Origin of the sequence: Pelagibacterium mangrovi (assembly GCF_036662815.1) — a bacterium.
In the GTDB taxonomy this organism is placed as follows: domain Bacteria; phylum Pseudomonadota; class Alphaproteobacteria; order Rhizobiales; family Devosiaceae; genus Pelagibacterium; species Pelagibacterium mangrovi.
Genome location: NZ_JBAFXA010000009.1, coordinates 167,661 through 223,339, shown reverse-complemented (window position 1 = coordinate 223,339; position 55,679 = coordinate 167,661). Strand labels below are relative to the sequence as shown.

Sequence of the window (55,679 nt, the reverse complement as noted above, 5' to 3'; positions counted from 1 at the left end):
TCCAGATGAAACCCCTGGAGGAACATATAGACGGTGTTGAACAGCAGATACGCCGACGACCACAGCCCATGCTCGGCCAGCCGATAATTGATCATCGACCCGCCTTCGGCGATATCGGCGCCGATCATATAGGGATAACCGGTCTGCATCGGATCGCCGAAGCGCAGGTAATTATAGGCGAGATAGACCAGAACCGCGACCGCCACCGGCAATCCGAGCTTGAGCACCCGCACGATATGGTCGCGCGAAAAACTGATCAGCGGCTCGAAGCGGTCGAGCGAGAGCGCGAAGAGAAACGGCAGGTAAAAAACCGCCATCTGCCGGCACAGGAACGCCGCCCCGATGCAGGCGCCAGCAACAATCAGGCTCCCCCCACGCACCAATTGGTGAATGGCCAGCGAGGTGAACGTGAAGCCGATGGCCTGCGCGAAGAACCATATCCCGTCCCCGCGGATCGTTACGAAATAGAGGGGCGTGGCGAATGCGATGCCCAGCAGAAGCCAGACCGCCACATCGCGGTCGACGTTCAGTCCCTCCAGAATACGCCACCACAGCCACACCGAAATCGCGAACGCTACGCCCGAAAGCAGCACGAAGCCGGAAAAATTCACCCCGAACAGGGCAACGAAGGGCAGGGCGACGATCGCCGGCACCGGCGGGAACATGACGAAAATCTTGTCCTCGAACCGCGCGCAATCCCCATCGTAGCAGGTTGTCGTATCCAGCCTGCCGTTGAGGAATGCCTCTGCCAGAAGCGCATAGCTGTTGGAGCCGGGATCTTCGAGGATCGCATAAAGCACCACCCCGCCAGCCAGTGCCAGCGCCATCAGCGCCGCGATCGCGAACAGAACGCCCATGGCGTTTATGCGGCTGAACATGATCCTTCGTCCCCCAAAGCATGTCGCAAAGCTTATGGACGAGCGGATTTAAGATTTGGTGTGGTCAGCCACCCGCTCTCGGCGCAAAGAACCGTTCGCCTGCCGCCCATCCGGCCCACACAGCGGCCAGCCACAAGACCACCGAGACTGCCACGTAAACCCCCGCGCTGCCCCAATCCCCACCCACGATCAGCGTCACGGTTTCCAGCGAAAAGGCCGAAAACGTCGTAAAGCCGCCGCAGAACCCCGTAATCAGCAGCGCTTCGAGCCAGGGTGTTACCGGTCTTTGCGCCGCCCATGCCGCTACGAACCCGATCGCCAGCGATCCAGCCACATTGGCGATCAGCGTGCCGGCCATCGCCCAATCGGCCAGCGTGGCAAGCGCGGCCATGGAAACGCCGAACCGCGCCAGCGCACCCATCGCTCCTCCAAGGGCAACGGCCCAGAGCAGTTTATCGCCCCTCAAAGCACCGCCCCCAGGCCATATCCAATGGCAAACCCGGTCACTGTCGCGCTGAGGCAAAAGAGGAGCGATCCGGCGATATTGACCAGCGCCAGCCCGGTTCTTTTCGTCCGCAGCATGGCCAGCGTTTGCAACGAAAAGCTCGAAACCGTCGTGTAGCTGCCGATCAGCCCGGTCACCAGCAGCAACCACGCCGCCCCATCGACCAATAGCCTTCCATCCGCCTCGACGGCCATTCCACCCGCCACCCCGATGACCAGGCACCCGGAAAGATTGGCCACGAAGATGCCGAGCGCATCATGGCGCAGCGCACGGCCGGACCATGCGGAAACGAGGTAGCGCAGCACCGCCCCCGCCGCGCCGCCTGTACCAACCAGCAGCATTGAAATCACCGCATCCCACATGCATCGACATCACAGCGATTCCGCGCTTCTGTCGAGCCATGGCGGCGCATTGGGGCGCTTGACTTGCGCATTGCCTGCCCATATTCACCGAGAGCCGAAAAAATTCTGAGGCCGGTTTGGTTATTCCGGCCCCTGTTCTTCCCAGGATACAGTCGCTTAAAGCGAACCCGCGGCACCACCCTTTGATCCGGTTGGTGCCTGAGCGGAGACGCGTCCCCGTCAGTTGCCGACCCCTGTTGGAAATTGCCATGACGGATAAAAAGACCCTTCTCCTCGCCCAATTGTTCATCACGTTTCAGATGGCCATTTCGATGTCGGGCATCATGAGCCTGTTTCAGCTCGGGCTGACGATGGAATGGCTCATGGCCTGGCCCGGCCAGTTCATCATCGCCTGGCCATCGCCTTTATTTTCACGATGGTCGCGAGCCGCGTGGGCTTTGCCCTGGCCCACAAGGTCACCGGCACAAGACGCGCGTAAAAACAGGGCGTCCGGATTGGGCGCCCTTCATATTGACTTTCGCGGCCCTGGTACTAAATACCCTGTATTCTACGAGGACGACCTCTCCCACAATGGGTATCGTTCGGGACGGCCCGAAAACCCCACCCCGCGCTTTTCGAGGCGCGGGTGCAAGGTCTTGAATTAGGAGTTCTGAACCATGCGTACATCCTGGGACCGTGTCCGCCATGCCCTTTTGTTCGAGGTCTTCGGCCTCATCCTCGTCATCCCGCTCGGCGCGCTGGTCTTTGCCATGCCCATGCACGATATCGGCGTCGTCGGGCTCGTGTCGGCCACGCTCGCGATGGTGTGGAACTACATCTACAATCTGATTTTCGACACCATTCTTCGGCGGACGCGCGGCAGCACGCTCAAAACCGTGCCTATGCGCATCATCCATGCGGTGCTGTTCGAAGTGGGGCTGCTGATCGTCCTCATGCCGTTTATCGCGTGGTATCTGAACATCTCGCTCATGCACGCACTAGTCATGGATATCAGCTTTGCCCTGTTCTACATGGCCTACGCCTTCGTCTTCAACTTCGCTTACGACAAGGCTTTCCCGCTGCCCGAATGGCAGCGCGCTGAGGCGTCCAGCTAAAATATCATGCCGCTGCGGTTGGCTATCGTCACCGCGGCGGCATTTGCTCCCACCGCCCATATCCGCGCATTTGCGAGCGCATGGTGGCGACGATGTCGTCGACGCTCACATGGGCTTCGGGGTGCCGCGCCAGCAAGGCGCGCGCCTCGGTTTCGATGTCGAAAGGCCGCCGCCTGTCTTTCTCTGCGTCACGCAACCGGTCGGCGATATCTACGGCAAGCAAGAGTTTCATAGCGCATCTCCCTGCGATATTTTTGGTTCTTGCCCCTGATCCTTCAAATAAAAGCCCGGTTGTCCGCACGTCGTCAAGCGGCCACGTTCATCAACATGGCATGTGAAGGCGGAGAAACTATGGTCACCGAACACGAAAAAGGCCCCGACGAAACGCCGGAGCCTTGATATTTCCGTCGTTGAAACGCTCAGCGCTTCCGACGGTCGATCTGGTGATAGGCCCGCCGCGAGTGGAATTCGCAATAGGGCTTGCTTTCTTCCGAATCCCGTCCGCAGAAGTGGAATTCGCTGCTCATCGGGTCGCCGATCGGCCATTTGCAGGTCTTTTCGGTGAGCTGCAGCAGCGAAATGCGCTCTTCGACGGGGATGAAGAGTTCGGCCACCTTTGCCGTGGTCTCCACCGCCACTTCCATGTCCATCTCGGTTTCGATCTTGAGCGCGGTGGCGCCGATGGTCGGGGCCGAGGTGGTCCGCCGCTGGCTCACGGCGCTTGCCGCTACCGATGCCGTTCCGCGAGGCCCCGACGGGGCCGATGGTCGGCGCGGAGCGGCGGGGCGCGGCGCCTTGGCGCGCGGGGCGACGCTCGTGGGCTTGGCGCGTGCCGAAAGTTTCAATCTGTGAACCTTGCCGATCACAGCGTTGCGGGTCACCCCGCCGCTGAGTTCGGCCGCGATCTGGCTTGCGCTGAGCCCCTCCATCCAGAGTTTCTTGAGGAGTGCGACGCGCTCGTCCGTCCAGGTCATCGATTATGCTCCAGGCCGTATTCTTGAATAGAGTCTTCTAGCGTGCGGGCAAACGCCATTGACCGCCGGCATACTAGCTGTCGTATGATGATGGGGTTCGCCACACGAGATATCGTGTTCCCAATGCCGTCATACTACACGGGCGGCGGAATCGGTGGCAAGGGCCGGGCAAATACTTTCCCCGGTTTATCCCAGTTCATTTTCATGCCGGTGGGCGATTGGCGCGGCCTGTTGCAAGGAGCGCACAGGCCAGTTTGCGCGCCCTTATTGAATCAGCAATGTGGCAGCGGTGAGTCAAGTCCGCTCCGCCCCGCAAATCGGGGCCACAGAATTGACTTTTTGCCCTCCGGCCAGCATAAGCAGGCGCGTGTATCGCGTGCCTGGGTCGCCCCTCGCGCGCTTTTATTTTTCATTCAACGAGAAGGCTGAAAATCCAATGTCTGCGCTCTATGGCACGTATGCCCGGTCCGAACTCGCCTTTGCGCGGGGCGAGGGCATGCGATTGTTCACGGAGGATGGCACCGCCTATCTCGATTTCGCCGCCGGCATCGCTGTCAACGCGCTCGGCTATGGCGACAAGCACGTGACAGATGCCCTCAAGGCCCAGGCCGACAAGGTCTGGCACACCTCCAACATCTTCGTTATCCCCGAGCAGGAAAAGCTCGCCCGGCGCCTCACCGAGATCACCTTCGCCGACAAGGTGTTCTTCACCAATTCGGGCGCCGAGGCGCTCGAATGCGCCATCAAGACGGCGCGGCGCTATTTCTGGGACAAGGGTGAAAAGGACCGCGTCGATATCATCGGCTTTTCGGGCTCCTTCCACGGCCGCACCACGGCGACCATCGCGGCGGCGGGCAACCCGGCCTATACCGAGGGTTTTGGCCCTATGCCGGGCTATAAGCACGCAAAGCCGGGCGATCTTGCCGCCGTCGAAGCATTGATCGACGAGAGGACCGCCGCCATCCTCATCGAGCCCGTCCAGGGCGAGGGCGGTGTCACCGCCTTCTCCGACAGCTATCTCAAGGGCCTGCGGGCGCTGTGCGACAAGAACGGTCTGCTGTTGATCTTCGACGAAGTCCAGTGCGGCTATGGCCGTACGGGCAAGTTCAACGCCTATGAATGGTCCGGCGTTACGCCCGATATCATGACGCTGGCCAAGGCCATCGGCAACGGCTTCCCGCTTGGCGCTTGCCTTGCCACCGAAGAGGTCGCCAGGGTCATGGTCCCGGGCACCCACGGCTCGACCTATGGCGGCAACCCCTTGGCCTGCGCGGTGGGCAACGCCGTGCTCGATCGGATACTCGAACCCGGCTTTCTCGAGCATGTCGACGCTGTGGGCAAGGTTCTTGCCCACGAGTTGCATCAACTGATGCAGAAATTCCCCCAATACGTCACCGAAGTGCGGGGCAGGGGGCTGATCGCCGGCATCAAGATCACCCCGCCGGTGCGCGATTTCGTCCAGCGCCTGCGCGAGCACAAGCTTTTGACCGTAGCGGCCAGCGACAACGTGCTGCGGCTTCTGCCACCGCTGATCGCCACCGAGGACGACGTCACGGAGGCCGTGCGCATCCTTGCCGAAGCCTTCGCCGAATACGAAGCCCAGACGGCCAGCGCCGCGCAATAGCGCCCTTTTATCGCTTCCAGGACATCCGATTATGACCGCGAGACATTTTCTCGACCTCAAGGATTTTTCCCATTCCGAACTTCGGGCCATCCTCGATTTCGCTCACGACCTCAAGAAGCGCCTGAAGGCCGGCGAGCGGCCGCGCCTGCTCGAGGACAAGGTTCTGGCGATGATCTTCGAGCGCCAGTCCACTCGTACCCGCGTCTCCTTTGATGTGGGCATGCGCCAGCTCGGCGGGCAGACATTGATGCTGACCGGCCAGGAAATGCAGCTCGCCCGCGAGGAGACCATCGAAGACACGGCGCGCGTGATGAGCCGCTATGTGGACGCGATCATGATCCGCATCCTCTCCCATGACGATCTGCTCGATCTGGCGGGAGCTTCCAGCGTGCCGGTCATCAACGGCCTTACGCGCCGCTCCCATCCCTGCCAGGTAATGGCCGATATCATGACCTATGAGGAACACGCCGGCTCGATCGAAGGCAAGAAAGTCGCCTGGATCGGGGATTCCAACAATGTGCTGGCATCCTGGGTTCACGCCACGGCACTGTTCGGCAACACGCTCGCCATCGCATGCCCCAAGGAATACTGGCCCGATCAGGGACTGTTGTCCGACATCGCCGAAGTGGGCGATGCGGTGACGCTGAGCACCGACCCGCTGGCCGCCGTTTCCGATGCCGATCTGGTCATCACCGACACCTGGGTGTCGATGGGCGATACCGATGAGGGCGGGCGCCGCCGCATCTTGAAACCCTTCCAGGTCAACACCAGATTGTTTTCCAACGCCGCGACCGGGGCGCTCTTCATGCATTGTCTGCCTGCCCACAGGGGCGACGAGGTCACCGATGAGGTGATCGACGGGCCGCAATCGGTCGTATTCGACGAAGCCGAAAACCGCCTGCACATCCAGAAGGCCATTCTCTGCTGGGCCTTCGGGATCGAAGCGATTTAGGGCGCTTTCAGCAAGCGCCACCACGAACGTTAGGACAAGAGATGAGCCAGACCTCTCTCGAACAGTTCGGGCTGGACAGGCCCGAAAGCGGAGACGACGTTGCCGTCCCGTTCACCCTCGAAAACCTCGATAGCCGCGGCCGCGTCGTCCGGCTGGGAGCCGAGCTCGACACCATCATCTCGCGCCACGGTTATCCCGAGCCCGTCGCCCGCCTTCTGGGCGAGGCGGTGACCCTCGCCGCGCTGATCGGCTCCTCGCTCAAATTCGATGGTCGCTTCATCCTCCAGTCGCGCACCGATGGTCCCGTGAGCCTGCTCGTCGTCGATTTCGACACGCCCGACGGGCTGCGCGCCTATGCGCGCTATGATGATGACGCGCTCGCGGAAGCCGAAAAGGCCGGCCGTACCAAGCCCGAGGACCTGCTGGGCAAGGGCATCCTGGCGCTCACCGTCGATCAGGGCGCCCATATGGACCGCTACCAGGGCATCGTCGCACTCGAAGGCGAGGGGCTCGAAGAGGTCGCCCACACCTATTTCATGCAGTCAGAGCAGATCCCGACCCGGGTTCGCCTTGCAGTTGCTGAGCATTCCGAGCGCGGACAGGCGCGTCCCGTCTGGCGGGCGGGCGGCGTGTTGCTGCAGCACCTGCCCGAGCACGGCCAGTCCATGATGCCCGATCTCCCCGGCGACGGCGATTTCGAAAATGACGAAACCGCCGATCCCGATTTCGTGGAGGACGACCGCTGGACCGAGGCCAAGGTGCTGCTCGACAGCCTCACCGATGCCGAACTCGCCGATCCCGATCTTTCGTCCGAACGGCTGCTGTTCCGCCTCTATCACGAGACCGGCGTGCGGGTCTTCGATCCCCAGATTCTCGTCGAGCGCTGCACCTGTTCTGCCGAGCGTGTCGAACAGATGATCAACGATTTCACCCCCGAAGACCGCAAGGACATGGTGGTCGACGGCCAGATCGAGGTTGTGTGCGAGTTCTGCTCGACCCATTATCACTTCAATCCCAACCAGTTCTAAGGGTCGTTCGGGCCTCGGCTTGGGGGCAACCGGGGGGACGCGAGATGGAAGCTGCCGATATCGGCCCAGAGCTTCATATCTATATCCGCACCATCATGGGCATGGTGCTCGGACTGGCGCTGGGCCGGCTGTTTGCCGGCCTCGCCAAATTCGTTCAGACCGCTGAGGAACGGCGCATCTATCTCACCCACATCGTTTGGGTGGCGTATTTGTTTTTCGCCATCGTCACTTTCTGGTGGTGGGAGGTCCAGCTTGTCAGGGTCACCGATTGGACGCTGTGGTCCTATCTCTTTCTGATCGCTTATACCGGCTCGTTCTTTTTTCTCTGCGCATTGCTGTTTCCCGACGATCTGCGCGGAGGGGATGGGTATGCGACCTATCTGATCAGGCGCCGGCACTGGTTCTTTGCAATCCTCGCACTCAACCTGGGCGCCGATTTCATCGACACCGCGATCAAGGGCTGGGATTATTTCCAAAGCCTTGGTATCCTTTACCCGATCCGCAATCTGGTGCTGATCGGACTGTGCCTCGTCGCCATCCGCACCGCCTCGCTGCGCTTCCATGCAGTTTTCGCGCTCGCCGCTCTCGTTGCCGAGGTCGGCTGGACGGTCTGGGAGTATCGTGTGCCCAACCTATAGGCAGCGCCCGTCAGCGAGCCTTTATTCCCGCGCCAGCGCCTCGACCGGATCGAGCCGCGCCGCCGATCGCGCCGGCATGAAGCCGAAAACGATCCCGATCAACGAGGACGAGACAAACGCCGTGATGATCGTCGCTGTGGAATAGGCGAGCCGCGCGTCGGGCAGGATCAGCGTCAGCCCTTGCCCGAACGCGAAAGACAGCACCACGCCCACCGTCCCTCCCACCAGGCACACCAGTACCGCTTCGATCAGGAACTGGCGCATGATATCGCTGCGCCGCGCACCCACTGCCATGCGCACCCCGATCTCCTTGGTCCGCTCCGAGACCGAGACGAGCATGATGTTCATCACTCCGATCCCGCCCACCACCAGCGAAATCAGCGCGATCATCGAAATCAGCAGCGCCAGCGTTTGGCTGGTGCTCTGAATCGTCTCGCGGATCGTGTCGGTGTTCTGGAGCGAAAAATCCACGGTCCCGTGCCGCTGGGAGAGGATCGCCGTGATGCGCTCCTCGGCTTCCGCCATGTCGGCGCTGTCGGCGACCCGCACCGTGATGCCGCCCAGATGGGCCTGGCCCAATAGCCGCGCCATAACCGTGGTATAGGGCGCCCACACATTGATGTTATTGCCGAACCCGAACCCCATCGTCTCGTCCTCGACCACGCCGATCACCCGAACCGGCACGTTGTCGAGAATGACGACCTGTCCCAGCGGATCGGTGGTTCCGAACAGCGTTTCGGCGGCGGTCTCGTCGATCACCGCTTCCTGGGCCCGGTCGGTGATGCTCGCCTGGCCGAAAGACTGCCCCGCCAAGAAATCGCGCCCGGCAGTGCGGAAATAATCGGCGCCGACCCCAGTCACCGACGCGCCCGCCGTCACGCTCCTGAACCGCGCATCGGCGTTGGCCGAAACCTGCGGCGAAACGCTGTCGGCGAAGTCCTCTTCGGCGAGTGCCGCCGCATCGGCTTCCGTCAGCGTCTGGATATTGCCCCAGCGCCGTTCGGCGGGGCTCACGCCCGGCGAGATGTTGATCGTGCTCGTCCCGATCGATGAAATCTGTTCGAGCACCTGTTCCTGGCTGCCTTGCCCCAGCGCCACCACCGAAACTACCGAGGCGATGCCGATGATGATGCCGAGCATGGTGAGGAACGTGCGCATCCGGTGCGCGCCCATCGCACGCACCGCCATCGAGAAGGCCTCGGCGAAATTGTCGATCCCCGCCCGCCAGCTCGGCGCCCGCCGCACCGCCGCATCCCCGGCGGGCAGGGGCGCCGTCCGCTCGTCATTGTAGCCGTCGGAGATGATCACCCCGTCCTTGATCTCGACCACCCGCTGGCACTGCCGGGCGATTTCGGGATCGTGGGTGACGATGATGATCGTGTGCCCTTCGGCATTGAGTTCGGCCAGCAGCGCCATCAACTCGGTACCCGAACGCGAGTCCAGCGCACCGGTCGGCTCGTCCGCAAGGATCACCTCGCCGCCGTTCATCAGCGCCCGCGCCACCGAAACGCGCTGCTGTTGCCCGCCCGAAAGCTCCGATGGCCGATGCTCCAGCCGCTCGCCCAGCCCCAGCCGGGTCAGAAGGTCCGACGCGCGCTGCCGCCGCGCCGTCCGTGCCGCGCCGGCATAGACGGCGGGCACCTCGACGTTCTCGACGGCGTCGAGTTCGGTCAGAAGCTGGTATCGCTGGAAGATGAACCCGAAATGCTCGCGCCGCAGTTCGGCCAGCCCGTCGGGCGACAGCTTGCGCACGTCCTTGCCGGCAAAGCTGTAGCTCCCCGTCCAGCCATCGTCGAGACAGCCGAGCACGTTCATCAGCGTCGACTTGCCCGACCCGGACTGACCGATGATCGCCACCATCTCGCCGGGAAAAATGTCGAGATCGATATCCTTGAGCACCGCGAGCTTTTCGTCGCCTGCCTGATACTCGCGTCGGAGGTAGCGGATCGATATGATCGGCCGCGTCATCCCCCCGGTCCCCTCATCATCACCGGGCCGCCCATCATGCGTCCTCCACCGCCAGCCGCGGCGACATTGGTGGATACGCCTCCGGCCACGATCAGTTCGCCCTCGGCCAGCCCCTCGACGATTTCGGCATCGATATTGTTGTTGAGCCCCACCGTCACCGGACGGCGCTCGATCACCTGCGATGCGGGGTCGTACACCCTGACGCTCGCCCCATTTGGTCCAGTCGTCAGCGCCGAAGCAGGAACGATCAGCGCGTTCTCGGCCTCATCGAGCACGATGGTCACCTGCGCGGTCATGGAAATACGCAGCCGCCGGTCGGGATTGGGCACGGTGAACCGGCCATTGTAATAGACAGCCGTCGCCGTCTCGGTGGTTTCCGAATTGATCGATTCCGGCGCCGGCTCCACATCGATCAGCGTCGCCCCGATCTCGTTGTCGGGCTCGCCCAGAATGGTGAAATACACCCGCTGCCCCGGCGAGACCCTCGGCACATCGGCTTCGGAGATTTCCGCCTTGACGATCATGGTGTCGAGATCGGCGATCCGCACGATGGTGGGGACTTCCGAATTGGCGTTGACCGTCTGGCCCTGTTCGGCCAGCACAGCCACGATCGTGCCGGCCGATGGCGCGGTGATCCGAGTCCGTTCGAGATCGAGATTGGCCGAAGCCACTTGGAGCTGCGCCGAAAGGATCTGGGCTTCGAACTGCTCGACCTGTGCCTGCGCCACCTCGGCGGCGATCTCCGCCTCTTCGAGCGCCGAGGCCGAAATAAGGTTCTGGTCCCGTAATTGCTGCGAGCGCGCTAAAGTCTGCTCGGCCTGCCGCGCATTGGCCTCTTGGATGCGCTTTTGCGCCTCCGCGCTGGCCAGCGCCGCTTCGGCGGCCAGCACAGCGTTTTCCTGCTCCAGCGAATTGATTTCCGCGATCAGATCGCCTTGCTCGACCTCGTCGCCGAGCCCGACATGGAGCGTATTGATGCGCCCGGAAACCTCCGCGCCCACATTGACGAGCGAATTCGCCTCCAAAATCCCGGTCGCCAGCACCGTCTGTTCCACCGAGCCGCGTTCGACCGGCGTGGTGCGCGGCTCGGCAGCGGGCGCTGGCGCCATGAAATACTGCCAGGCGAAATAACCGACGGCGACGATCAGAACCAAAACGATGAGACGAATGAAGATCTTCAAGGGCGCAAGACCGCTGTTGAGTGAAAAACGCCGGACATTCCGATGCGATACCCAAACAATAAGGCGTCTCGAACTCCGGGTAACCTTAGAATTTGGTAATGAAGCTGACGATTCCGTTAGGTTGCGTCTACGCCCGCCAGAAACGTGGGGTAAAAAGCACAAGGATCATCATCACTTCGAGCCGCCCCACCAGCATCCCGATGGTCATCAGCCATTTGGATGCATCCGAAAGCGATGCGAAATTGCCCGCCGGCCCCAGTTCCGGGCTCAGGGCCGGCCCGGCGTTGGAAATGGCGGTCGCCGCCGACCCCAGCGCGTCCAGCGGATCGAGCCCCGAGAGCGACAGCAGCACCGACAATATGAGGAAGCTTGAAAAATAGAGAAAAACGAAGCTCTGCACCGATGTCGAAACGCTGTCGGGCATTGGCCGGCCATTGTAGCGTTTGATGTAGATCATCGAAGGAAAGATGATCTGCCGTATATGCTGATAAAGGTCGCGCGCCAGAACCTGGAAGCGGAACACCTTGATCCCGCACGATGTGGACCCCGTGCACCCGCCGATGAACATGATGACGAAAAAGATCATCACCGCCAGCGAACCCCAGGCCGAAAAATCGGCAATCCCCAGCCCCGTTCCGGTCATGATCGACACCACCGAGAACAGCGCGTCGCGGAACGCTTCCTCTCCATTGGCGATGTTCCTGGCGATCAGCACCAGCGTTACCCCAAACGTGGCGATGCCCAGCAGCATGAGGAAAAGCCGGACCTGTGAATCGCCGTAAAGCTGCGCCAGCCGTCCCTGCAGGACGCCGATATAGAGCACGAACGGCAGCGCGCCCAGGATCATGAAGACGACAGCGACATAGTGGATCGCCGGCTCCTCGAACGCCCCCAGCGAAGCGTCGCGCGTCGAAAACCCGCCCGTCGCCACTGTCGAGAACGCATGGACGAGCGCGTCGAAGGCCTCCATGCCCGCCAGCCAATAAGCCACCGCGCTGGCAAAGGTCAGTATGCAGTAGATCACCGTCATCGCGCTGGCGATCTGGGCGGCGGCGGGCAATATCTTATCGGGCGTTTCGAACGCCTCGGCCCGAAACATCTGCATGCCGCCCACCCGCAGCATGGGCAGCACCGCAATCGCCATCACGACCACCCCAAGCCCCCCGAACCATTGCAGTAACCCGCGCCAGAGCAGGACACCGGGCGGGGAGGTATCCAGCGTCGTGATTACAGTCGCCCCCGTCGTCGTGATCCCCGACATCGCCTCGAACAGCGCTTCAGTAAAGCTCAGCCCCAGATCGGACATATAAAGCGGCAGCGCCGCGAACAGCGTCAGCACCACCCAGATCGTCACCGTCATGAGAAATGCTTGACGCAGATTGAGCTCGGACCTGCGCCCGCTTGATGATGCCCAAAGCCCGGCCCCGAAAATGGTGGTGATGAGCGACGCGGTGAGGAAAACCTGCCAATCGGGATGCCCGGCTATGAGGTCGGCCAGCGTCGGCAACAGCATCGCCACGCCCAGCGCCGCTGTCAGCGCCCCGACGGCCGAAAAGATGGTGCGAAAATCCATTGCCTTCCTGCCTTCATGCGCATCGCGTCGAGATTAGCGGATTCTCGTCGGGGCGGGAATTGGGAACCACAAATGCTAAAGGACATCGGCCACCTCAGCGCACCCCTCACCCCCATCCCCTCTCCCTCAAGGGGAGAGGGGGGCTCCCCTGGCGGCATTGGCGTTTTTGCCGAAACGCTGCCAAAGGCTACCCTTCTCCCCTTGAGGGAGAAGGTGGGCTTTCGCTTGAAAAGCGAAAGGTCGGATGAGGGGTGTGCTGAGCTTGCCTCAACCCTCATCCTCGATGGCCTCACACCTGATCCAACGCAAACGCCAGATCCGCAATCAGATCGTCACCGTCCTCCAGCCCCACCGAAAGCCGCAGCAGCCCCGCCGTGATATCCATCTGCGCCTTCTCCTCATCGGTGAAGCGCTCATGGGTCGTGGTCGCCGGATGCGAGATTATCGATTTCGCGTCCCCCAGATTGTTGGAAATCGCGATCACCGCCAGCGCATCGGCCAAAGCGAACGCCGCAGCCTTGCCGCCCTTGGGCGTAAACGCCACCAGCGTCGATCCCCCGCTCATCTGCCGCTTGGCCAGATCATATTGCGGATGGGTTTTGTGATGCGGATAGCTGATCGACTCGATCTTGGGGTGGTCGGCGAGAAAATCGGCGATCCGCGCGGCGCTTTCAGTCATCGCCTTCACCCGCAGCGGCAGCGTTTCCAGCCCCTTCAACAGCACCCAGGCATTGAACGGCGAAATCGACGGCCCGGTCTGGCGGATGATCGTATGGATATCCCCAGTGATCAATTCCTTGGACCCCAGGATCAGCCCGCCCATCGCCCGGCCCTGGCCGTCGATATGCTTGGTGGCCGAATAGGTGACGAGATCGGCGCCCAATTCGAGCGGCTTCTGCCAGATGGGCGTCGCAAACACATTGTCGACGATCAGCACTGCCCCCCCCGCATGGGCGATTTCAGCAACGGCCTTGAGATCGACGAGTTCGAGCGTCGGATTGGTGGGCGTCTCGACGAACACCACCTTGGTGTTGGGCCGCATGGCGCGCGCGAAATTTTCAGGGTCGCGCCCGTCGACCAGCGTCGATTCCACGCCCCAGCGCGGCATATAGGTTTCGACGACGAACCGGCATCCGCCGAACAACGCCCGCGCCGCCACCACATGGTCGCCGGCCCTGAGCTGACTCATCACCGCCGTCGTCACCGCCGCCATGCCCGTCGCGGTCGCCCGGGCCGCTTCCGCGCCCTCGATCAGCGCGGCCCGTTGCTGGAACGTTTCGACGGTGGGGTTGGAAAACCGCGAATAGATGTGGCCGGGTTCCTCACCCTTGAACCGCGCTTCGGCCCCGTCCGATGTGGGATAGACGTACCCCGAATTGAAATAGATCGGCTCGGAGGTCTCCCCATGCTGGCTGCGCTCCATGCCCCCATGCACCAACATTGTCTGCGCCTTGCGCTGCTTGGGGTCGTTGAGCGGATTGGCGGTCTTGTCAGCCATGGGATACCTCGAAAAACAAAAAACCGGCGCGCAAGCAGCGGCCGGTTCAAACTGGTCTCTTTAGCAGACGATATTTTAGGTGGCCTGCAATCGGACCGGCCAAATCACCACCGACCGAACCCTTAGGCTCAGTCACCACTGACTTACTGCCAAATCCCGCTTGGCGTCAATCGTCAGGCTTGCTAAGCCCAACCGGAGCATCCGGCAGTGGCCCCAAACTCGCCGCGCATACCGAACAAGGGGGAAAAGGCCCAATGAGCATGACCTGGCCCACCGGAATATTCTCCGCCCGGCTGATAACCCAATTGTCTGATGCGGGCGCCATTAGCGCCGACCGGCCATACGATAGCGACCAGATCCAGCCCGCAAGTCTCGATCTGCGCCTGGGCGAAAAAGCCTTTCGCGTGCGCTCGAGCTTTCTTCCGGGCCCCGGAATGACGGTCGCCCAGCGCATCGAAAGCCTCAAACTCCACGAGATCGACCTGACAAGGGGCGCGGTACTCGAACGCGGCTGCGTCTATATCGTCCCGCTGCTCGAAACCCTCGCCCTGCCGCAAGAGGTCAGCGCCTCGGCCAATCCCAAATCTTCCACCGGCCGGCTCGATATCTTCACCCGCGTCATCGCCGACGGCGCGCGCAGTTTCGATACGGTTCCCGCCGGTTATACGGGCGCGCTTTATCTCGAAATCTCCCCACGCACCTTTCCTGTGCTGGTGCGCACCGGCTCGCGCCTCTCACAGATGCGCTTCCGCGTCGGCGACGCGCGTCTCTCGGCCGCCGAGCATAAATCGGTGCACGCGACTGAAACCCTGGTGTTCGATCCCAATATGGACGTGGGCGAGGGGATCTCGCTTTCCATCGACCTCGTGGGCGAAGGCCGCGACGGCCTTGTCGGCTTCCGCTCCAAGCGCCACACCGCCGTGGTCGACGTGGACAAGAAGGATGCCTTGGACGTCCTCGACTTCTGGGAGCCACTCGTCAATCGCGGCTCGGGCGAACTGATCCTCGATCCGGATGAATTCTATATTCTCGTTTCGCGCGAAAGTGTCCACGTCCCGCCCGATTACGCCGCCGAAATGGTCCCCTTCGACCCGCTGGTGGGTGAATTCCGCGTCCACTATGCCGGTTTTTTCGATCCCGGCTTCGGCCATTCTGCCGCCGGCGGAACCGGATCGCGGGCTGTCCTCGAAGTGCGCAGCCGCGAGGTGCCGTTCCTGCTTGGCCACGGTCAGACCATCGGGCGACTGATCTATGAGCGCATGGCCGAGCGCCCCGATATGCTCTACGGCTCGGCGCTGGGCTCCAACTATCAGGCCCAGAGCCTCAAGCTCTCCAAGCACTTCAAGGCCTATCCCTGAGCGGATCGTAAAAAGGCCGGGGCGAACCCCGGCCTTCGTCATTTCGGACCATCCGCCTGCTTATGAAGCAGCGGCTGCGCGAGCTTCTTCCAGCCAACCGTCGACAGCCTCGCGGTTGTCTTCGATCCACTGGCTGGCCTGCGCCTCGATATCGTCATCGCCTTCGTTCATCGCCGCGTTCTGGGCGAAGATGTCGGCGAGCGGAATTTCCACGGCTTCGAGCAACGCCCCGACCGCCGGGTTCTCATCGAGGAACGCCGAATTGATTACCGGCACGATGTCGTTGGCCGGAAAGCCCAGCATGCACGGATCGTTGACGCACCCCTCGACGCCTTCAAGCGTCGCAGCATCCGCCAGGTTCATCAGGTCCTCGGGCAGGTCGACCTCGGGAACCTCGATCCACATCACGTCCTCGCCCGGCACCAATTCGTTCACTGTCCAGTTCGGCGTCCAGGTGTAATAGAGGATGTTTTCACCCGACTCATAGGCAGCGACGGCATCGGCCATCGAGGCCGAATAGCCGGCCTTGATCGGGTTCACGTGATCGCGCAGGTCATAGGCGTCGAGGTGATGCTCGATATTGATCTCGCAACCCCAGCCCGGCGGGCAGGCGACCAGATCGGCCAGCCCGTCGCCATTGCGGTCGAACGCGGCCTTGACGTCGTCGCGCTTGAAGTCCTCGAGCGAGGTGATGCCGAATTCCTCGACCGCCGAAGCGTTAACGAGATAGCCTTCGAGCGCGCCGCCCTCGGCGACGGCACCCACGATCTCGGCGCCTTGGGAAAAGATCGGTTCATAGGTGTTGTGCAGCGGGAACCAACCGTCGACCCACAGCGTCACGTCGCCCAACGCCACCGATTGGTAGAAGGGCGGGTTGTCGAGCGTGATCGCCGGATCGACCGAATAGCCCAACTCCTGCAGCAACTGGCGGTAGATTTCGGTGTGGAACCAGCCGGTGTCCCAGGTGGGCTGGGCCAGGATGATTGCGGTGCCTTCGCCCGGATTGTCCTGAGCTTGCGCGATGGCCGGAGCCGCCGCGACGAGGGCGGCGACGGAAAGGGTTGCAAGGGTCTTTTTGAGACTGAACATTTCTGTCTTTGTCTCCTTTTCTTTGGTTCTCAAATGGACGGGCAAGCCCGCCATGCGAAGCCCGCGACAGGCGGGCGATAGAAGCGGCGGCCAAAGATGCCGCCGCGTCATGGGAAAATCGATCAGGCCGGCTTTTCCGTTTTGCCGATCTCCTGGGTGCCTCTCATGCGGATAAGGTTGCCCAGAACTTGGCGCAGCGAGATGGTATCGCCCTGGTTTTCCCCGAACCCTTGAGTGATGCGGTCGAGGACGATGGCGAGGATCACGATCCCCACGCCGCCCGCCGTCGCGCCGCCCACGTCGAGCCGGCCCAGTCCGGTGTTGACCACCAGCCCCAGCCCGCCCGCGCCGATCAGCGCGGCGATCACCACCATCGAGAGCGCCAGCATCAGCGTCTGGTTCAACCCGGCCATGATGGTGCGCATCGCCAGCGGAATCTGCAAATCGATCAGCATCTGCCATCCGGTCGATCCGAACGCCTGCGCGGCTTCGACAAGGTCGCCGCGCACATTGCGGATGCCCAGATTGGTCAGCCGGACGATCGGGGGCAGGGCGAAGATGATCGTCGCGATGATCCCCGGCGCCATGCCCACCCCGAACAGCATCACGATCGGCACCAGATAAACAAAGCTCGGGATCGTCTGCATGATGTCGAGCACCGGCCGCAGCACCTTCCAGACAAGGTTCGACCGCGCCGCGAGGATGCCGGCGGGTATCCCGATCACGGCGCAGAACAGCACCGATGTGAGGATCATCGCCAGCGTCGTCATCGTCTCGGGCCACAGCCCGATCATGTCGATGAAGGCAAAGCCGATCAGCGTGAAGATCGCCATGCCACGTCCCGCCCATTTCCACGCGGCGAGCGCGAAAACCCCGGTGGTGAGCAGCATGGGCAGGAAGTTGAAGAAATCGTCGAGCGCGTTGAGCACCATGGTGATGGGCACCTGCGCCGCCCGGAAGGCCGGCCGGAAATTGGGCACCAGCCATCCGCGCACGAAATCGTTGATCCAATCATCGAAGGGGATGATCAGGAGGTCGCCGGGACTAAACATGCGCACTCTCCTTTTCGTTTGTCGTATCGGTTTCGGTCGGGGGCGTATCGTCGGCGGTTTCATCGCCATCGCCCGAAAGCTGCGCGAACACCGCCTCGGGTTCGACCACGCCCACCAGCCGGTCCTTTTCGTCGGTCACCGCAATGGGCAGGCCTGCGCTCGCCGCTCCATAAAGATCGGCCAATTGCTGGTCGGCATCGGCGGTGGGAAATTCGGTGAGCATCACCTCTTCGAGCACCGGATTTGGGGTGTTCTCGTCGAACGTTGCCGCCGCCAGATCCTGATAGGTGACGACACCCGCCACTTTATCCTTGGCATCGACCACATAGAGCGCGTTGCGATTGAGGTCTTCCATCGCCCGCATCGCATCTTCGGCGCTGTCTTCCCCGAGCTTCATCGGCGCGGCATCGCCCGAAACGTCCTCGGCGGTGAAAACCCGCCCCCGGTCGATATCGGCGACGAAGGCCGCCACATAATCGTCGGCGGGGTTGGAGACGATCTCCTGCGCCGTCCCCACCTGCACGAAGCGGCCATCCTTCATGATGGCGATTTTGTCGCCCAAAAGCAGCGCTTCGTTGAGGTCGTGGGTGATGAAGATGATGGTCTTTTTGAGCGATTTCTGCAGCGTCAGCAATTCGTCCTGCATCTCGCGCCGGATCAGCGGATCGAGCGCCCCGAAGGGCTCGTCCATCAGCAGCACTTCCGGCCCGGTCGCCAGCCCACGGGCCAGGCCCACGCGCTGCTGCATGCCGCCCGAAAGTTCCGATGGCAGGCTGTCGGCCCAGGCCGAAAGCCCCACCTGTTCGAGCGCCTTCAAGGCCTTCTCGCGCCTCTCGTCCGGCTTTATGCCCTTGACCTTGAGGCCGTAGGCGGCGTTGTCGGCCACGCTCCAATGGGGAAACAGCGCGAAATGCTGGAACACCATGGCGATCTTTTCGCGCCTGATGCGCCGCAACTGATCTTTCGAGCAGTTCGCCACATCGGTTCCATCGATCATGATCGAGCCTGAAGTGGGGTGGATCAACCCGTTGAGCATACGCACGAGCGTCGATTTCCCCGAACCCGAGAGTCCCATGACGACGAAGATTTCCCCTTCGCCGACATCGAAGCTCGCGTCCTGCACGCCCACCGTGGCGCCGGTCGCTTCGAGGATCTGTTCCTTGGTCTTGCCTTGTCCGAGCATCTCGCGGGCGGCGTCGGTTCGTTCACCGAATATCTTATAGATGTTCCTTGCGGATAACTTGACAGCCATGAGGCTCCTTGCGGTCGACCGCGCCGACAACAATAAATATCGGCGCGTATTCGTAACAATACTCCAAAGCGCAAAAGACATCGAGCCAGGGTCGTGTCCGATCCTTGCCAGATAAGGGAGTGAATATGCGCTGTTGATCTGCGATAATAAGGCCCGCGGTTGCCGATATCAACCTTTGATGCCGATTTTCCGCCGCAATTGAATTTTTGTTGAATGTGGAAATATCACTGTAGTGCCCGGAATTGCAGAGGATTTGTTATAAAAACCGCCACGGATATTGGTGTGGACATGCCCCTGTTCCCGCCCTTGACGCCACATCGGATTTGCCGCAAACAAGCGGGCGCCGGAGCGTTTGCCGAAAAAGTGGAACCCGATTTCCGCTAATCGAAACGTGGCCTCGGGCGGGTGTAGCTCAATGGTAGAGCAGAAGCTTCCCAAGCTTACGACGAGGGTTCGATTCCCTTCACCCGCTCCATCGTCAGGCGCGCTTTCCCCGCCCGCTTTCAAATCTTGCGTGAATGTAATTATTTTGGGCGGAACTTTGCCTATAGGGTCCGCTTTCTAGCTTCGCGGAGGCTGCGCCGCGTAAGAGATTTTGATGGAAAGTCGCTCGCAGCAGTTTCGGAGAGAAGGACCGATGAGTATTCGCTTAAACATCGCCGCCGCGATGATCTTTGCAATATGTGCCACACCCGCGGCGGCAAATTCGATCGCCGGCATTGATGTCAGTGACAGCGATTGGCATTTCGTCGTGGACCATTGCGAGGATCTCGAAGACCTCGGCGTGCGCGAAGCCGCCGATTTGAGGCCTTCCATGGTCGCCAGATTGTCCACGACCACCGTGGTGCTGGAATCCCTTACGCGAGGCGATTGCGTAGAGGCCGGTTTGATCGGCCGATAGATCCGCCCGGCAAGGCGGCCAGGCAAGCCAATCCCTCGAAGTATTCCTCGAGGGATTGATCGGTTGCGTCAGAATTCCTTGGCCGCCGATACGGTGATCACGGTGGCGCCGTCGGTCCATTGTTCCAGTCCCAGGCTGGTTTCGAAGTCGCCGCCCGGCTCGTAGATCAACTCGGCCCCCAGGCTGTAGCGTGCGGGGTCGCCGCTTGCGGTTTCGAACCCGCCCCAGGTTTCCAGTTCCATTGCGTCCGTGAGCGCGTTGATCAGCGTCAGTCGGCCTTCGCCGTCGGAATCGGTGAGCGTATCCTCGATCTCGAATTCGAGCTCGATCTCCATTGTCGAATTGAGTTCGTAAACCACCGTCGACAGGAGCCCCAGTGTTTCGAAATCGAGAGTGAGGAACGCGATTTCGAAATCGAGCGGCCCATATTCGAAGCCCACCCCGAAAGCGTGCTCAAGCGTGTCGTCCTCGACCTCATGGACCAGTCCATAGGCCGATTTGAGCACGACTTCCCCAACATCATACGCCAGCGACGAGACAAGATCGGTCCCCTCGTGTCCCGCAACGAAGGCGAGAAAGGCTTCGATGGCGTCGACCTCGTACAGGATATCGCCGTAAACCGTCCATTCCGCATCCGCGTCGGTCTCGGAAATGTCGTAGAGATTGTAGATGAACCCGCCCAGAGCCGCCTCGATCTCCCGGGTTTCATATTCAATGAGCCCGACCAGTGCGCCGTCGTTCTCGAGGTCCTCCAGCCCCAGGCCGACTGCAAATCCCTCCGCGATCAGGCTTTCAACCCGGATCGAGTGCCCGCCGGGGCGGGAGACGGAAAGGTTTGAAAGGATATACTGGTCGCGGCCCACTTGCGGCATCATGGTGGGGGCGGCACCCGCGGTCAGCACGGTGAGATCGCCGATGCTGACATAGGCTTCCTCCAAAGCCACGGCGCCATCAGGATCGCTGACGTCGTCCGGCACGAGCATGATCGTGGCCGAGGCGCGTCCGGCGTCGGTTGCGGTCAGGGCGGCGAACTGGAGTTCCCAATCCAGTTCGGAGCTGATCGACAGTTCGTCATCGCCGTCGCGCTCATATTCGAACTCGTATTCCATGACGCCCGAAATCGAAAGACAGGTGTCGTCCGAAGATATGGTGATGCCGGCAACGCCGAATACATCGCAGATTTCTGTTGCCATTATGGTGTTTTCGGCATCTGCGGCCGATGCGGGGGCGGTCATTGCCAGGCCCAGGGAAAAGGCGGAAATCCCCATGAAAAACCGCCGTGCGCGCCCAGTATTGCGAGCGCGAATTTTTGTGCAATTGTCTTCCAAATTGCGCGAGACATCTACCATACAGTCCTCCTCCCGATAGGTATGTCAAAAATTTTAGTCGAGCGTCGTGGCGATGTTCCTTTGACAGGTTCTACTGACGTCGTAAGCCGACCCCGCGGGGCGGGCGCCGGAATCATTTGGAAGGAAAAGGCGGATTATTGCTTTCGCCGGTTCTTTACGCAGCGAAACTTGCAGTTCGACGGCATCTCCTCCCAGAGGCCGTGATGCGAATTCTAGTATTCTAGAGTTCAAAACGTGTCAACGATTCTGTCACATAAAAGTCAGAATCTTAAAATGTTCCGGGATTACAGGTGATTTCTAGTAATTTCTTTTTGGTACTCTAGTATCCGAGTCGTGATTAGACCGAAACGCTCTTATGGCGCCGAAACTCGCCCTTTCGAGCGGGTGGTTCGGGACATTTTGATCGCGCCAGAACGCCCCGGACGCGCCAAACTCGCGCATCCGCATGCATGGGCTCGTCGTTTCGTTATTGCAGAGCTTCGTTCCGACGAAATTTCCCGGTTTTTCCCGTCTCGCGCAGAGGCTATCTTCTCTGAAACGCATTCGATTTTCCGGGGAGGAACCATGGGCAACAAAAGCGGGGTGCAGGGCGGTTTCGTCTGGTCCGATCCTTTTCTTTTCGAAGATCAATTGTCGTCCGAGGAGCGGATGATCCGGGATTCAGCCGCCGCTTTCGCCGCCGACAAACTCGCCCCGCGTGTCCAGGACGATTATCTGGAGGAGCGTGTCGACCCCACGATCTTTGCCGATTTTGGTGCGGCGGGCCTGTTGGGCGCCACCATCCCGGAAGAGTTCGGCGGGCTCGGCGCGTCCTATGTCGCCTATGGGCTGATCGCCCGCGAGATCGAGCGGGTCGATTCCGGTTACCGGTCCATGATGAGCGTTCAATCCTCGCTGGTCATGTTCCCGATCCACGCCTATGGCTCGGACGCGCAACGGCGCAAATACCTGCCCAGGCTCGCTTCGGGCGAATGGATCGGTTGTTTCGGGCTGACCGAGCCCGACGCCGGTTCCGATCCCGGTTCGATGAAGACCCGCGCCGAAAAGATCGACGGCGGCTATCGGCTTTCGGGCTCCAAGACCTGGATTTCCAACTCCCCTATCGCCGACGTTTTCGTCGTTTGGGCAAAATCGGCCGCTCACGGCGGCAAGGTGCGCGGCTTCATCCTCGAAAAGGGAATGGAAGGCCTTTCCGCGCCCAAGATCGGCGGCAAGCTTTCGCTGCGCGCCTCGGTCACCGGAGAAATCGTCATGGACGGCGTCGAAATCCCCGAGGACGCGATACTGCCCGATGCCGAGGGCATGAGCGGCCCCTTCGGCTGCCTCAACCGGGCCCGCTACGGCATCGCCTGGGGCGCGATGGGCGCGGCAGAAGATTGCTGGCATCGAGCCCGCCAATATGGGCTCGACAGAACCCAGTTCGGCCGCCCGCTCGCCGCCACCCAGCTCTTCCAGAAAAAGCTCGCCGACATGCAGACCGAGATCGCGCTGGGTTTGCAGGCCTCCCTGCGCGTCGGCCGCCTGATGGACGAGGGCCGCATGGCCCCCGAAATGATCTCCATCGTCAAGCGCAACAATTGCGGCAAGGCGCTTGATATCGCCCGCGCCGCCCGCGACATGCACGGGGGCAACGGCATCCAGATCGAATACCACGTCATGCGCCACGCCCAGAACCTGGAAACGGTCAACACCTATGAGGGCACCCACGACGTGCACGCCCTTATCCTGGGCCGTGCACAAACCGGCCTCCAGGCCTTCTTTTGAGCATGGCAGACCCGTCCGGCACACCTCCGCTCTCGGGTCTGCGCGTCGTCGAGCTCGCCCGCATCCTCGCCGGACCGTGGCTGGGCCAGACCTTGGCCGATCTGGGCGCCGAGGTGATCAAGATCGAAAGCCCGGAAGGCGACGATACGCGCCGCTGGGGCCCGCCCTTCATAGAGCGTCCAACGTCCGACGGCGGCACCGAAACCGTCGCCGCCTATTTCCACGCCGCCAACCGCTCCAAGCGGTCGCTGGTCTGCGATTTCAACGACCCCGACCAGCTCGCCCGCCTCAAAGCGCTCATCGCCGGAGCCGACGTGCTCGTCGAAAATTTCAAGCTCGGCGGCCTCGCCCGTTATGGGCTCGATTATCCCACGCTCTCGACCCTCAACCCGCGTCTCGTCTATTGCTCGATCACCGGCTTCGGCCAGACCGGACCCCGCGCCGCCCAGCCGGGCTATGATTTCTTGATCCAGGGCATGAGCGGCATCATGGACCTGACCGGTGCGCCCGATGGCGAACCGCAAAAGGTCGGCGTTGCCTGGATCGATGTGTTCACCGGCCTTTACGGCACCATCGGCGTCCAGGCCGCGCTCGCCGAGCGCGAGCGTTCGGGCAGGGGGCAGCATATCGATATCGCCCTGTTCGATGTCGGGCTAGCCGTACTTGCAAATCAAGCCATGAACTATCTCGTCTCGGGCACCAGTCCCACAAGGCTCGGCAATGCCCATCCCAATATCGTGCCCTATGGTGTTTTCCCAGCCTCGGACGGCCATGTCATCATAGCCTGCGGCAATGATCGTCAGTTCCGTTCGCTCTGCGCTGCGCTGGACCTTCCCGCCCTCGCCGCCGACCCGCAGGCGGCGACCAATCCCGGCCGTGTCGCCAACCGCGCCGCTGTCTGCGCCGCCATCGAGAAAGCCACTTCGGCCCGCACCAAATTGGAACTGATTGCGGCACTGGACGTGGCTCAAGTCCCATGCGGGCCGATCAATACGGTGGCCGAGGCTCTTTCCGACAGTCAGGTCGCAGCCCGGACCCTAAGCATCCAGCCTCAGTCCATTCCCGGCCTGAGAACGCCCCTCAATTTTTCCCGCAGCCCACTCTCGCTCGATCGCGCCGCACCCATTCTGGGAGATGGCGATTGGAATTGGGCACAACGATTCCCCTAAACGGCCGTACAGGGGCGCGTTCATCGCCATATAAGCCCGATCTCGACCCGTATATGTAAGGTTGTGCGGTTTACATCGGTGTCGAGGTCCCTACATTGTCGACTGCATCCGCTGAGCTGATGGCGGATTTTCGCCGGGCCGGTTTATGACGCCATGCGTCCGGCCCTCGCAAACACCAGCGAAAAAAGGACACAGAATGACCCAGGCAAAGCACGGGGATACTGTGCGTATTCACTATACCGGGCGGCTCACCGACGGCACGCAATTCGATTCCTCGGACGGCCGCGAACCCCTTGAATTTCAACTTGGTTCCGGCCAGATCATCCAGGGCCTGGACGAGCAGGTCCAGGGCATGAACGTCGGCGACAAGCAGACCGTCACCATCCCCGCCGACGGTGCTTACGGCCCCCATCGCCCCGAAGGCGTCCAGTCCGTTCCCCGCACCCAGATCCCCGACGGGGTAGACGCTTCCATCGGCGCGCGCCTCCAGGCCACCGGCAGCGACGGTCGCGCCATGACCTTGACGGTCGTCGACACTTCCGACGACGCCATCACGGTCGACGCCAACCACCCGCTGGCCGGCAAGGATCTGGTGTTCGACGTCGAACTCGTCGAAGTGCTCTGACGCAAAGATATCAACGGCCCGGGCAGTGCCGTCCGGGCCGTTTAGAGATGGTTGACCATGCTCCACATTCCCGGCTTTGATCGGGAAAATTTCAGCTTTTCCTAGGGTTTTCCAGCAATAGTCCGCCCAAGCGCGCGACTGAAAGGAAAACCCGTCAATGGCCATGCCGGCGGTTACCGATCTCGATGAAGCAGGTACGTCGGTCTCTCCGAACGTCACGCCTCTCGGCATTCATATCCACGAGAACCTCGTCGCGTCCGAACAGGTCTGGCGGGCCCTCGAAGCGCGTGGCGTCTTCACGCCCTACCAGCGCTACGACTGGATCAAGGCTTATCTGGAAGCCGGTTTTACTACGCCCAGCCGGATCGCCATCATGGTGCTCACCCAAGCCGAACGCCCGGTTGCGCTCATTCCGTTCGAGATCTTCAATCGCTTTGGCGTTCGGATCGCGCAGGTCATCGGCATGCCGATTTCCAATGGCGACGGGCTGGTTTTCGATCCCGGTTCCGCGAATGTCCTGACCCCCGAAAACCTCCGGAAATCCCTGGAAAAATTGCCGGCCGATATCGTCAATTTCCACTGCGTGTCCCCTCGGATCGGAGCGTTCGCAAACCCGTTAGCCGCGCTTGGCGGAAGCCCGGCGCCCGACAATTTCTACGTCAACGAACTGGCTCCGGGCGATGCGCCCTTTATCGAACAATCCTTGCCACACAAGCGGCGCACCAATATCCGCCGCTCCCAGCGCCGGCTGGAGGAAGGCTTCGGTGCCATAAGGCTTCACCGTGCCGAAACGGAAGCCGAAGTCGATGAAATCCTTGCCGTTTTTCTGGACCAACGCGGGAAGCGTTTCGTCCAGATGGGAGTCGAGAACGTATTCGCCCGTCCCACCTTCCAGCGCCTTTTCCGTAGCCTCGCGATATCCGGGCTGGGGCAATCGCGCCCCGCGATGAGCCTGCACGCCCTCTATGCGGGTGATCGGATCGTTGCCACCAGCGTGGGCACTTTCGGCCCCGATCACTATTCGCAATATATCAATTCCACCGATTACGGCGACGCCTCGCGCTATTCGCTGATGGGTGTAACGCTCTCCCTGCTCGTCGACGCGTTGCGCACCGATGGCGTAACCGGGCTCGACATGGGGTTGGGCGATTTCGACTATAAGACGGACTGGACGCGCCGTGAAACGGTGTTCGATATCGTCGTCCCCATCTCTGCTCCGGGCCAATTGGTCGCCCCGCTGCTGCGCGCTGCCCGCACGGCCAAGCGGCGGATCAAGCAGACCCCGGCCTTCTGGCGCGCCGCCCGGTCTGTCCAGTCGGCATTGACAGCATTGCGGCGAGGGCAGGGCGCTAAAGACCGAAAAGCCAAAGAACCCACCAACTGAAAAGCGCGGCTGGAATCGGAAGAAGTAGGCGCACAGGCCAGATGGTCCCACGCCGACCGCGACCGGCTGTCACTAGGGTCAGCGCAACCACGCCAAAGACATAGATGACGAACGCGACCAGCGTGGAAACCGGAACATAGCGCAAAAACAACGACATCGCGAGCACGACCGAGAGCAGGACGCCCAGGATGCCCGCGATTGCCAAAGCTATCGCACGGTCCGATAGACCCGATAAGCGCATTCGGTCTCGGCCTTTTCATCGCTTCACTGCCCGAAGACCGAGAAAGCTGGTGCAAATCACTTTGCCGTTCAACCCGAAATAGCGATCCAGGCCCTTTTTGTCCCGATAATCGCAGCGATCTATAGGGATGTTTGGGGGCTGGGCGCGGGATTTTTGAGCGTAGGCGTCCGGATCGTCGGCGGTGGCGGTATGGGGCCATCCAACCCCTTATGGTCGGTCTTGGCCCAGTGATAGGGCTTCACGATCAGCTCGAAACACGCGATCGCCACCGCATACCATGCGAGCAGCCAATAGACGGGCAGTCCGATGAGCGACCGGTGAAGATCGGCCCGCCCGATCCGCTCGAGCCCGACCACGCTGATCACGCCGGCGCCGCAATAGCCCAGCAGCAACGCGCCCAGTCCAGCCAGGGTCCAGGCATCGGGCGCTCCGAGCACGAGCGTTTCATGGATCAGTCGTACCAGCGTCGTCACGAGGAACAGCCCGTGCACGGTCAGCGACAACACCATGCCGCCCACAAAGACGTAGAAGGCGATAAGGCTGGCCCAACCGAGATCGCCCAGAAGCTTGCCCGGCTGGGCGGAATGGACGATCAGCGTCTGCATCCAGCCCTTGATCCACCGAGAACGCTGTCGCACCCAGCTTCCGATGCTTTCGGGCGCCTCTTCCCATGTCGAAGTGGCAAGACTTTCCACCCTCAGTCCCAGCCGGGCCATGCGAATGCCCAGATCGGCATCCTCAGTCACGTTGAAGGCATCCCAGGCGCCGATGTCGCGCAGGGTTCTGGTGCGGAAGTGATTGGAGGTGCCACCGAGCGGAACCGGGAATTTTGCCCGCCCGATGGCGGGCAGCAGCACGCCGAAATGGCCGGCATATTCGGCGGCGAACATTCGCGTTATCCAGCGCCGCGACGCATTGGTGATGACCAGTTCGCCTTGCAGGCACTCAAGGGTGTGGTCAGAGGCAAAAAGGCTCGCGGCGGCCCGCAATTGCTGGGGATCGGGCAAATCTTCGGCGTCGAACACCACCACATGCTCGCCGCGCGCCAGAGGCAGCGCGAAATTGAGCGCCTTGGGCTTGGTGAAGGGACGATATTGGGGAACGACGATCAGGGAAAAACGGGGATCGCCCAGAATTTTCTCCACGGCGGAAACCGTTCGCGGGCTTGCGCTTTCGACAATAAATTTGATGTCGAGCTTTTCACCCGGATAGTCCAGCCGGCGCATGGCCTCCGCGATCTGGGGGACCATATGGGCTTCGTTGCGCAAGGGGATCAGTACTGTGTAGATCGGCAGTTCGCCGTCCGCCAGAAGGATTTGAGGAACCAGCGGACGGTTTCGCCCGAACGTAAACGCCGCCCAGAGCCTGAACACCGAAGGTGCGGCAAGCGCCAGCGACACGACGCCCAGAAAGAGCGGTTGAAGAAACCCCGGTATCATCGAGACTGTGACGATCGCCGCGATGAGAAACACGAACCCGGCCCGAACCCATAGCGGAAGATCGAGATGGGCACTGGCCAGCGGATATCGCCGGGCCAGACGCTCGATGGCGTTGGCGGTCAGAAGGTCCGAATTGACGGCGGCCACGCCTGCTTCCAGCGTCGCCGGGGAAACGATGCACAGCCGGTTGCGCAAATCGGGGTCGGCAGCGATCCGCGCCGCGAGGGTTTTTATGTGCTGGAAGCCCGGAGCCAGAAAAAGCACCTCGCGGCCGTCCAACAGGCCGCGAACCGATTTCAGGCCGGCGAGCCGGTCGATTTCTATGCGAGCATCGAAGGGCGAAAGGAACGGTTCGATATCGGAGAAATAATCTAGCCCTAGAAGACGCGCCGCCTCGCGATAGGGCAACTCCCGGTCGTCCGGAACGGCGCCGGCCAAAACATCCATAACGTCGACGCCCAGTTTACGGGCACGTTCGAGCGTGGCGTTGGCCACATGCCGGGACCACGCCGGCTGTGCAGCCAGCGCGCCAGCAAGTTCGACATCGCCAAACGGCCGCAAGACGGTCATATGCCCCCAAATCCTTGATGCAACGCTATCAATTGTCGTCGCGATCGGCCATAACGAGACGGAAATTCTTCGTCCGTCTGTGGAAAAACGACGATGCCAGCAATCCGGGCGGCGCTGATTGCCGCTCTTTTATCCGTCGCTTTCGCCGGGACGGCGGCAGCCCAGAACCTGCCGGTGCATGTCGATCCGGGCGCCCGCGACGATGTCGTCGACCCGGCCCCGGTGCCGGCGCTGCGGTTTTTGACGACACCGGATTTCCCGCCTTTCAACTATACCGATGCCGATGGCCGGCTGGTGGGCTTCCATATCGACCTGGCCGACGCCATCTGCGCGCGGCTTGAGGCGCGCTGCACGATCCAGGCCTGGCCCTGGAACCGCGTGCAGGATGCGTTGGCCGACAATCAGGGCGACGCCTTGATCGCCGGGCTCGACATCGGCGGAGAGGCGGCGGGGCGCTTCGATTTTTCCCGTATCTACATGCAATTGCCGGGCAGGTTCGTGACGCCGCGCGCGGCGACGGCCAGTTTCGATCCGCTGGCGATGACCGGCCGGCTTGCGGTGCGCGCGGGCTCGGCCCATGCCGAACTTATGGAGCGTACGCTCCCCGAGGTCGAGCTCGTGGGCTTCGACAGCGAGTTCGATGCGTTGGCAGCAGTGGCTTCCGGTGAGGCGGATGCCTATTTCGGCGATGCGGCGCGCGCCTCGTTCTGGCTCAACGAGAACCCCGACTGTTGCGATTTTGCCGGCGATCCCTATTTCCGGCCCGATCTGTTCGGCGCCGGGCTGTCGGTTGCCGTGCCCGCAGGGCTGGACAATGTTCGCGTGGCGATAAACTGGGCGCTCATGAGGCTCCAGCGCGAAGGGCGTCTCGACGAAATCTATCTGCGCTGGTTCCCCGTGAGTTTCTATTAGCCGGCTACAGCCGCCGATGGCGGATGCGGGCGGAGGTTTCGATCGCTGCCGTGGTCAACCGGTCGATGGAGAAGGCGTCGCGGATCATTTCGAGCATCCGCAATTCCTCCTGGTTGAGCCTCAGGTCGACCGTGGCGATTTCCACGGCGATGGCGTAGGCGGTTTCCTGTAGTCTCGGCTCCAGCGTTTCGGCGATCTGGCCGAGCAGTGCATCGAGGCCGGCCTTGTTGATCGTTTCGACGCATGAGGTGGCAATTTCGGGCAGCCGCGAAACGTCGAAGCTTTCAAATACCGGCCAACGGCTGATCAGCGCCGCGAAACGATCCATCTCGCGATCTGTGACGTCCTTGTCGGAAACGGCCGTCATGACCATGATCTGGACGAGGGCGTCGGTGGGGGAAAGCTGCATGGAGTCACCTCAACTCGGAGTGGGCCGCGGCGAAATCTAGAAAGCACGGTAGCAGAGTGCAAGGGGCGGAGCCATCGGCATTGACCTTTCCCCGTGCTTGGTGCAACACCGGCCCTTCCGGATTTTCCTCAGACGCCAAGGATGGGCACCGTGCCCCACACTCTGCCTCCGCTCGACCCCGATGCCATTGCCTCCGCCGCGAACGCCCGCGCCTGGCCGTTCGAGGAAGCGAGAAAAGTGGTCAAACGGGCCGAAAAGCTCGGCAAGGACGAGGTGATCTTCGAGACCGGATATGGCCCTTCAGGCCTGCCCCATATCGGCACCTTCGGTGAGGTGATGCGCACCACCATGGTCCGCACCGCGTTTCGCCTTCTGACCGACGATGCGATCAAGACCCGGCTGATCTGCTTTTCCGACGACATGGACGGGATGCGCAAGATCCCCGACAACGTGCCGTCCAAGGAAGCGCTGGAGCCGTTTCTGCAAAAGCCGCTGACAGCGGTGCCCGATCCCTGGACCAATGAGTATCCGAGCTTTGGCGATCACAACAACGCCATGCTGCGTCGGTTCCTCGATACCTTCGGGTTCGACTATGAATTCGCCAGCGCGACCCAATATTACAAGTCTGGCAAGTTCGACGCGATGCTGCTGCGTGCGCTGGAACGCTATGACGATATCATGGGCGTGATGCTGCCCACGCTCGGGGCCGAGCGGCAGGCGACCTATTCGCCCATCCTGCCCATATCCCCGATTTCGGGCCGTGTGCTCTATGTGCCCATGAAGGAGATCGACGCCAAGGACGGCACGGTGACCTTTGAAGACGAGGACGGGCGGGACGTGACGCTGCCGGTGACCGGGGGCAATGTGAAGTTGCAGTGGAAGCCCGATTTCGGCATGCGCTGGGCCGCGCTGGGCGTCGATTTCGAAATGTTCGGCAAGGATCACCAGACCAATCAGGCGGTTTACGACAGGATCTGCGCGATCCTCGGCGGAACGCCGCCCGAGCACTATGTCTATGAGCTGTTCCTCGACGAGGAAGGCCAGAAGATTTCCAAGTCCAAGGGCAATGGGATCACCATCGACGAATGGCTGACCTATGCGTCTTCGGAAAGCCTGTCGCTGTTCATGTTCCAGAAGCCGCGCACGGCCAAGCGGTTGTATTTCGATGTCATTCCCAAGGCGGTGGATGAGTATTTCTCGTTTGCGGCCTCGGCCCAGAAGCAGGATGCCGCGGCGTTGCTGGAAAACCCGGCTTTCCATATCCATTCAGGCCGCCCGCCGGCCCAGGATATGCCGGTGAGCTTTGCGCTGCTGCTCAACCTCGCGACCGCCTCCAACCCCGAGAACCGCGATGTGATGTGGGGCTTTATTTCGGCCTATGCGCCCGGTGTGACGCCGCAGACCCATCCGCATCTCGATGCTCTGGTGGGCTACGCTATCCGCTATTTCCATGATTTCGTTAAGAAAAACTACCGCGCGCCCGACGATGTGGAGCGTGCTGCGCTGGAGAGCCTGTCGGCGGCGCTTGCGACCCTGCCGGAGGGTTCGGACGGCGAGACGATCCAGAACGCGGCGCTCGACGTGGCGCGCGAGATCGAGCGCTATCAGGACCATTCGCGCACCGGCCCCAATGGCGGGCCGGGGGTTTCGGGCGCGTTCTTCCAGATGATCTATCAGGTGCTCATCGGCCAGGAACGCGGACCGCGGTTCGGCTCGTTCGCAGCGCTCTATGGCATTGAAAACACACGTATTTTGATCGAACGCGCACTTAAGGGTGAGTTGACTGGTGTTGAATAGGCAATTGACCGGTATGTTGACGGCCTGTTTGATGTTTTAGTGCCTCCCAACCAAGGAGGCTGCCCATGAGCGGAAAATCGCTGTCACTGGTCCGGGAGTTCGATAGCCCGATCGAGGATGTTTATCGGGCTTGGACGGACCCCGAGCGCCTGGCCCAATGGGTCGGCGAGGTCGATGCGGCCGATGTGCGGGTGGGTGGTGCCTATCGCTTCGTCAATGACGATGGCCAGGGTGGTCAGTTCATCCACCATGGCCAATATCTCGAGCTGGTGCCCGACCGCAAGATCGTCATGACCTTCAAGGCAGGGCAGGTCGAGGACAATCCTTACCAGAACGAGACGATCGCTATCGAACTCGTCGCGCTGGATGGGCGGCGGACCGAGTTGACGCTGACCAATCGGTGGGACGGGCCGGCGATGGGCGACGAGGATATCGAGGCCACCAAGCAAGGGTGGAGCGCCTGGCTCGATCTTCTGGCCGAAGCGCTCGCCTGATTACTGGCTGGCCCACAGGATGCGGGCGATCCAGTCGATCTCCTCGGGCTTGAAGACGCGCGGGGCGTGATCGGGGTTGATCGAATGGAGTTCGATCTGTTTTTCGGTGCGCCGGTGCAGGATCTTGGCCATCACCTCACCGCCTATGGTGCGGGCGACGACGCGGTCGCCGCGCCGAAGCTGTTCGGTGGGGGAGACGATGACGATGTCCCCGTCGCGGTAAAGCGGCTGCATGGAATCCCCGGTGACTTCCAGCGCATAGGCTGGATCGTCCCCGAGGCCGGGGAAGCGGACCTCGTCCCAGCCCTGTCCGACGGGGAAACCCGAAGAATCGAAATAGCCCCCGGAACCGGCCTGTGCGAAGCCCAGGAGCGGCACGACCCGGCCGGCGCCGGCACCCTGCGTGTAGGACAGCCCGCCCGAGAGCAGGGAATCGAAACTCTCGCTGGTCGCTTCCAGGACCTTGGCGATCGATTCTGTCGATGGCCAGCGTTCGCGCCCATCCTTGCTGACGCGCTTGGAGGGGTTGAAGGCGGTGGCATCGAGGCCGGCCAGCTTGGCCAGCCCGGAAGCGGACAGGCCGTGCCGCTCGGCAAGGCTGTCGAGAGCTTCCCATATGGCGCGATGAGACAACATGGACAGTTGGTTTCCGAAAAAGGAATTATATCCAATCAGCTTGGAAATTAGTCCTATTATGGCATTAGTCTCTTGTAAAGATATTTCCAAGCTTGGCAGGACTTTCCCACAACGCTAGACCACTGCCGACAGGGAGGGCACATGGCCGAACCGATCTACAAAATCGCCTCCGCCCAGGATTGGGCCAAAGCCCGGACGCTTGGATATCTCGAGGGCACGCCGGTCGATCTCGCCGATGGCTACATCCATTTTTCGACCGCCGCCCAACTGGCCGAAACGCTGGAAAAGCACTATCGCGGGCAAGCCGGGCTGGTGCTTGCAACCATAGACCCCGATCTGCTCGACGAGGCGTTGCGCTGGGAGCCGTCCCGTGGGGGCCAGTTGTTCCCCCATCTCTATGCCCGCCTGCCCATGTCTTCGGTGATTGGCGAACGGGTGCTGGACGCGCGGCCCGATGGCGGGTTCGATCTGCCGGAGATCGGTTGATGGCGCTGGGTGATCTGTTCCGCAATCCGGGCATGCAGCGCCTCGCCCAGGACATGCTCATGCGCATGGACGCCGAAACGGCCCATCGCGCCACGATCAATGCGCTCAAATTCGGCCTTGCGCCCTCCGGCTCGCCGGCACCGGCCAATCTCGCGACGCGGTTTTGCGGGCTCGATCTCGCCAATCCCCTGGGCATGGCCGCCGGCTTCGACAAGAACGCCGAGGTTTTTGGGGCCTTGTCCAAAGTGGGATTCGGCTTTGTCGAGGTCGGGACCGTTACCCCACGCGCCCAGCAGGGCAATCCTGCCCCCCGCGTGTTTCGCATTCCCGAAACCATGGGCGTGATCAACCGGCTGGGGTTCAACAATGAAGGCCATTTTGCCGCGCGCGAACGCCTCAAGAGCCGGGCCGCCGGCTCCGTGGTGGGCGTAAATATCGGCGCCAACAAGGACAGCACGGATTTCGTTGCCGACTATGTGGAGGGCGTCAAAGCCTTCGCGCCGCTGGCCGATTATCTTGCCGTCAATATCTCCTCGCCCAACACGCCCGGCCTGCGGGACCTTCAGGCTGGGGAAGCGCTGAGCGCACTGCTTGAGGCGGTTTTAGAAGCGCGGGCAAGCCAAACGCGCCAGTCGCCGATTCTGGTCAAGATCGCCCCCGATCTGGACGAGAGGCAGATGGATGCGATCGCGCGGACGGTTCTCGAGAGCGGTATCGACGGGCTGATCGTTTCGAACACGACGATTTCGCGCGAGGCGGTGGCCGGGTTGAAGAATGCCGGCGAAGCGGGGGGACTTTCCGGAAAGCCGTTGTTCAATCTCGCGACCCGCCGGCTGGCCCAGATGCGCCAGCGGCTCGGCAATGATTTTCCGCTGGTCGGGGTGGGCGGGGTCCACTCGGCCCAGAGCGCCGTCGCCAAGTTCGAGGCGGGGGCCAATGTCGTCCAGCTCTATTCGGCCCTGGTCTATGGCGGGCTGGAAATGGTCGAGGAGATCAAGACGGGCCTTTCCCACGAAATCGCCGCGCGCGGGCTTGGCGGCGTGGTCGATCTTACCAATGCTGGTGTGGCCGATTGGGCAGAGGGCAGGATGACGCTCTAGGGGGGAAGTGGCAAGCAGGTTAGAGGTGGTGGAGAGGCTGCTGCTGGACCCCGGGAATAAATCCCGGGGTGACAAGGGAGTGGATTAAGGCACGGCACGGCCCAAAACCCGGTTTTGTCATTTGAATGTCGCTAGGCGAAGAGTTCGGGTTTCCGCTGTTCGATCGCCCAGGCATAGATGGCGGCGCGGACCAGAAGCAGGACGTGCAGGGCGATCCATAGGCCCCAAAGCCCCAGGATCGGCTGGAGCAGCATGGCGGTTGCCAGATAGATCAGCAGCGAAACCACCATGCCGTTGCGCATGGTGACGTTGAGCGTCGCGCCGATCATCACCCCGTCGTAAACGAAGGCCGGCATGCCCGAGAGCGGGGTCAGGGCGGCCATGACCAGATAGACCCGAGCCATTTCGCGCACCGGCTCGCTCGTCGTCATGATATCGATGGCCACCCAGCCGCCGGCAAAAAGCAGGGCCGAGAGCCCGCCGGCGATTACCAACCCCCAGCCCAGTCCCAGCCGGATCGCCTGCTCGAAGGCCGGGCGCCAGCGTGCGCCGACCGCCCGGCCGCAAAGCTGTTCGACGGCGGTGGCAAGGCCATCGAGGAAGAACGCCGATATGGAAAAGAGCTGCATGAGGATGGCGTTGGCCGATAGCGCCACCTCGTCCACGCGCGCGCCCTGGGCGGCGAAATAGGCAAAGGCGCTCATCAGCGCCGCCGAGCGGATGATGAGGTCCCGGCTGATGCCCACCATGCGGCGCAGGGCGGCAAGATCGAACAGGGCGGCGCGGGGCGCGGCGGCGATAATGGCTTTCAGGCCGCCATAGTGGCGAAGGGCGATCCGCACGCCGAGGGCAGCGGCGGCAATTTGACCGGCGACAGTGCCCCACGCCGCGCCGGCCACGCCCCAACCGAACCCCTGGACGAACAGGATCGAAAGCACGATGTTGACGACGTTGACGAGGATTTGCAGCACCATGCCGGTCCGCGCGTCGGCCCGGCCGTAGAACCAGCCCAGCAGGACGAAATTGACGAGCACGAACGGCACCGAGACCATGCGTACGAACCAGTAATCGGCAAAAGCCTGCTGCGATTGCGGGGGCGGAGCGAGCGCGAATTCGAAAGCGAAATGAAGCGGGGCTGAGAGCGCCAGAAGGACAAGCCCCATGACGATTGCGACGACCATGGCGCGGGCCATGTGCAACAGTCCATCGAGCGGGTCGCGTGCGCCGACCGATTGAGCGGTGAGCCCGGCGGTGCCGAAGCGCAGGAAGAAGGCCAGGGCGAAAACCACGCTGAAGGCCACGGCCCCCAGCGACAATCCGCCGAGCAGGCCCGCATCGCCCAACTGCCCGATAACCGCAGTGTCGACGACGCCGGCCACCGGCTCGGTGATGAAGGCGACCGAGGCCGGCACCGCGATGCCCCAGACATCGCGATGGCGGACCTCGAAAGGATGAACCGAACTGCTCACGGGGTGATGAGGGCGCTAGTTGGCGAAGTCGCCCTTTTTGAGGATGACAGGACGGGTCGGCACCTGACAGACGGGCATGATCTCGATGGAGTTGACGTTGACATGGGCGGGCAGATTGGCCAGCCACCAGACGGTCTGCGCGATATCCTCGGGGAGCAGGGGCTCGTTGTCGGCATAGAGGTTTTCATTGGCCTCAAAATCCCCGCCCGTGCGCACGGCGGTGAATTCGGACTTGGCGTGACCCGGTTCGAGGGATGTGACGCGGATACCGGTGCCCATGGTGTCGGTGCGCAAATTCATCGAGAACTGGTGCACGAAGGCCTTGGTCGCGCCATAGACATTGCCGCCGGTATAGGCGAAGCGACCCGCGATCGACCCCACATTGATGATCGAGGAGCCACGGCCCACCTGTTTGACCAGCGGCAGCACTTCAAGCGTCGTGTGCAGCAGGCCCATGATGTTGGTGTCGATCATGGTCTGCCACTGATCGGTATCCACATCGGGGATTGCGCCGGTGCCGAGCGCCAGGCCGCCATTGTTGAACAGGCACGTGACGGGCTTGAAGTTTTCGGGAATGGCGGCAACGGCGTGCTTGATGGATGCCTTGTCGGTCAGATCCATCTCGATGCCATGGACGATTTCGGGGAATTCGGCTTCCAGTTCGGCCAGCCGCTCGCGCCGCCGGCCCGTCGCGATGACCTTCCATCCGTTATGGGCGAAATGGCGCGCGGTGGCAGCGCCGAAACCCGAGGTGGCACCGGTGATGAAAATGACAGGCGACATGGACTTTACCTTGAAAACAGCATCGAAAAAGGAAGGCGCGCGGGTGGCGCGCGACCATCCTAGAGATCGGCGCTTGCTGGCTCAACCGTCTGGCGCAATTATCCGATTAACGCCGCCGCCCCGCAGACATCAGCCGGCCGAGGAACCACAGGGGCAGGACGATGACCGCGCCGGTCAGGACATAGGCAAAGCCTTCGCGAAGCACTTCGAAGCCATTGTCGAAGATGGAATTGATGAAGCCTTCGACCGCCGAAAAGATCGCCTGCGGGCTGAGGCCGAAGACCGACATCAGGAAACCCACGATAAGGCTCATCAGGATCAGCCGGACCACGACGCGCCCGGGCGTGCCGCCAAGGAACGATTCCACGACGCCGCGTCTTTGATTAGTCTCGCGCTTGTCCATAGTCTCGGGGCTCATCGGCCGGTCCAATCTCGATTCTCTAGAGAATTTTCGCTGTTCAGGATGCCACATAAGTGCCGACAATGGCCAATTAAAGAGGGCGTACCGGCTTGAGCCAGCTTTCACCCATCGTTGAGGGCTGGTTCGCCGGCAAGGGCTGGCAGGCGCGGCCGCACCAATTGGCGGTGCTCGAGGCCGAGCGCGCCGGCAATTCGGTGCTGCTGATCGCGCCCACAGGGGCGGGCAAGACGCTGGCCGGTTTCCTGCCTTCGATCGAGGATTTGATCGCCGACCCGATGGACGGGCTCCATACGCTCTATATCTCGCCGCTCAAGGCGCTGGCGGTGGACGTCGCCCGCAACCTCGGCGATCCGGTGCGGGAAATGGGGTTGAAGATCAAGGTCGAGACCCGGACCGGCGACACCCCCGCCGCGCGCCGGCAGCGCCAGCGCTTCGCGCCGCCCCATATCCTGATGACGACGCCCGAGCAGCTCGCCCTGCTGCTCAGCCACCCCGACAGCGCGCGCGTGTTCGGGAGATTGCGGCGCATCGTGCTCGATGAATTGCACGCGCTGGTGACCTCCAAGCGTGGCGATCTGCTGAGCCTGGGCGTGGCGCGGCTGGCAAGGCTTTCCCCCCAGGTGAAGGTCACGGCGCTTTCAGCGACCGTGGCCCAGCCCGAGACCTTGCGGGATTGGATCGCGGCGCCGGTGGCGCCCAGGCCTGCGGTGCTGCTCAATGCGCCGGGGGGCGCGGCGCCCCAGCTTTCGATCCTCGCCAGCGAGGAGCGGCTGCCCTGGGCGGGGCACTCGGCGGCCTATGCGGTGCCCGACCTTTACGACACCATCAAGCAGCATGGCACGACGCTTTTGTTCGTCAACACCCGCAGCCAGGCCGAGATGCTGTTCCAGAACCTCTGGGCGATCAACGATGAAGGCCTGCCCATCGCGCTCCATCACGGTTCGCTTTCGGTGGAGCAGCGGCGCAAGGTGGAAAGTGCCATGGTGGCGGGGGTGCTGCGCGCCGTGGTCTGCACCTCGACGCTGGACCTGGGCATCGACTGGGGCGATGTCGATCTCGTGGTGCAGGTCGGCGCGCCCAAGGGCGCGTCGCGGATGCTCCAGCGCATCGGGCGCGCCAATCACCGGCTCGACGAACCGTCGAAAGCGCTGTTCGTGCCGGCCAACCGTTTTGAAGTGCTCGAATGTGAGGCGGCGCTGGAGGCGGTGAGGGAAGGGGCCCAGGACAGCGAGACGCCGCTGCCGGGCGGGCTGGACGTGCTCGCCCAGCACATCCTGGGGCTCGCCTGCGCCGACCCGCTCGATGCCGACGAGACTTATCGCGAGATCACTTCGGCCTGGCCTTATCGCGATTTGCCGCGCGAGAAATTCGATCGGGTGCTCGATTTCGTCTCGACCGGCGGCTATGCGCTGCGGGCCTATGAGCGGTTCGCCAAGCTGCGCAAGACGCCTGACGGGCTGTGGCGCATCGCCAATCCGCAGATCGCGCAGCAATATCGGCTCAATGTTGGCACCATCGTGGAAGAACCCATGCTCAAGGTGCGGCTGGTCCGGGCCCGGGGGGTGCGCAAGGGGGCGACCACCGGGCCCATCGGGCGCGGGGGGAGGGTGCTGGGCGAGATCGAAGAATATTTCATCGATCAGTTGGTGCGCGGCGATACGTTCATGTTCGGCGGGGAGGTCGTGGCGTTCGAAGGGGTGGTGGAAACCGAGGCCTATGTCTCGCGCGCCTTTTCGGACAATCCCAAGATCCCGTCCTATATGGGCGGCAAGTTTCCGCTTTCGACATTTCTCGCCGAGCGCGTGCGCGCCATCCTCGCCAATCCCGAGGATTGGCGGGTGCTGCCCGATCAGGTGCGCGAATGGCTGGATTTGCAGAACTACGCCTCGGTGCTTCCCGACAGCGACAGCCTGCTGGTCGAAACCTTCCCGCGCGCCGACAAGCATTACATGGTCTGCTACCCCTTCGAGGGGCGGCTGGCGCATCAGACGCTGGGCATGCTGCTGACCCGCCGGCTCGAAAGGGCGCGCGCCCAGCCGCTGGGGTTCGTGGCGTCCGATTATGCGCTGGCCATCTGGTGCGCTTCCGATCTGGGCGCGCTGATCGCCACCGACCGGCTTTCGCTCGACAGATTGTTCGACGAGGACATGCTGGGCGACGATCTGGAAGCATGGCTCGATGAATCGGCGTTGATGAAGCGCACGTTCCGCAATTGCGCCATCATCGCCGGGCTGATCGAGCGCCGGCATCCGGGAAAGGAAAAGTCGGGTCGCCAGATTACCGTGAGTTCGGACATCATTTATGATGTGCTTTATCAGCATGAGCCGGATCATATCCTGATCGAGGCGACACGGCGGGACGCGGCGCGGGGGCTGCTCGATATCGAGCGGCTGGGGGTGGCGCTCAAGCGCATCAGGCGGCACATCCGTCACAAGCGGCTGGACCGAATCTCGCCTCTTGCGGTACCTGTGATGCTCGACATCGGCAAGGAGCCGATCTTCGGGGAAGCCCGCGAGGCGGTTCTTCGGGAAGCGGCGGAAGACCTGATTGCCGAGGCGATCGGCTATCCGGTCCAATAAGGAAGCATCTTGGCCCAGGCGCAGCCCCGTGAGGGGATGGAAACATCATTAACGATCGGCTTTGCGGGGGAAGTGTTTCTCCCGCTGCCGTCGGGTGCGCTCTATTGGCCGGAGGTCGAGGCGTTGCTGGTGGCCGATCTCCATCTCGAAAAACTTTCGAGCTATGCCCGCTCGGGCCAGTTGCTGCCGCCTTACGATACGGGGATGACGCTGTCGCGCCTCGAACGCGACATTGCCCTGACGGGCGCGCGGCGGGTCTTTGCGCTGGGAGACAGCTTCCATCGCGACGAAGGCACGACGACGCTTTTGGCCAGGGACCGCGCGAGGCTGGATCGGCTGGTCGGCGAGGTGGAATGGGTTTGGGTGGCCGGCAATCACGATCCGGCGCCCCATGCGCTGGGCGGGGTGTGCTGCAGCGAGATGGCCATCTCGGGATGCCGGATGCGCCACGAGCCGATGCGGGGGATTTCGGGCCTTGTCGCGGGGCATCTGCATCCGGCGGCGCGTGTGGCGATGAACGGGAAATCCTCGCGCCGACCCTGCTTTGCCTGGGACGATCATCTGATGATCCTGCCGGCCTATGGGGCGTCGACTGGCAGTCTCAACGTGTTGTCGCCGGCGTTTTCGGGCCTTTTCGAGCGTAGCCGGCTTCAGGTGATGATGCTTGGGCGGGAACGGGTCTATCCGGTTTCGACCCAGCGTCTGGTGGCCGGTTAGATCAGCGCCGGAAGAGGACGCCGCCGAGCCAGCCCGTGACGAGGGCGAGGGCGACGCAGGCGAGGCCGTAAAGCAGCGGCTGATCGATGGCCGCTTCGCCCAGGAAACGCTCGAACCCCGATTTCTGCACGAAAAAGCGCTGCGCGCGTTCAGCAACGATTTCCCCGTCCTGAACCAGCAGCGCCTGGGCCAGGAAAATGCCGTTCGGCACGTTGGCGGGAAGAACGACGCGGGTCGAAAAAAAGGTTGGGGAGAGGAAGGCGACGCCGCGCTCGTCGGTGCTGAACAGGCCCGAATTGGTCATCAGCCTAACGAGTTCGACTTCGAACAATTCGACATTGCCGCTGGTCTCGGTCAGTGCCAGTTCGGCCTGCGCCATTGCCGTGAGATTGCGTTCGGCGATGGTCTCGGGAGGAAGAATGGACGCGATAGGGCCGCTGGAAAGCACGCGATAGAACGAGGGTAGGCCGGTGAACAGCGCATGATCGGCATTGAGCATGACGCCGAACTGACGCTCCTTGCGCCGCACGACACGCTCTTCGACCGGACCGCGGACGACGAAGATCACATTGTAGGAGCCTTGCGGCATGGTGCCGTCCACGCTCGGTTCGATATTGCCGAACAGCGTTATGGTTTCGCCGGAGAAATTCGAATGAATCGAGATCGTCGGGTCGGAGGTGCCGAAGATGAGGCTCTGCGCGTGAGCGGCGCCGCAACCGGCCATGATGGCGAAAATCGCTATGAGGAGGCGCGCCGTCATAGCGTCTCCCCGAAGCTCAGGACGGCGGTCGAAAAGGGATCGGCGGGGGCGAGCAGCAGCGAGAGCCCGAAGCGGATGGCAACGCCGAGCACGATCAGCGCCAGAAGGAAGCGCAACTGATCGCCGCGCAGATATTGGCCCGCCGAAGCGCCGAACTGGGCGCCGGCGACGCTGCCCACCATGAGGCAGAAGGCGAGCACGATATCGACGCTCTGGCTCTGGACGGCGTGCAGCACGCAGGTGGCGGCCATGACCGCGAGAACGTGGAGCAGCGAGGTGCCGATGACGACCGAACCGGGGATGCGCAGCAGGTAAACCAGCGCCGGCACGAGAATGAACCCGCCGCCGATGCCCAGGAGCGAACCGACGATGCCGATGAAAAAGCCGATGCCGATCACCGGGATAACGGAGATGTAGAGTTTGGAGCGCTTGAACCGGAAGCGCAGGGGCAATCCGTGGGCCCAATTGTGCTGGCCGGGCATGTGGCGCGGGGGCGGGCCGGCCTTGCGGGACCGGATGAGCGAACGGACCGCCTCCATCAGCATCATCGTGCCGATCGAGCCCAGGAAAATGAGATAACCAAAGGAAATGGCGAGGTCGAGTTGCCCGAAGCTGCGCAGGATCGAGAATATCCAGACCCCGATTCCCGCCCCGAACACGCCGCCCAGAACCAGGAACATCGCAAGCGTGAGATCGATGCCGCCACGCCGCCAATAAGAGAGGGAACCCGAGGTGGAGGCCGCGACCACCTGCCCGGTGACCGAGGCGACGGCAACGGGCGCCGGGACGCCGGAAAAGATCAGCAATGGGGTGAGAAGAAAGCCGCCGCCGACCCCGAACAGCCCCGAAAGGAAACCGATGGCTGCCCCGATCCCGACAAGGAAAAAGAGGTTCACCGACATTTCCGCAATGGGCAAATAGATCAGCACGGTTGGGCCCAGTCGTAGGCAGGTGTCACAGGGCGCCGATCATGGCGCCCCATGGCAATAACGTTACGCGCCGGCCCGAGAGATCAGACCGGTTGGCTACCCAGGACAGCGAGCAGCCGGGGATTGATGGCACCACTTTCAGTCATCCCCGTGGCACGCTCGAATTCGGCAATGGCCTCACGCGTTTTGGGACCGGAAATTCCGTCAGGGGTTCCAATGTCATAGCCCAGTTTGCCAAGGAGCAACTGCACGCGCAAGATCACATCCTGATTGGCGATGGCGGGGCCGGGATCGAATGTTTCGTCCCAGGTGCCGATCGGCGCGAAATTGGCTGCCAGATCGATTTCGGCCGGCACCCAGGTCTCGATCCGATTGTCGAGCCGCTGGATGGTTTCCGCTTCGAGCGAACGCGCCACATCGTCGCGCGATGTCGCCGCATCCTGATCGCCCGAACGGGCGGCAAGCGAGAACCAGATGTAGGATTGTTCGAAATCCTGCTCGACCCCAAGCCCGCGTGCGTGAAGCATGCCCAGATTGAACTGGCTGTCGGTCAGCCCGCGCGCGGCGGCCTGCTCGAACCAATGGGCGGCGGCCTCGAAATCCTGGGCGTCGAGCTCGCCTCCCGCATAGAGCGAGGCGAGGTTGTGCATGGACATGCGGTTGCCGGCTTCGGCGGCGCGCTGATACCAGAGGCGCGCCATTTCCAGATCGCGTTCCACCCCGCGTCCGCCTTCATAAAGGCTGCCGAGCCGATATTGGGCCGGCGCGAACCCCTGAGCGGCCGAGCGCTCATACCAGGCGGCGGCCTGGGCGAAATCCTGTTCGACCAGCGTGCCTTCGCTCAGAATGGCGCCGACTTCGAACTGGGCGAAACGGTCGCCCGCTTCGGCGGAGAGCTTCAATTCGAGCGGCTCGATCCCCTCGGGCACCGTGGCCTCGGGCAGATCGAGCGCGGCGGCGGTATCGATAGGCGCGTCGACGGCCGCATAGCCGGCGGCGGTTCCGATAGCGGCGGTCTGGATCGGGTCGACCGTCGGGGACGAGGCAAAGGCGCTGCCATCGACCCGCGCCGCCGTCAATCGGGGCTGCTGCTCGATGAGCCGGACATTGGAGACGAGATCGCCGGTGTCGTTCGCATCGTCGGAACTGTCGGCCGAGACCTCGATATCGGGTTCGGCGATTTCAGGCTCGTCGGCCATGCCGATTTCAGATGCCGAGGTTTCCGTAGGCGCGGGAGCCTGCGCGCTTTCGACGGCTGTCGGGCGCGCGGGCAGCAAGCGACCGGCGACCAGCGGCACGGCCATGGCGATCACGACGACGAGTGCCGTGCCCAACAGCAGGGCGCGGCGGTTGCGAGCAAAAAAGCTCGGGGTTTCGGAGGTATCCTCGCCTTCCTCGAAACGCGGTTCGGCATCGGGCTCGGGGCTGGGGGCGTCCGATACGAGAGACTCGGTATTTTCGACCGCCTCGGCCTCGCTGCGCTGGAAACGCGCCAGGGCGCGGCCGATCAGGGACCGGGGCTCTTCCTCGTTTTCGGTTTCCGGCTGACGGGCCGAGCGGCGCGCGGCCTCGATGAAGCTGGCCCGCGTGGTGGCGGGAATGCCCAGGGTCGGTTCGGGTTTGGCCGGCTCGGGAGTGGTGGTGGCAAACGGGCTGCGCTCAGTATTGAGGCTCGATTGCGGTTTGGCCGGCCGATCGATCGATTCAGGATCGATGGAGAAAGGCTTGGCTTCGGCCGCTTCGACCTGCTTGTCGAGAAGTGTTTCCTCGACCTCGGGTTCGGCGGGGACCGGTTCGGGGATAGTGCGGGTTTGGCCAGTCGTCGGGTCGAGCGGCATCGCGTCGTCGGGCTTGCGGCGCGGGCGGGCCGGAGCAGCGGCGAGGGTGGTCGCGACACTGCTCGATGCCGGCTTGCTGTTGAGCATGGCTTCGAGGCGCGCAATTCGGCTATCGACCTGGGCGATGGAACTGCGCATTCCGGCCAGATTGGCGGGTTCGGCCTGCGTTTCGCCCGAACGGGCGAACAAGGCGGCCAAACGCTGCTCGAGGGCGTCGAGGTCGGCCTTTTCGACGCCATCCGCATTGGTCGGGGCGGGAGCGTGGCTTACGCTTTTTTCGGCAATGAGGTCGGCCAGGGCCTGCAAATCGAGAGGGGCGGGCGCCGCCGGCGGCTCCATTGCCGCCATGACCTTCAATTGGGTGCTGGTTTCGTCCACGCGCCGGGCGATCTGGCGGAGCTGGGCCTCGACGGGCTCGATCGATACGGGGGAATTTGCGGCGCTCAGCCCCTCGATACGGTCTTCGATCTGGGCAAAGCGCGGCTCGATGGTTTCGACGATAACGCCGCGAAGCGCCGAAACGCTCTCGGCGAGAAGGGCGGCGTCGTCGCGCGACGGCGCTTCGATCATGGCGATGCGATCGCCCAGCGCGTCGATGCGGACCAGAAGGGCTTCGGGCTCGGACTTCTGGCTGACCGCTTCGGTCAGCGCGGCCATATCGCGGCTCAGCCGATCGATATCGGCCGAAGATTGGGTCTGGGTCTCGAGCGCATCGATACGGTCGTAGATATTGCGTACGCTCTGCTCGATCATCGCCATGGTCTGGTTCTGGCGATCCTCGGACCGGGCGACCTGCTGGGCGTTTTGACCGCTGGTCTCGATCTGATGGGCGAGCAGCTTTTCGACGGTGGAGGTCAACTCCTCGACACGCTCCGCCGTGGCGTCGTGCCCATTCGAGCGCTCGGCGACGACCATTTCGGCCAGATTGCCGATCTGGGCCTCGATGCGGGCGATCTGTCCGGTTTCTCCGACGGCGCCGGCGAGAAGTTCGATGACTTCGCTCAACTGCGCGATCTGGCCGGAGATGTCCTTGTCGCCGCCCAGGGCTTCGATCTGTTCGGCGATGCGGGATTCGAAGCGGCCGATCCGTTCGCCCATCGCGTCGAGCGCTTGCGCGAACCCGGCGAGTTCCGATTTTGACGCGGCGGCCGGGGCGGTGGCGATGGGACGAGCGGCGCCGGTCTGGCGGGCGCGGATCTGGTTGATGGCATCCACGACGCTCTCGCGCATCACCGGGCGATCATCGGAATTGCGATCGGCCAGTCGGCTCACGGCCTGGCGCACGCTGCGCAGCGCTTCGGAATGGCGGTCGGTGGGCAATGGCGTTGGGATCGGGGACGCCGGCTCATGGCGAACCCGCGTGGACTGAACCGATGCCACCTGATCCTCGACCTGATCGAGCAAGGCCACCAATTCGTTTCGCAAGCTCTCCCACTCGGCACCGTTCGACCTGCGGGGACCGGATTGCGGCTCGGGCCAGTCATGATGAGGATTCGTTCGCGCCATTGTGCTTCCCGACGGACTGTTTGACCGCGCGTGATCGGCGCACCGGCCCAGCGACAGAATCGCCTAGGGTGACTGTCGGCAATTTATGGTAAACATCACGTTAACCGAGCTTGCATTCCGCATTGATTGCATTGGTATTTTTGCGCATGGATTGCACTTGGTCACCGATCGTGGTGATGTTCGAACCCTAACGCCTATCAGCAAAATGACGCCGAGATGACTGGACCTGCACGCAAGGACCGCGCTGCGCGCCGAAGCGACGGGCCGGCGATCTACACGATCGCCGAGCTGGCCGACGCCTTTTCGATAACGCACCGCACCCTGCGCTTTTACGAAGACAAGGGCATGCTGCGCCCCCGAAGGGTGGGCAGCAAACGCCTCTATACCAACCGCGACCGCCTGCGTTTGCGCATCATCCTCGATGGCAAGCAGGTGGGGCTGACGCTGCGCGAAATTCAGGAATATCTCGACACCTACGATCTGCGCGACGGGTCCTATGACCATCTGCGCCGCGCGCTCGACAAGGTGCATCACCAGCGCCACCTGCTTCAGCAGCGCCGGTCGGCCATCGAGAAATCGCTGGCCGAGCTCGGCCGGGTCGAAGAGATCATCGAGGGCATGCTCGCCGAGCCGCAGGACCCGGACGGGCATGGCGACAAAATATGACCCTTTGGTCGTAATGGATCGGAAATGCTTGATTGATCGGCCAATCTTCGCTTTATCGTCGGTAACGATCCGCCCGGCGAGGAACCGCGCCCCATGAGCCATCGCATCATCATCGTCGACGACCACCCCCTGTTCCGCTCGGCATTGCGGCAGACGCTGGAAGGCGAGGGGGCCGATACGGCGTTCGAGGAAGCCGGCGATATCGAGGGCTTGAGCGCGGCACTGGAGGCCAATCGCGATTGCGACCTGGTGCTGCTCGATCTCAACATGCCGGGCGTGAGGGGATTCTCCGGGCTATTGCTGCTGCGCGCCCAGTTTCCCGAAATTCCCGTGATGATCGTTTCGGCCGTCGAGGACACTTCGATCATCCGGCGGTGTTTCGAGCTGGGGGCGTCGGGGTTTCTCTCGAAATCGGAAAGCGCGGCGCGCATCCGGCAGTCGATCGAGACCATACTGGGCGGTGGGCTCTGGGTTCCCGAGGGTGTCTCGCTCGACGATCAGGACGAGCAGACCGAGGTGCTTGCCCGGCTTGCGACGCTCACACCCCAGCAGATCCGCGTGCTGATGATGCTCTCGGACGGGCTGATGAACAAGCAGATCGCCTATGAGCTTTCGATCTCGGAAGCCACGGTCAAGGCGCACGTCTCGGCCATTCTGCAAAAGCTCAACGTCGACAGCCGCACGCAGGCGGTTATCGCCGCCTCCAAGATCGAGCAGGGGCAGTTCGCGCAATTGTTCGAGGACGCGCAGGCTTAGGCATTTCCGCGTTTCCGAACCGCAAAAGTGGTATCCACTTTTGCTGGAAACGCTCTAACTTCGGGGCGGCTCGGCGAGCGTGATCTGATTGCCTTCGGGATCGTAGATCTGAGCGATCTTTCCGAAATCCCCTTCGATGTCGGCCTCAAGTTCCAGCCCGCGCGAGGCGAGTTGGGCGCGGGTGTCGGCCATGTCGGGGGTGACGATGGTCATCCGGCTCCGGCCCGCCTTTTCTGCGGCGCGGAACAATTGGATGCCGAAGTAGTTCTGCCGCCATTGGATCAGCCCATCCATGGGCCGGTCGTCGGGGGCACGCCCCAGGAGCTTGGTGTAGAACGCCTCGCCCTTGTCCATATCCGCGACGTTGGCGACGGCGAAAAGACCCTGGATTTTCATGTCGGTTGTTTCTCCCTTTTGGTGTCACCGGCCGCGAAGTGGGCCATCTGGCCGTCATAGGCCCGTTTGAACGCCGGCCGGGCGCAGGCGCGGTCCACATAGGCCCCAAGCGCGGGAAAACCGTCGAGGACACCCAGCTTCTTGGGCATGCGCAGCACGTCGGCCATCATGATATCGGCAACCGAAAACCCCGATTGGGCGAGCCATTGCCGCGTGCCGAGCAGCGGTTCGAGGTGTTCGAACCGGCTGTTCATCCACCCGCCCAGCCCATTGTCCGGATCGCCGGAAATTCTCAGGAACCACCAGGGGACGGTAACCATCTCGACCGAGTTGAGGGCCGCGAACAGCCATTGGATAACGTCGGCCTCGCCCTCGGGATCGCGGGGCAGGAGGGTGGGGCTTTTCCGGCCCAGGTAGAACAGGCAGGCGCCGCTCTCAAAGAGTGTCACATCGCCGTCCTGGAGAAACGGCACCTGCCCGAAGGGTTGGCGTGCGAGATGGTCGGGGCCGCGATCCTCGAACGGAACGGTCCGGACTTTATAGTCGAGGCCGGCTTCTTCGAGCGCCCAGCGCAGCCGGACGTCGCGGACATGGCCGCGCGGCCCCTGCGGCACCCAGTCGTAAGTCCAGACGACAAGCATTCGTCACGCGTCCAGAAGGGGTTTGAAACCACCGAAAATGCGCCGGCCTTCATCGATGTCGGGAGCATCCTCGCCGTTCATGCGCGGATCTTCCATCAATTTAGGCCAGGCCGCGTCGCGGATCGCCTTGGACGGCCATTCGATCCAGCCGAACACCACGGTTTCGTCAGGCTCGGCGGCGACGGCCCTTTTGAAATCGGTGACCTTGCCGTCGGGCACCATCACGCCCCACGCATCGACGCTGCGCACCGCGCCGTGTTCGATGAACAGCTTGGACATTTCCTCGGCATAGGCCTTGTAGGACTCTCGCGCTTGGCTTGGCACCGCGATCACCGAACCTTCGAGATAGCGGGTTTCGCCCCGGCCCTGATGGTCCGAAAGGGCTTCGAAACCCCCATAGATCATTCGCGCTCCGTCGAAGGGCATTTCCATATTGGCCATGTCCGGATCGTTCATCATCTTTTCGTTGGCCGCATCCGCCGCCGCCTTGTCGGGATAAATCTGGAAGGAATAGACGATCACTTCGTCGTCCTTGGCGGCCACCGCGCGGTAGAAATCGGTCTTTTCGCCCCTGGGCACGTCATCGCCCCAGGCCTCGACGATGCGGGTCACGCCCAGCTTCTTGAAATAGTCGACGGAATCCTCGGAAAATTTCGCGTAGGCATCCTTGTTTGCGGCCGGAACGGCGGCGACAAAACCCATCACATAGGTCATGGCAAACTCCCTTTTGATGATGGCCCGCACCCTCGCCGCGGTGCCAAAGTTGACAGTTGAGTTGATATCAACATAATTGTGACATGTCAAAGGCGCCCGATTCCATTTCCTATTCCACAACCCTCCACGTTCGCGATACGTGCCTGTGCCTTGCCGCACAGCGGGCGGCGCGGGCCCTGGCGCGGCGGTTCGACGAGGCGTTGCGCCCGCTCGACCTCACAAATGGGCAGTTTTCCCTGCTCATGGCCCTCAACCGGCCCGAGCCGCCCAAGATCGGGACGGTGGCCGAGCTTCTGGCCATGGATCGTACCACGCTCACGGCGGCCATCAAGCCGCTTGAGCGGCGGGGGCTTGTTACGCTGGGCGTCGATCCGTCCGACCGGCGCAGCCGCCGCCTGTCGCTGACGACGAATGGACACGAGCTTCTGACGCTGGCCTTCCCGATCTGGATGGCCAGCCATGCCGCGCTCGACGATGCGCTTGAAGATGCCGGCGCACCCTTGCGCGCCAGCCAGCTCGAGCCCTTGGCGAGACTCGCCTGATCAGAGCGATCGCACTCCGGGGCCAATCGCCGTGGATGGGCTGCTGCTGGACCCCGGGAATAAATCCCGGGGTGACAGGGGTGGGTGAGGGCATGATGGTTGCCTATACCTCAGACCGTCATTCCGGCAGTGAGAAGCGAACCGCAAAAGTGGTATCCGCTTTTGCGGGAAATGCCCTAGCTGGTCAGGACGATGCGGATGAGGTCCGCCGTGTTCCGCGCGCCCAGCTTTTCCATCACCCGGGCCCGGTGCACCTCGATGGTGCGCGGGGAGATGCCCAGTTCGCGGCCCGCCTCCTTGTTGGATTGACCATTGGTGATCAATTGCAGCACCTCGCGTTCGCGCGGGGTCAGTTGGGCGAAACCGCGCACTTCCACCTCCTGCTGTCCGTCGCGGCTGGCCTTGACATGCACGTCCCGGCGCAGGGTATCGCGCACTGCGCGCACGAAGCGCTCAGAATCCACCGGCTTGACGAAAACATCGCTGGCGCCCGAGCGCATCGCGTCCACGGTGCCATCGATATCGGGCTGATCGGCCAGCATGAACACCGGAATGCCGGCGCGCATGTCCTTGATGCGCCGCAGCGCCGGCAGCATGTTCTCGCCGTCGAGATCGAAATTGAGGATCACCACATCGGGGCGGCGCTGCCCGAACCGGGCAATGAAATCGTCGCTGTTGCGCGAGATCACGGTCTGGAACCCCTCGAGCCGAAACAATACGTCCAGCGCCTGGCAAGTCGGCTCGTGGCTATCCACGATGTGGACCAGCCGATCGCGATTGAGAAACGGGCGATAGGAAATTTCGGTGTTCATGGTCTTCTCCAGTCCTTTGCGAGACCCCCGCCGCGACATGGATATGAGCGGTTCAGTCCCCTCCGATTGCATTGCCAGCAAAACCCCGGATTGCTCCGGCTTGTGCGATCACTGCGCCAGGCCGTTTTCCCAATTCCGCCCGACCGCCATCGTCCGCTTCCGGTGAGCCAACCGGAAGAGGGCACCAAGCGACTGCCAAGCGAATTGGGGAACTTACCCCGCAACTCTACGATGAATCGCGCACGAATTTTGCGATGGGTAGCCGAGCCCGCCGATTGGCTTAACCCTTAGTCTCAACTACGTAGAAATAGGAATAACGTCATATCATCGCTGGCGCAATAGGAATAACTACGTATTTTAGGAAAGCGATCGGCGGGAAGGCTCATCGACTATCGACGAGCCTTCCCCGGAGGTTCAGGCTCGAGTTTTGAGGATGTCGCGGATTTCGGTGAGCAGCACTTCCTCACGCGCGGGAGCGGGCGGGACTTCAGGCTCGGCGGCCTTTTCACGCCGCAGCATGTTGATGCCCTTGACCAGCATGAACAGCGCGAAGGCCACGATGATGAACTTTACCAGCGCATTGATGAACAGGCCGATATTGAGGGTTGCAACCCCGGCGGCCTGAGCGGCGGCCAGCGAAGGGACGGCCACGCTGTCGGGATTGGAGAGCACGACGAAAAGGTTGGAGAAATCGATGCCCCCCAGCACCAGCCCGATCACGGGCATGAAAATGTCGTCGACCAATGAGGAGACGATCGTTCCGAACGCTCCGCCGATAATGATACCCACGGCCATGTCGACCATGTTGCCTTTGACGGCAAATTCCTTGAATTCCTGCACCAATGACATCTGCGTCATCTCCTGTCGCTTGCGCCGCGCCCGGGGCGGCTTTGGGAAGCTAGCGCCGATTCCGCGTACTTGTCCATTGGGATGGCTTGACATTTCCCGCCCCGAGGCGCCACGAGAGAGGCTCGAATCGACAAGGACGATGATATGGCCGACCGCGCGATCTTTGCGAACGGCACCGTCGATTCCGGCCTTGCCGGAGCCATCGACCACTTGCCCTATGGCATCGCGGTCTTCGACGAGAACCTGTTCCTCGTCGTTTCCAACGCGACCTACAGCGCCGGGCTGGGCCTGCCGCAATCGCTGGTTGAAGCCAACACGCCCCTGGACGATATCCTGCTGTTCATGGCGCGCCGGGGCGATCTGGGGCCGGGAACGCCGCAGGTGGTCGCCGATCAACGCCGCAGGCTCATTACCTCCGAGCCCATGACGCTGACCCAGCGCACCAACATGGCGGGACGCCAGCTCGAGATACACACTTCGCTCAGGCCCGGCGGCGGGCTGGTCATTTCCTTTTCCGACGTCACCGACCGCGTGCGCGCCGAAGCTGCGCTCGAACAGGTCAACCATACGCTCGAGGAACGCGTGAAGGACCGCACGCGCGCGCTCACCCTGCTCAATGCCGAGCTCGAAAAGGCCCGCGCCAAGGCCGACGAAGCCAATCACGAAAAAACCCGGTTCCTCGCCGCCGCCAGCCACGATCTGCTGCAACCTCTCAACGCGGCCCGGCTCTACACCTCGACCCTCTACGACCGCACGCGCGGCACACCCACCGCCGAGCTTGCCGCCTCCATCGATGCGTCCCTCAACGCCGTCGAAGACATCATGTCCACCCTGCTCGATATTTCGCGTATGGATTCAGGGGCGCTCAAGGTCACGCGCACCAATATCGACATCTTCGACCTGCTCAAGAAAATCGAGATCGAATTCCAGCCGCTGGCGAGCGAAAAGGACATCGAACTGCGCGTCATCGGTGCGTCGCTCATCGTGCGCTCGGACCGCATGCTTCTGGCGCGCGTCATCCAGAACCTGGTTTCCAACGCCATTAAATACACCCGGCCCGGCGGGCGGGTATTGGTAGGCTGCAGGCGGCGCGGGGAGACGGTGCGGGTCGATGTCATCGATACGGGGATCGGGATCGACCGGCATCAGCATCAACTGATCTTCACCGAATTCTCGCGCCTGGAGCAGGGCGCGCGTATCGCCCCCGGATTGGGGCTCGGCCTGTCGATCGTCCAGCGCATCCTGGCCGCTCTCGATCACCCCATGAAGATCGAGAGCCTGGTGGGCAAGGGGTCGCGCTTTTCGGTGACCGTGCCGCTCATCGCCGGCAAAAGCCTTCCGCAGACCCCGGTCGAAACGCCCGTCCGCGCCACCGCCCAGTTCGATGGCCTGCATGTGCTGTGCGTGGACAATGAGCGCTCCATCCTCGACGCCATGTCCTCGCTGCTGGAAAACTGGGGCTGCGATATCCGTACGGCGACCTCGCTCAAGGAGATCGCCCAATTGGGGATGCTGGAAGGATGGGTGCCCGATCTGGTGCTCATGGATTATCACCTCGACCAGACCTCCGGGCTCGATGCCATCGAATGGCTCAAGCAGATCGTGGGCGGTCATCTGCCGACGATTTTGGTGACCGCCGACCGCACGCCCGCCGTGCGGCAACTGGCCGAAACGCGCGGAACCGCAGTGCTCAATAAGCCCGTCAAGCCCGCCGCGCTTCGGGCGCTGCTGACCCAGATGAGCCGGACGCTATGAGCCAGCGGCCAGCCCGTTGAAAAGCTGCGCCAGAACCTCTTCCCACGCCTTGCGATCTCCCCCCGCTTCGATATCGAGCGCCGCGCTGTCGTAGGCGGCCGAAATCATCCGTGTCAGCGGGTCGAGCGGCAGCGGCGGCAAGGCGCCGGATTCGATCGCGAACGATAGCCCCTCATGCAATGTCCGCGCGCTGTGGCACATGTCGATCGCTTCGGCCTGGGCGTGCCCCAGAACGGCAGGCGCATCGAGCAGCAAGAGGCGCGTGCGGCCGGGCATTTGCATGGCGTCGAGATAGGCCCGCCCGCCATTGAGCAGCGCCTCGGCCGCCGAGGTGCCCTGGGGGGAGGATTGCTCGATCTCCCGCGCCACGGCAGCGGCCTCGGCGTCGACGACGGCGGCAAACAGAGCCTGCTTGTCGGCGAAGTGATGGTAGAGCGCGCCGCGCGTGACCCCGGCCCGCGCGACGATCTCGGGCGTGCCGATTTCGCCATAGGTCCGTTCGATGAACAGCGCCCGTCCGGCCTCGAGAAGCGCGGTTCGCGTCGCCTCGGAACGGTCCTTGTTGGAGCGGCGCGTGGATTCTTGTTGCATACATGCAGCCTGTATGTTATTTCAGATTTTGCATACAGACAGTATGTTTTCTTGCAGCGAAAGGAAACCCCTATGCGTCCGTCCAGCTTTTATCCCGTGGTGATGACCGACGACGTTTCGGTCTCTTCCGCCTTCTTTTCCGATCATTTCGGCTTTCGCTTTCTTTTCGAGAGCGACTGGTACGTCCATCTGCAATCGGAAGCCAATCCGGCCTTCAACTTCGCCGTGCTCGATAAAAGCCACGCGACGATCCCCCAAGGGCATCGCGATCGGACCGGCGGCCTGTTGCTGAGCTTCGAGGTGGAAGACGTCGATGCCGAATACGAGCGGCTCAAGACTGCCGGGGCCAATATCGTCCTCGACATTCGCGACGAGGCGTTCGGGCAGCGTCATTTCATCGTTGCCGACCCGACCGGCATTCTGGTCGACGTCATCAAACCGATCCCGCCTTCGGCCGAGTTTGCCGCCCAATATGCGCCCGAGGCCCTGCCGCAGTGATCGTCAGGGCAGGGATGTCGCGATCGCCGGCCATTCGGCGATCAACGCGTCGCGGGCCCTGAGGCCGCCCGAGCCGGGGACCCGCGCCGCATCCTGGTTGAGCCGGACGAAGACATAGCGCTCTTCGTCCCGCTCGGCCCAGCCGATGAACCAGCCCCAGCCACGAGCGTAGTCAAAGCTCATATCGGCGTTGCGGGGATAGGCCGATCCGGTTTTGCCGTTGAGCGTCCAGCCTTCCTCCGCCGGAAAAGCTTCGATGATCGCGAAGGTGCTGTCATAGGCCGCTGCCGATACCGGCAGGTCGCGGTTGAGCAAATCGAGCAGGAATTGGGCCTGATTGCGCGGCGATATCTTGAGGGAGGAGCTGACCCAGGCGCGATCGAGACCGTTGTTCATGCCCGGATCGCCCGAAAAATCGCCATTGCCGTAATCGAAAGCCGTGGCATAGGCGGCGAGGGTTTCCGCGCCCAGGGCACGGGCGATGCGCTGCGAATACCAAAGCACCGAATAGGCCATCCACCGTTCCGGATCGGTATCGTGCCGCCAGTCCTCGACCCAGTCGGGGTCGCCCGGTTGGAAGGCGAGGGCGGGCGTGTGGGGATCGATCAGCACGCCGCTGTCGAAACCGATAAGCGCCAGTGGAACCTTGAACGTCGAAGCCGGGGTGACCGGTGTCGTGCAATCGCCCGCCTCGATGAGTGTCGCCCTGGTGTCGGCGTCAAGAATGAGGGTGCACAGGGTTGTGGTTTGAGAAAAAGCGGCCGCGGGCATCGCCATGCCCGCGGCCAGAAAGATGATCGCGATAACGACGCGCAAGACTACCCGCCGACGGTGGGCAGGGTCAGGTCGCCGGCCACCAGCTTGGTTTCCATGAGTCGCGACATGTCGAAATCGCGCGGCAGGTCCAGCGTCTGCCAGACGGCGATCAGAGCATCGCACAGCTCGGCGATCATGTCGTCGCTGTGATAGGGCGTGGGCGTGATGCGCAGCCGCTCGGTTCCCCGGGGAACGGTGGGGTAGTTGATGGGCTGGATATAGATATTGTGCCGGTCCATGAGCATGTCGCTCGCCGCCTTGCACAGCCGTGCGTCGCCCACGATCAGCGGGACGATATGGGTTTCGGTCGGAAGGACGGGCAGCCCGGCTTCGGCCAGGACCCGCTTGACGCGGCCGGCCTGCCGCTGCTGGCCCTCGCGCTCGACGCTCGACGTCTTCAAATGCTCGATCGAGGTGCGGGCCGCCGCGCAGAGCGCCGGGGGCAGGGCGGTGGTGAAGATGAATTCGGGCGCATAGGACCGGACGGCATCCACGATCGCGGTGTTGGCCGCGATATAGCCGCCCATGACGCCGAAACCCTTGGCGAGCGTACCCTCGATGACGTCGATGCGATCCATGAGGCCTTCGCGCTCGCAGATGCCGCCGCCGCGCGGGCCGTACATGCCCACAGCATGGACCTCGTCGATATAGGTCATGGCGCCGAACTCGTCGGCCAAATCGGCGATCGCCTCGATGGGGGCGACGTCGCCGTCCATGGAATAGACCGATTCAAAAACGATCAGCTTGGGGCGCTGCTTGCCCGCCGCCGTCAAAAGCTCGCGCAGATGGGCGAGGTCGTTATGGCGGAAGATCTTCTTTTCCATGCCCGACTGGCGCACGCCCTGGATCATCGAGGCGTGATTGAGCTGGTCGGAGAGAATGAGGCAGTCCGGAATCAGCCGGGCAATTGTCGCGATCGCCGCTTCGTTGGAAACAAAGCCCGAAGTGAACACCAGGGCCGCTTCCTTGCGGTGCAAATCGGCGAGCGAGCGCTCGAGCTCGACCAGGGGGCGGTTGGTGCCCGAAATGTTGCGGGTGCCACCGGCGCCGGCGCCAAGCTTGCCGGCGGTTTCCTGCATGGCGCCGATCACCTTCTCGTGCTGACCCATGCCCAGATAATCATTGGAACACCAGATGGTGATTTCCCGGGCATTGTCGGCGCTGTCGCGAAAGACGGCGCGCGGGAAATGTCCGGCAATACGTTCGAGATCGGCAAAGACGCGATAGCGTTTTTCGACACGAAGAGCGTCGACCGCGTCTTCGAATATGCCGCGATAATCCATGAGGCCTACTCCAGTGGCGACACCGGCCGGCTGCCAGCGGCGCTTACTCGGTTATG

At 62.5% G+C, this 55,679-nt stretch carries 54 protein-coding genes, 1 tRNA gene and 1 riboswitch (1 of these 56 only partly in view); of the genes, 25 read left to right on the top strand and 30 right to left on the bottom strand.

The window, feature by feature from the left end; genetic code table 11:
• From V4T21_RS16640 to V4T21_RS16630, 3 genes are all read right to left on the bottom strand, one after another.
• A protein-coding gene (locus V4T21_RS16640) for a glycosyltransferase family protein (protein WP_332718903.1) crosses the window boundary here: on the bottom strand, window positions 1-878 show its 5' portion. The gene continues 355 nt to the left of window position 1, outside the view; 878 of the gene's 1,233 nt are visible here — the first part of the coding sequence; the start codon lies at window positions 876-878; the stop codon falls past the left edge of the window.
• Window positions 879-942: 64 nt separating this feature from the next.
• Complete coding sequence (crcB, locus tag V4T21_RS16635; protein ID WP_332718901.1) at window positions 943-1,344, bottom strand: fluoride efflux transporter CrcB; 402 nt, start codon at window positions 1,342-1,344, stop codon at window positions 943-945.
• Window positions 1,341-1,724, bottom strand: a complete 384-nt coding sequence (locus V4T21_RS16630; protein ID WP_332718899.1) for a fluoride efflux transporter FluC — start codon at window positions 1,722-1,724, stop codon at window positions 1,341-1,343. The genes crcB and V4T21_RS16630 overlap by 4 nt, the downstream gene beginning before the upstream one ends.
• A 269-nt stretch (window positions 1,725-1,993) precedes the next feature.
• Here V4T21_RS16630 and V4T21_RS16625 point away from each other — a divergent pair, with 269 nt between their 5' ends.
• Complete coding sequence (locus V4T21_RS16625; protein ID WP_332718898.1) at window positions 1,994-2,389, top strand: DUF2798 domain-containing protein; 396 nt, start codon at window positions 1,994-1,996, stop codon at window positions 2,387-2,389.
• A gap of 12 nt (window positions 2,390-2,401) precedes the next feature.
• Window positions 2,402-2,839: a PACE efflux transporter gene (locus V4T21_RS16620; protein ID WP_332718896.1), complete on the top strand. Its 438-nt coding sequence runs from the start codon at window positions 2,402-2,404 to the stop codon at window positions 2,837-2,839.
• Window positions 2,840-2,867: 28 nt separating this feature from the next.
• On the opposite strand, the gene V4T21_RS16615 is transcribed toward V4T21_RS16620, so the two are convergent.
• Both V4T21_RS16615 and V4T21_RS16610 read right to left on the bottom strand, forming a co-directional pair.
• A complete protein-coding gene (locus V4T21_RS16615; protein WP_332718895.1) occupies window positions 2,868-3,071 on the bottom strand; it encodes a hypothetical protein in 204 nt (67 codons plus the stop codon).
• A 187-nt stretch (window positions 3,072-3,258) separates the two neighbouring features.
• Window positions 3,259-3,813, bottom strand: coding sequence for a GcrA family cell cycle regulator (locus V4T21_RS16610; protein WP_332718893.1), 555 nt, complete (start codon window positions 3,811-3,813; stop codon window positions 3,259-3,261).
• A 436-nt stretch (window positions 3,814-4,249) separates the two neighbouring features.
• Here V4T21_RS16610 and V4T21_RS16605 point away from each other — a divergent pair, with 436 nt between their 5' ends.
• From V4T21_RS16605 to V4T21_RS16590, 4 genes are read left to right on the top strand one after another with little or no spacing between them, the layout of a single operon-like run.
• A complete protein-coding gene (locus tag V4T21_RS16605; protein ID WP_332718891.1) occupies window positions 4,250-5,437 on the top strand; it encodes an aspartate aminotransferase family protein in 1,188 nt (395 codons plus the stop codon).
• A gap of 31 nt (window positions 5,438-5,468) precedes the next feature.
• Window positions 5,469-6,389 carry an ornithine carbamoyltransferase gene (gene argF / locus V4T21_RS16600; protein ID WP_332718889.1) on the top strand — a complete coding sequence of 307 codons (921 nt, stop codon included), beginning with the start codon at window positions 5,469-5,471 and terminating at the stop codon, window positions 6,387-6,389.
• A 41-nt stretch (window positions 6,390-6,430) separates the two neighbouring features.
• The gene (locus V4T21_RS16595) at window positions 6,431-7,417 is read left to right on the top strand and encodes an Hsp33 family molecular chaperone (RefSeq protein WP_332718887.1); all 987 of its coding nucleotides are present in this window, start codon (window positions 6,431-6,433) and stop codon (window positions 7,415-7,417) included.
• Window positions 7,418-7,461: 44 nt separating this feature from the next.
• Window positions 7,462-8,055 carry a hypothetical protein gene (locus V4T21_RS16590; RefSeq protein ID WP_332718885.1) on the top strand — a complete coding sequence of 198 codons (594 nt, stop codon included), beginning with the start codon at window positions 7,462-7,464 and terminating at the stop codon, window positions 8,053-8,055.
• 21 nt (window positions 8,056-8,076) lie between these two features.
• Here V4T21_RS16590 and V4T21_RS16585 read toward each other — a convergent pair whose 3' ends face one another.
• From V4T21_RS16585 to metZ, 4 genes are all read right to left on the bottom strand, one after another.
• Entirely contained in the window at window positions 8,077-10,023 is a 1,947-nt protein-coding gene (locus V4T21_RS16585) for a MacB family efflux pump subunit (protein WP_332718884.1), read from the bottom strand.
• On the bottom strand, window positions 10,020-11,204 hold the full coding sequence (locus V4T21_RS16580) for an efflux RND transporter periplasmic adaptor subunit (RefSeq protein ID WP_332718882.1): 1,185 nt from the start codon (window positions 11,202-11,204) through the stop codon (window positions 10,020-10,022). The genes V4T21_RS16585 and V4T21_RS16580 overlap by 4 nt, the downstream gene beginning before the upstream one ends.
• 127 nt (window positions 11,205-11,331) lie before the next feature.
• On the bottom strand, window positions 11,332-12,777 hold the full coding sequence (locus V4T21_RS16575) for a TrkH family potassium uptake protein (protein WP_332718880.1): 1,446 nt from the start codon (window positions 12,775-12,777) through the stop codon (window positions 11,332-11,334).
• A gap of 289 nt (window positions 12,778-13,066) precedes the next feature.
• Entirely contained in the window at window positions 13,067-14,275 is a 1,209-nt protein-coding gene (gene metZ, locus V4T21_RS16570) for an O-succinylhomoserine sulfhydrylase (RefSeq protein WP_332718879.1), read from the bottom strand.
• 39 nt (window positions 14,276-14,314) lie between these two features.
• Window positions 14,315-14,396: riboswitch (SAM riboswitch) on the bottom strand.
• A 139-nt stretch (window positions 14,397-14,535) separates the two neighbouring features.
• Between metZ and V4T21_RS16565 the strand changes: the two genes are divergently transcribed.
• The gene (locus V4T21_RS16565; protein ID WP_440589668.1) at window positions 14,536-15,633 is read left to right on the top strand and encodes a 2'-deoxycytidine 5'-triphosphate deaminase; all 1,098 of its coding nucleotides are present in this window, start codon (window positions 14,536-14,538) and stop codon (window positions 15,631-15,633) included.
• A gap of 60 nt (window positions 15,634-15,693) precedes the next feature.
• Here V4T21_RS16565 and proX read toward each other — a convergent pair whose 3' ends face one another.
• The 3 genes from proX to V4T21_RS16550 form a co-directional block, all read right to left on the bottom strand.
• A complete protein-coding gene (gene proX, locus V4T21_RS16560; RefSeq protein WP_332718876.1) occupies window positions 15,694-16,722 on the bottom strand; it encodes a glycine betaine/L-proline ABC transporter substrate-binding protein ProX in 1,029 nt (342 codons plus the stop codon).
• A 122-nt stretch (window positions 16,723-16,844) separates the two neighbouring features.
• A complete protein-coding gene (locus V4T21_RS16555; protein WP_332718874.1) occupies window positions 16,845-17,774 on the bottom strand; it encodes an ABC transporter permease in 930 nt (309 codons plus the stop codon).
• The gene (locus V4T21_RS16550) at window positions 17,767-19,026 is read right to left on the bottom strand and encodes a quaternary amine ABC transporter ATP-binding protein (protein ID WP_332718872.1); all 1,260 of its coding nucleotides are present in this window, start codon (window positions 19,024-19,026) and stop codon (window positions 17,767-17,769) included. The genes V4T21_RS16555 and V4T21_RS16550 overlap by 8 nt, the downstream gene beginning before the upstream one ends.
• A 401-nt stretch (window positions 19,027-19,427) precedes the next feature.
• Here V4T21_RS16550 and V4T21_RS16545 point away from each other — a divergent pair.
• A tRNA-Gly gene (locus tag V4T21_RS16545) sits at window positions 19,428-19,501 on the top strand.
• 162 nt (window positions 19,502-19,663) lie between these two features.
• Window positions 19,664-19,927: a hypothetical protein gene (locus V4T21_RS16540; RefSeq protein WP_332718869.1), complete on the top strand. Its 264-nt coding sequence runs from the start codon at window positions 19,664-19,666 to the stop codon at window positions 19,925-19,927.
• 68 nt (window positions 19,928-19,995) lie between these two features.
• On the opposite strand, the gene V4T21_RS16535 is transcribed toward V4T21_RS16540, so the two are convergent.
• Window positions 19,996-21,195, bottom strand: coding sequence for a hypothetical protein (locus tag V4T21_RS16535; protein ID WP_332718867.1), 1,200 nt, complete (start codon window positions 21,193-21,195; stop codon window positions 19,996-19,998).
• Window positions 21,196-21,840: 645 nt separating this feature from the next.
• On the opposite strand from V4T21_RS16535, the gene V4T21_RS16530 reads away from it, so the two are divergent.
• The 4 genes from V4T21_RS16530 (at window position 21,841) to V4T21_RS16515 (ending at window position 26,218) form a co-directional block, all read left to right on the top strand.
• On the top strand, window positions 21,841-23,040 hold the full coding sequence (locus tag V4T21_RS16530; protein ID WP_332718865.1) for an acyl-CoA dehydrogenase: 1,200 nt from the start codon (window positions 21,841-21,843) through the stop codon (window positions 23,038-23,040).
• Between the two features lie 2 nt (window positions 23,041-23,042).
• A complete protein-coding gene (locus V4T21_RS16525; RefSeq protein WP_332718863.1) occupies window positions 23,043-24,209 on the top strand; it encodes a CaiB/BaiF CoA transferase family protein in 1,167 nt (388 codons plus the stop codon).
• 196 nt (window positions 24,210-24,405) lie between these two features.
• Window positions 24,406-24,834: an FKBP-type peptidyl-prolyl cis-trans isomerase gene (locus tag V4T21_RS16520; RefSeq protein ID WP_332718861.1), complete on the top strand. Its 429-nt coding sequence runs from the start codon at window positions 24,406-24,408 to the stop codon at window positions 24,832-24,834.
• Between the two features lie 157 nt (window positions 24,835-24,991).
• Complete coding sequence (locus V4T21_RS16515) at window positions 24,992-26,218, top strand: GNAT family N-acetyltransferase (RefSeq protein ID WP_332718859.1); 1,227 nt, start codon at window positions 24,992-24,994, stop codon at window positions 26,216-26,218.
• Between the two features lie 360 nt (window positions 26,219-26,578).
• On the opposite strand, the gene V4T21_RS16510 is transcribed toward V4T21_RS16515, so the two are convergent.
• Window positions 26,579-28,468, bottom strand: a complete 1,890-nt coding sequence (locus V4T21_RS16510) for a glycosyltransferase family 2 protein (RefSeq protein WP_332718857.1) — start codon at window positions 28,466-28,468, stop codon at window positions 26,579-26,581.
• 93 nt (window positions 28,469-28,561) lie between these two features.
• Here V4T21_RS16510 and V4T21_RS16505 point away from each other — a divergent pair, with 93 nt between their 5' ends.
• Window positions 28,562-29,380 carry a transporter substrate-binding domain-containing protein gene (locus tag V4T21_RS16505; RefSeq protein ID WP_332718855.1) on the top strand — a complete coding sequence of 273 codons (819 nt, stop codon included), beginning with the start codon at window positions 28,562-28,564 and terminating at the stop codon, window positions 29,378-29,380.
• Window positions 29,381-29,384: 4 nt separating this feature from the next.
• On the opposite strand, the gene V4T21_RS16500 is transcribed toward V4T21_RS16505, so the two are convergent.
• A complete protein-coding gene (locus V4T21_RS16500; RefSeq protein WP_332718854.1) occupies window positions 29,385-29,789 on the bottom strand; it encodes a tellurite resistance TerB family protein in 405 nt (134 codons plus the stop codon).
• 141 nt (window positions 29,790-29,930) lie between these two features.
• Between V4T21_RS16500 and V4T21_RS16495 the strand changes: the two genes are divergently transcribed.
• Window positions 29,931-31,586, top strand: coding sequence for a lysine--tRNA ligase (locus V4T21_RS16495; RefSeq protein ID WP_440589665.1), 1,656 nt, complete (start codon window positions 29,931-29,933; stop codon window positions 31,584-31,586).
• A gap of 65 nt (window positions 31,587-31,651) precedes the next feature.
• The gene (locus V4T21_RS16490) at window positions 31,652-32,080 is read left to right on the top strand and encodes an SRPBCC family protein (protein WP_332718850.1); all 429 of its coding nucleotides are present in this window, start codon (window positions 31,652-31,654) and stop codon (window positions 32,078-32,080) included.
• Here V4T21_RS16490 and V4T21_RS16485 read toward each other — a convergent pair whose 3' ends face one another.
• Window positions 32,081-32,716: a S24 family peptidase gene (locus V4T21_RS16485; protein ID WP_332718848.1), complete on the bottom strand. Its 636-nt coding sequence runs from the start codon at window positions 32,714-32,716 to the stop codon at window positions 32,081-32,083.
• A gap of 141 nt (window positions 32,717-32,857) precedes the next feature.
• Between V4T21_RS16485 and V4T21_RS16480 the strand changes: the two genes are divergently transcribed.
• The gene (locus V4T21_RS16480; RefSeq protein WP_332718845.1) at window positions 32,858-33,202 is read left to right on the top strand and encodes a DUF952 domain-containing protein; all 345 of its coding nucleotides are present in this window, start codon (window positions 32,858-32,860) and stop codon (window positions 33,200-33,202) included.
• Window positions 33,202-34,302, top strand: a complete 1,101-nt coding sequence (locus V4T21_RS16475) for a quinone-dependent dihydroorotate dehydrogenase (RefSeq protein ID WP_440589664.1) — start codon at window positions 33,202-33,204, stop codon at window positions 34,300-34,302. Before V4T21_RS16480 ends, V4T21_RS16475 begins: the two co-directional genes overlap by 1 nt.
• A gap of 131 nt (window positions 34,303-34,433) precedes the next feature.
• Here the strand turns inward: V4T21_RS16475 and V4T21_RS16470 are convergent, their stop codons facing one another.
• The 3 genes from V4T21_RS16470 to V4T21_RS16460 all read right to left on the bottom strand — a co-directional run bounded on the left by V4T21_RS16470 (window position 34,434) and on the right by V4T21_RS16460 (window position 36,972).
• Window positions 34,434-35,771: an MATE family efflux transporter gene (locus V4T21_RS16470; protein ID WP_332718844.1), complete on the bottom strand. Its 1,338-nt coding sequence runs from the start codon at window positions 35,769-35,771 to the stop codon at window positions 34,434-34,436.
• A gap of 15 nt (window positions 35,772-35,786) precedes the next feature.
• Complete coding sequence (locus V4T21_RS16465; protein ID WP_332718842.1) at window positions 35,787-36,554, bottom strand: SDR family NAD(P)-dependent oxidoreductase; 768 nt, start codon at window positions 36,552-36,554, stop codon at window positions 35,787-35,789.
• A 106-nt stretch (window positions 36,555-36,660) separates the two neighbouring features.
• Complete coding sequence (locus V4T21_RS16460; protein ID WP_332718840.1) at window positions 36,661-36,972, bottom strand: DUF6460 domain-containing protein; 312 nt, start codon at window positions 36,970-36,972, stop codon at window positions 36,661-36,663.
• A gap of 92 nt (window positions 36,973-37,064) precedes the next feature.
• Here V4T21_RS16460 and V4T21_RS16455 point away from each other — a divergent pair, with 92 nt between their 5' ends.
• Window positions 37,065-39,554 carry a ligase-associated DNA damage response DEXH box helicase gene (locus V4T21_RS16455; protein ID WP_332718838.1) on the top strand — a complete coding sequence of 830 codons (2,490 nt, stop codon included), beginning with the start codon at window positions 37,065-37,067 and terminating at the stop codon, window positions 39,552-39,554.
• 9 nt (window positions 39,555-39,563) lie between these two features.
• A complete protein-coding gene (gene pdeM, locus V4T21_RS16450) occupies window positions 39,564-40,271 on the top strand; it encodes a ligase-associated DNA damage response endonuclease PdeM (RefSeq protein ID WP_332718836.1) in 708 nt (235 codons plus the stop codon).
• 1 nt (window position 40,272) lies between these two features.
• On the opposite strand, the gene V4T21_RS16445 is transcribed toward pdeM, so the two are convergent.
• From V4T21_RS16445 to V4T21_RS16435, 3 genes are all read right to left on the bottom strand, one after another.
• Window positions 40,273-41,031, bottom strand: coding sequence for a TIGR02186 family protein (locus V4T21_RS16445; RefSeq protein WP_332718833.1), 759 nt, complete (start codon window positions 41,029-41,031; stop codon window positions 40,273-40,275).
• The gene (locus tag V4T21_RS16440) at window positions 41,028-41,960 is read right to left on the bottom strand and encodes a sulfite exporter TauE/SafE family protein (protein ID WP_332718831.1); all 933 of its coding nucleotides are present in this window, start codon (window positions 41,958-41,960) and stop codon (window positions 41,028-41,030) included. Before V4T21_RS16440 ends, V4T21_RS16445 begins: the two co-directional genes overlap by 4 nt.
• Window positions 41,961-42,043: 83 nt before the next feature.
• Window positions 42,044-45,223: a peptidoglycan-binding protein gene (locus V4T21_RS16435; RefSeq protein ID WP_332718829.1), complete on the bottom strand. Its 3,180-nt coding sequence runs from the start codon at window positions 45,221-45,223 to the stop codon at window positions 42,044-42,046.
• 297 nt (window positions 45,224-45,520) lie between these two features.
• Between V4T21_RS16435 and V4T21_RS16430 the strand changes: the two genes are divergently transcribed.
• The gene (locus V4T21_RS16430) at window positions 45,521-45,970 is read left to right on the top strand and encodes a MerR family transcriptional regulator (protein ID WP_332718827.1); all 450 of its coding nucleotides are present in this window, start codon (window positions 45,521-45,523) and stop codon (window positions 45,968-45,970) included.
• A 93-nt stretch (window positions 45,971-46,063) separates the two neighbouring features.
• Entirely contained in the window at window positions 46,064-46,726 is a 663-nt protein-coding gene (locus V4T21_RS16425; protein ID WP_332718825.1) for a response regulator, read from the top strand.
• A 54-nt stretch (window positions 46,727-46,780) separates the two neighbouring features.
• On the opposite strand, the gene V4T21_RS16420 is transcribed toward V4T21_RS16425, so the two are convergent.
• The 3 genes from V4T21_RS16420 to V4T21_RS16410 are packed head-to-tail and all read right to left on the bottom strand — an operon-like array spanning window position 46,781 to window position 48,477.
• Entirely contained in the window at window positions 46,781-47,122 is a 342-nt protein-coding gene (locus V4T21_RS16420; RefSeq protein ID WP_332718823.1) for a VOC family protein, read from the bottom strand.
• Window positions 47,119-47,763, bottom strand: coding sequence for a glutathione S-transferase family protein (locus V4T21_RS16415; RefSeq protein ID WP_332718821.1), 645 nt, complete (start codon window positions 47,761-47,763; stop codon window positions 47,119-47,121). Before V4T21_RS16415 ends, V4T21_RS16420 begins: the two co-directional genes overlap by 4 nt.
• A 3-nt stretch (window positions 47,764-47,766) precedes the next feature.
• A complete protein-coding gene (locus V4T21_RS16410) occupies window positions 47,767-48,477 on the bottom strand; it encodes a DUF1428 domain-containing protein (protein WP_332718819.1) in 711 nt (236 codons plus the stop codon).
• 83 nt (window positions 48,478-48,560) lie between these two features.
• Between V4T21_RS16410 and V4T21_RS16405 the strand changes: the two genes are divergently transcribed.
• Window positions 48,561-49,019 (top strand): MarR family winged helix-turn-helix transcriptional regulator, encoded by a 459-nt coding sequence (locus V4T21_RS16405; protein WP_332718816.1) that lies wholly within the window; start codon window positions 48,561-48,563, stop codon window positions 49,017-49,019.
• 176 nt (window positions 49,020-49,195) lie between these two features.
• Here V4T21_RS16405 and V4T21_RS16400 read toward each other — a convergent pair whose 3' ends face one another.
• Together V4T21_RS16400 and mscL are read right to left on the bottom strand one after the other, a co-directional pair.
• A complete protein-coding gene (locus V4T21_RS16400) occupies window positions 49,196-49,831 on the bottom strand; it encodes a response regulator transcription factor (RefSeq protein WP_332718814.1) in 636 nt (211 codons plus the stop codon).
• A gap of 414 nt (window positions 49,832-50,245) precedes the next feature.
• The gene (gene mscL / locus V4T21_RS16395) at window positions 50,246-50,674 is read right to left on the bottom strand and encodes a large conductance mechanosensitive channel protein MscL (RefSeq protein ID WP_332718953.1); all 429 of its coding nucleotides are present in this window, start codon (window positions 50,672-50,674) and stop codon (window positions 50,246-50,248) included.
• Between the two features lie 150 nt (window positions 50,675-50,824).
• Here mscL and V4T21_RS16390 point away from each other — a divergent pair, with 150 nt between their 5' ends.
• Complete coding sequence (locus V4T21_RS16390) at window positions 50,825-52,435, top strand: hybrid sensor histidine kinase/response regulator (RefSeq protein ID WP_332718812.1); 1,611 nt, start codon at window positions 50,825-50,827, stop codon at window positions 52,433-52,435.
• Here V4T21_RS16390 and V4T21_RS16385 read toward each other — a convergent pair.
• Window positions 52,430-53,026, bottom strand: coding sequence for a TetR/AcrR family transcriptional regulator (locus tag V4T21_RS16385; RefSeq protein ID WP_332718810.1), 597 nt, complete (start codon window positions 53,024-53,026; stop codon window positions 52,430-52,432). The two genes, V4T21_RS16390 and V4T21_RS16385, sit on opposite strands and share 6 nt — an antisense overlap.
• Before the next feature lie 72 nt (window positions 53,027-53,098).
• On the opposite strand from V4T21_RS16385, the gene V4T21_RS16380 reads away from it, so the two are divergent.
• Window positions 53,099-53,524 (top strand): VOC family protein, encoded by a 426-nt coding sequence (locus V4T21_RS16380; protein ID WP_332718808.1) that lies wholly within the window; start codon window positions 53,099-53,101, stop codon window positions 53,522-53,524.
• A 3-nt stretch (window positions 53,525-53,527) separates the two neighbouring features.
• Here V4T21_RS16380 and blaOXA read toward each other — a convergent pair whose 3' ends face one another.
• Complete coding sequence (gene blaOXA / locus V4T21_RS16375; protein ID WP_440589667.1) at window positions 53,528-54,301, bottom strand: class D beta-lactamase; 774 nt, start codon at window positions 54,299-54,301, stop codon at window positions 53,528-53,530.
• A gap of 41 nt (window positions 54,302-54,342) precedes the next feature.
• Window positions 54,343-55,623, bottom strand: coding sequence for a 5-aminolevulinate synthase (hemA, locus tag V4T21_RS16370; protein WP_332718803.1), 1,281 nt, complete (start codon window positions 55,621-55,623; stop codon window positions 54,343-54,345).
• Between the last annotated feature and the right edge of the window lie 56 nt (window positions 55,624-55,679).

What these genes read in the sequence shown, in the direction of transcription:
- V4T21_RS16630 (WP_332718899.1), bottom strand. Translation starts at nt 1,724, where the DNA reads ATGCTGCTGGTTGGTACAGGCGGCGCGGCGGGGGCGGTGCTGCGCTAC.
- V4T21_RS16625 (WP_332718898.1), top strand. Translation starts at nt 1,994, where the DNA reads ATGACGGATAAAAAGACCCTTCTCCTCGCCCAATTGTTCATCACGTTT.
- V4T21_RS16620 (WP_332718896.1), top strand. Translation starts at nt 2,402, where the DNA reads ATGCGTACATCCTGGGACCGTGTCCGCCATGCCCTTTTGTTCGAGGTC.
- V4T21_RS16615 (WP_332718895.1), bottom strand. Translation starts at nt 3,071, where the DNA reads ATGAAACTCTTGCTTGCCGTAGATATCGCCGACCGGTTGCGTGACGCA.
- V4T21_RS16610 (WP_332718893.1), bottom strand. Translation starts at nt 3,813, where the DNA reads ATGACCTGGACGGACGAGCGCGTCGCACTCCTCAAGAAACTCTGGATG.
- V4T21_RS16605 (WP_332718891.1), top strand. Translation starts at nt 4,250, where the DNA reads ATGTCTGCGCTCTATGGCACGTATGCCCGGTCCGAACTCGCCTTTGCG.
- argF (WP_332718889.1), top strand. Translation starts at nt 5,469, where the DNA reads ATGACCGCGAGACATTTTCTCGACCTCAAGGATTTTTCCCATTCCGAA.
- V4T21_RS16595 (WP_332718887.1), top strand. Translation starts at nt 6,431, where the DNA reads ATGAGCCAGACCTCTCTCGAACAGTTCGGGCTGGACAGGCCCGAAAGC.
- V4T21_RS16590 (WP_332718885.1), top strand. Translation starts at nt 7,462, where the DNA reads ATGGAAGCTGCCGATATCGGCCCAGAGCTTCATATCTATATCCGCACC.
- V4T21_RS16585 (WP_332718884.1), bottom strand. Translation starts at nt 10,023, where the DNA reads ATGACGCGGCCGATCATATCGATCCGCTACCTCCGACGCGAGTATCAG.
- V4T21_RS16575 (WP_332718880.1), bottom strand. Translation starts at nt 12,777, where the DNA reads ATGGATTTTCGCACCATCTTTTCGGCCGTCGGGGCGCTGACAGCGGCG.
- metZ (WP_332718879.1), bottom strand. Translation starts at nt 14,275, where the DNA reads ATGGCTGACAAGACCGCCAATCCGCTCAACGACCCCAAGCAGCGCAAG.
- V4T21_RS16565 (WP_440589668.1), top strand. Translation starts at nt 14,536, where the DNA reads ATGACCTGGCCCACCGGAATATTCTCCGCCCGGCTGATAACCCAATTG.
- proX (WP_332718876.1), bottom strand. Translation starts at nt 16,722, where the DNA reads ATGTTCAGTCTCAAAAAGACCCTTGCAACCCTTTCCGTCGCCGCCCTC.
- V4T21_RS16555 (WP_332718874.1), bottom strand. Translation starts at nt 17,774, where the DNA reads ATGTTTAGTCCCGGCGACCTCCTGATCATCCCCTTCGATGATTGGATC.
- V4T21_RS16550 (WP_332718872.1), bottom strand. Translation starts at nt 19,026, where the DNA reads ATGGCTGTCAAGTTATCCGCAAGGAACATCTATAAGATATTCGGTGAA.
- V4T21_RS16540 (WP_332718869.1), top strand. Translation starts at nt 19,664, where the DNA reads ATGAGTATTCGCTTAAACATCGCCGCCGCGATGATCTTTGCAATATGT.
- V4T21_RS16535 (WP_332718867.1), bottom strand. Translation starts at nt 21,195, where the DNA reads ATGGGGATTTCCGCCTTTTCCCTGGGCCTGGCAATGACCGCCCCCGCA.
- V4T21_RS16530 (WP_332718865.1), top strand. Translation starts at nt 21,841, where the DNA reads ATGGGCAACAAAAGCGGGGTGCAGGGCGGTTTCGTCTGGTCCGATCCT.
- V4T21_RS16525 (WP_332718863.1), top strand. Translation starts at nt 23,043, where the DNA reads ATGGCAGACCCGTCCGGCACACCTCCGCTCTCGGGTCTGCGCGTCGTC.
- V4T21_RS16520 (WP_332718861.1), top strand. Translation starts at nt 24,406, where the DNA reads ATGACCCAGGCAAAGCACGGGGATACTGTGCGTATTCACTATACCGGG.
- V4T21_RS16515 (WP_332718859.1), top strand. Translation starts at nt 24,992, where the DNA reads ATGGCCATGCCGGCGGTTACCGATCTCGATGAAGCAGGTACGTCGGTC.
- V4T21_RS16510 (WP_332718857.1), bottom strand. Translation starts at nt 28,468, where the DNA reads ATGACCGTCTTGCGGCCGTTTGGCGATGTCGAACTTGCTGGCGCGCTG.
- V4T21_RS16505 (WP_332718855.1), top strand. Translation starts at nt 28,562, where the DNA reads ATGCCAGCAATCCGGGCGGCGCTGATTGCCGCTCTTTTATCCGTCGCT.
- V4T21_RS16500 (WP_332718854.1), bottom strand. Translation starts at nt 29,789, where the DNA reads ATGCAGCTTTCCCCCACCGACGCCCTCGTCCAGATCATGGTCATGACG.
- V4T21_RS16495 (WP_440589665.1), top strand. Translation starts at nt 29,931, where the DNA reads ATGGGCACCGTGCCCCACACTCTGCCTCCGCTCGACCCCGATGCCATT.
- V4T21_RS16490 (WP_332718850.1), top strand. Translation starts at nt 31,652, where the DNA reads ATGAGCGGAAAATCGCTGTCACTGGTCCGGGAGTTCGATAGCCCGATC.
- V4T21_RS16485 (WP_332718848.1), bottom strand. Translation starts at nt 32,716, where the DNA reads ATGTTGTCTCATCGCGCCATATGGGAAGCTCTCGACAGCCTTGCCGAG.
- V4T21_RS16480 (WP_332718845.1), top strand. Translation starts at nt 32,858, where the DNA reads ATGGCCGAACCGATCTACAAAATCGCCTCCGCCCAGGATTGGGCCAAA.
- V4T21_RS16475 (WP_440589664.1), top strand. Translation starts at nt 33,202, where the DNA reads ATGGCGCTGGGTGATCTGTTCCGCAATCCGGGCATGCAGCGCCTCGCC.
- V4T21_RS16465 (WP_332718842.1), bottom strand. Translation starts at nt 36,554, where the DNA reads ATGTCGCCTGTCATTTTCATCACCGGTGCCACCTCGGGTTTCGGCGCT.
- V4T21_RS16460 (WP_332718840.1), bottom strand. Translation starts at nt 36,972, where the DNA reads ATGAGCCCCGAGACTATGGACAAGCGCGAGACTAATCAAAGACGCGGC.
- V4T21_RS16445 (WP_332718833.1), bottom strand. Translation starts at nt 41,031, where the DNA reads ATGACGGCGCGCCTCCTCATAGCGATTTTCGCCATCATGGCCGGTTGC.
- V4T21_RS16430 (WP_332718827.1), top strand. Translation starts at nt 45,521, where the DNA reads ATGACTGGACCTGCACGCAAGGACCGCGCTGCGCGCCGAAGCGACGGG.
- V4T21_RS16425 (WP_332718825.1), top strand. Translation starts at nt 46,064, where the DNA reads ATGAGCCATCGCATCATCATCGTCGACGACCACCCCCTGTTCCGCTCG.
- V4T21_RS16420 (WP_332718823.1), bottom strand. Translation starts at nt 47,122, where the DNA reads ATGAAAATCCAGGGTCTTTTCGCCGTCGCCAACGTCGCGGATATGGAC.
- V4T21_RS16415 (WP_332718821.1), bottom strand. Translation starts at nt 47,763, where the DNA reads ATGCTTGTCGTCTGGACTTACGACTGGGTGCCGCAGGGGCCGCGCGGC.
- V4T21_RS16410 (WP_332718819.1), bottom strand. Translation starts at nt 48,477, where the DNA reads ATGACCTATGTGATGGGTTTTGTCGCCGCCGTTCCGGCCGCAAACAAG.
- V4T21_RS16405 (WP_332718816.1), top strand. Translation starts at nt 48,561, where the DNA reads ATGTCAAAGGCGCCCGATTCCATTTCCTATTCCACAACCCTCCACGTT.
- V4T21_RS16400 (WP_332718814.1), bottom strand. Translation starts at nt 49,831, where the DNA reads ATGAACACCGAAATTTCCTATCGCCCGTTTCTCAATCGCGATCGGCTG.
- V4T21_RS16390 (WP_332718812.1), top strand. Translation starts at nt 50,825, where the DNA reads ATGGCCGACCGCGCGATCTTTGCGAACGGCACCGTCGATTCCGGCCTT.
- V4T21_RS16385 (WP_332718810.1), bottom strand. Translation starts at nt 53,026, where the DNA reads ATGCAACAAGAATCCACGCGCCGCTCCAACAAGGACCGTTCCGAGGCG.
- V4T21_RS16380 (WP_332718808.1), top strand. Translation starts at nt 53,099, where the DNA reads ATGCGTCCGTCCAGCTTTTATCCCGTGGTGATGACCGACGACGTTTCG.
- blaOXA (WP_440589667.1), bottom strand. Translation starts at nt 54,301, where the DNA reads ATGGCGATGCCCGCGGCCGCTTTTTCTCAAACCACAACCCTGTGCACC.
- hemA (WP_332718803.1), bottom strand. Translation starts at nt 55,623, where the DNA reads ATGGATTATCGCGGCATATTCGAAGACGCGGTCGACGCTCTTCGTGTC.